General features: G+C 46.7%; 52 protein-coding genes (2 of these 52 cut by a window edge). 36 read left to right on the top strand and 16 right to left on the bottom strand.

The features are described 5' to 3' along the window. The 5 genes from RQM65_RS18300 to porX form a co-directional block, all read right to left on the bottom strand. A protein-coding gene (locus tag RQM65_RS18300) for an alanine dehydrogenase (RefSeq protein WP_314017094.1) crosses the window boundary here: on the bottom strand, positions 1–590 show its 5' portion. 610 nt of this gene lie to the left of the window's left edge; only the first 590 of its 1,200 coding nucleotides appear in the window; it begins with the start codon at positions 588–590; the stop codon falls past the left edge of the window. Between the two features lie 279 nt (positions 591–869). Then, a complete protein-coding gene (locus RQM65_RS18295) occupies positions 870–1,466 on the bottom strand; it encodes a hypothetical protein (protein ID WP_314017092.1) in 597 nt (198 codons plus the stop codon). A gap of 239 nt (positions 1,467–1,705) precedes the next feature. Then, the gene (locus RQM65_RS18290; protein WP_314017091.1) at positions 1,706–1,987 is read right to left on the bottom strand and encodes a hypothetical protein; all 282 of its coding nucleotides are present in this window, start codon (positions 1,985–1,987) and stop codon (positions 1,706–1,708) included. A gap of 232 nt (positions 1,988–2,219) precedes the next feature. Next, positions 2,220–2,636, bottom strand: a complete 417-nt coding sequence (gene tsaE, locus RQM65_RS18285; RefSeq protein WP_314017089.1) for a tRNA (adenosine(37)-N6)-threonylcarbamoyltransferase complex ATPase subunit type 1 TsaE — start codon at positions 2,634–2,636, stop codon at positions 2,220–2,222. A gap of 283 nt (positions 2,637–2,919) precedes the next feature. Next, on the bottom strand, positions 2,920–4,461 hold the full coding sequence (gene porX, locus RQM65_RS18280; RefSeq protein ID WP_314017087.1) for a T9SS response regulator signal transducer PorX: 1,542 nt from the start codon (positions 4,459–4,461) through the stop codon (positions 2,920–2,922). Positions 4,462–4,634: 173 nt separating this feature from the next. Between porX and RQM65_RS18275 the strand changes: the two genes are divergently transcribed. The 18 genes from RQM65_RS18275 (at position 4,635) to hisIE (ending at position 24,091) form a co-directional block, all read left to right on the top strand. After that, on the top strand, positions 4,635–5,858 hold the full coding sequence (locus tag RQM65_RS18275) for an HD domain-containing protein (protein WP_314017085.1): 1,224 nt from the start codon (positions 4,635–4,637) through the stop codon (positions 5,856–5,858). 32 nt (positions 5,859–5,890) lie between these two features. Beyond that, positions 5,891–6,925, top strand: coding sequence for a UDP-3-O-(3-hydroxymyristoyl)glucosamine N-acyltransferase (lpxD, locus tag RQM65_RS18270; RefSeq protein ID WP_314017084.1), 1,035 nt, complete (start codon positions 5,891–5,893; stop codon positions 6,923–6,925). 16 nt (positions 6,926–6,941) lie between these two features. Continuing rightward, positions 6,942–8,327: a bifunctional UDP-3-O-[3-hydroxymyristoyl] N-acetylglucosamine deacetylase/3-hydroxyacyl-ACP dehydratase gene (locus tag RQM65_RS18265; protein ID WP_314017082.1), complete on the top strand. Its 1,386-nt coding sequence runs from the start codon at positions 6,942–6,944 to the stop codon at positions 8,325–8,327. A gap of 1 nt (position 8,328) precedes the next feature. Continuing rightward, positions 8,329–9,114 (top strand): acyl-ACP--UDP-N-acetylglucosamine O-acyltransferase, encoded by a 786-nt coding sequence (lpxA, locus tag RQM65_RS18260; RefSeq protein ID WP_314017080.1) that lies wholly within the window; start codon positions 8,329–8,331, stop codon positions 9,112–9,114. Between the two features lie 169 nt (positions 9,115–9,283). Continuing rightward, positions 9,284–9,850, top strand: a complete 567-nt coding sequence (gene efp / locus RQM65_RS18255; protein WP_314017078.1) for an elongation factor P — start codon at positions 9,284–9,286, stop codon at positions 9,848–9,850. After that, positions 9,847–10,779: a UDP-3-O-(3-hydroxymyristoyl)glucosamine N-acyltransferase gene (locus RQM65_RS18250; RefSeq protein WP_314017077.1), complete on the top strand. Its 933-nt coding sequence runs from the start codon at positions 9,847–9,849 to the stop codon at positions 10,777–10,779. The genes efp and RQM65_RS18250 overlap by 4 nt, the downstream gene beginning before the upstream one ends. Positions 10,780–10,864: 85 nt before the next feature. Then, complete coding sequence (sucD, locus tag RQM65_RS18245; RefSeq protein ID WP_314017074.1) at positions 10,865–11,740, top strand: succinate--CoA ligase subunit alpha; 876 nt, start codon at positions 10,865–10,867, stop codon at positions 11,738–11,740. An 86-nt stretch (positions 11,741–11,826) separates the two neighbouring features. Further along, entirely contained in the window at positions 11,827–12,573 is a 747-nt protein-coding gene (fabG, locus tag RQM65_RS18240; protein WP_314017072.1) for a 3-oxoacyl-[acyl-carrier-protein] reductase, read from the top strand. A gap of 160 nt (positions 12,574–12,733) precedes the next feature. Next, positions 12,734–14,803, top strand: a complete 2,070-nt coding sequence (locus tag RQM65_RS18235; protein ID WP_314017071.1) for a vWA domain-containing protein — start codon at positions 12,734–12,736, stop codon at positions 14,801–14,803. A gap of 13 nt (positions 14,804–14,816) precedes the next feature. Further along, positions 14,817–15,632, top strand: a complete 816-nt coding sequence (locus RQM65_RS18230) for a prohibitin family protein (RefSeq protein ID WP_314017070.1) — start codon at positions 14,817–14,819, stop codon at positions 15,630–15,632. Between the two features lie 174 nt (positions 15,633–15,806). Then, complete coding sequence (gene hisG / locus RQM65_RS18225; RefSeq protein ID WP_314017068.1) at positions 15,807–16,658, top strand: ATP phosphoribosyltransferase; 852 nt, start codon at positions 15,807–15,809, stop codon at positions 16,656–16,658. A gap of 76 nt (positions 16,659–16,734) precedes the next feature. After that, complete coding sequence (hisD, locus tag RQM65_RS18220) at positions 16,735–18,021, top strand: histidinol dehydrogenase (RefSeq protein WP_314017066.1); 1,287 nt, start codon at positions 16,735–16,737, stop codon at positions 18,019–18,021. Between the two features lie 212 nt (positions 18,022–18,233). Further along, entirely contained in the window at positions 18,234–19,277 is a 1,044-nt protein-coding gene (gene hisC / locus RQM65_RS18215) for a histidinol-phosphate transaminase (RefSeq protein ID WP_314017064.1), read from the top strand. Between the two features lie 5 nt (positions 19,278–19,282). Then, entirely contained in the window at positions 19,283–20,467 is a 1,185-nt protein-coding gene (gene hisB, locus RQM65_RS18210) for a bifunctional histidinol-phosphatase/imidazoleglycerol-phosphate dehydratase HisB (protein WP_314017062.1), read from the top strand. 164 nt (positions 20,468–20,631) lie between these two features. Further along, positions 20,632–21,219, top strand: coding sequence for an imidazole glycerol phosphate synthase subunit HisH (gene hisH / locus RQM65_RS18205; RefSeq protein WP_314017060.1), 588 nt, complete (start codon positions 20,632–20,634; stop codon positions 21,217–21,219). A gap of 245 nt (positions 21,220–21,464) precedes the next feature. Beyond that, the gene (locus RQM65_RS18200; RefSeq protein ID WP_314017058.1) at positions 21,465–22,268 is read left to right on the top strand and encodes a 1-(5-phosphoribosyl)-5-[(5-phosphoribosylamino)methylideneamino]imidazole-4-carboxamide isomerase; all 804 of its coding nucleotides are present in this window, start codon (positions 21,465–21,467) and stop codon (positions 22,266–22,268) included. Between the two features lie 222 nt (positions 22,269–22,490). Continuing rightward, positions 22,491–23,246, top strand: a complete 756-nt coding sequence (gene hisF, locus RQM65_RS18195; protein WP_314017057.1) for an imidazole glycerol phosphate synthase subunit HisF — start codon at positions 22,491–22,493, stop codon at positions 23,244–23,246. Positions 23,247–23,491: 245 nt separating this feature from the next. After that, entirely contained in the window at positions 23,492–24,091 is a 600-nt protein-coding gene (hisIE, locus tag RQM65_RS18190; protein WP_314017055.1) for a bifunctional phosphoribosyl-AMP cyclohydrolase/phosphoribosyl-ATP diphosphatase HisIE, read from the top strand. Between the two features lie 240 nt (positions 24,092–24,331). Here the strand turns inward: hisIE and RQM65_RS18185 are convergent, their stop codons facing one another. Beyond that, positions 24,332–25,147 carry a DUF1853 family protein gene (locus tag RQM65_RS18185; RefSeq protein ID WP_314017054.1) on the bottom strand — a complete coding sequence of 272 codons (816 nt, stop codon included), beginning with the start codon at positions 25,145–25,147 and terminating at the stop codon, positions 24,332–24,334. A 245-nt stretch (positions 25,148–25,392) separates the two neighbouring features. On the opposite strand from RQM65_RS18185, the gene RQM65_RS18180 reads away from it, so the two are divergent. Continuing rightward, positions 25,393–26,559 (top strand): vWA domain-containing protein, encoded by a 1,167-nt coding sequence (locus RQM65_RS18180; protein ID WP_314017052.1) that lies wholly within the window; start codon positions 25,393–25,395, stop codon positions 26,557–26,559. Between the two features lie 292 nt (positions 26,560–26,851). Further along, a complete protein-coding gene (locus tag RQM65_RS18175; protein WP_314017051.1) occupies positions 26,852–28,321 on the top strand; it encodes a MoxR family ATPase in 1,470 nt (489 codons plus the stop codon). A 91-nt stretch (positions 28,322–28,412) separates the two neighbouring features. Here the strand turns inward: RQM65_RS18175 and RQM65_RS18170 are convergent, their stop codons facing one another. Continuing rightward, complete coding sequence (locus RQM65_RS18170; RefSeq protein ID WP_314017049.1) at positions 28,413–28,895, bottom strand: hypothetical protein; 483 nt, start codon at positions 28,893–28,895, stop codon at positions 28,413–28,415. Positions 28,896–29,118: 223 nt separating this feature from the next. Here RQM65_RS18170 and RQM65_RS18165 point away from each other — a divergent pair, with 223 nt between their 5' ends. Together RQM65_RS18165 and corA are read left to right on the top strand one after the other, a co-directional pair. After that, positions 29,119–29,931 carry a tRNA pseudouridine synthase A gene (locus tag RQM65_RS18165; RefSeq protein ID WP_314017048.1) on the top strand — a complete coding sequence of 271 codons (813 nt, stop codon included), beginning with the start codon at positions 29,119–29,121 and terminating at the stop codon, positions 29,929–29,931. A gap of 164 nt (positions 29,932–30,095) precedes the next feature. Continuing rightward, complete coding sequence (gene corA / locus RQM65_RS18160) at positions 30,096–31,187, top strand: magnesium/cobalt transporter CorA (RefSeq protein WP_314017047.1); 1,092 nt, start codon at positions 30,096–30,098, stop codon at positions 31,185–31,187. Between the two features lie 22 nt (positions 31,188–31,209). Here the strand turns inward: corA and cysM are convergent, their stop codons facing one another. After that, positions 31,210–32,094, bottom strand: a complete 885-nt coding sequence (gene cysM / locus RQM65_RS18155; protein ID WP_314017045.1) for a cysteine synthase CysM — start codon at positions 32,092–32,094, stop codon at positions 31,210–31,212. Continuing rightward, positions 32,087–32,878, bottom strand: a complete 792-nt coding sequence (epsC, locus tag RQM65_RS18150; protein WP_314017043.1) for a serine O-acetyltransferase EpsC — start codon at positions 32,876–32,878, stop codon at positions 32,087–32,089. The genes cysM and epsC overlap by 8 nt, the downstream gene beginning before the upstream one ends. Before the next feature lie 103 nt (positions 32,879–32,981). Between epsC and RQM65_RS18145 the strand changes: the two genes are divergently transcribed. The 3 genes from RQM65_RS18145 to RQM65_RS18135 all read left to right on the top strand — a co-directional run bounded on the left by RQM65_RS18145 (position 32,982) and on the right by RQM65_RS18135 (position 36,036). Further along, positions 32,982–33,662, top strand: a complete 681-nt coding sequence (locus RQM65_RS18145; RefSeq protein WP_314017042.1) for a DUF2461 domain-containing protein — start codon at positions 32,982–32,984, stop codon at positions 33,660–33,662. A 62-nt stretch (positions 33,663–33,724) separates the two neighbouring features. Further along, positions 33,725–35,077 (top strand): NAD-dependent succinate-semialdehyde dehydrogenase, encoded by a 1,353-nt coding sequence (locus RQM65_RS18140; RefSeq protein WP_314017041.1) that lies wholly within the window; start codon positions 33,725–33,727, stop codon positions 35,075–35,077. 80 nt (positions 35,078–35,157) lie between these two features. Then, positions 35,158–36,036, top strand: a complete 879-nt coding sequence (locus RQM65_RS18135) for a DUF72 domain-containing protein (RefSeq protein WP_314017039.1) — start codon at positions 35,158–35,160, stop codon at positions 36,034–36,036. Between the two features lie 193 nt (positions 36,037–36,229). On the opposite strand, the gene RQM65_RS18130 is transcribed toward RQM65_RS18135, so the two are convergent. Then, positions 36,230–37,528 (bottom strand): dipeptidase, encoded by a 1,299-nt coding sequence (locus RQM65_RS18130; RefSeq protein WP_314017037.1) that lies wholly within the window; start codon positions 37,526–37,528, stop codon positions 36,230–36,232. Positions 37,529–37,670: 142 nt separating this feature from the next. Here RQM65_RS18130 and RQM65_RS18125 point away from each other — a divergent pair, with 142 nt between their 5' ends. The 5 genes from RQM65_RS18125 (at position 37,671) to RQM65_RS18105 (ending at position 43,964) form a co-directional block, all read left to right on the top strand. Continuing rightward, positions 37,671–38,078, top strand: coding sequence for an Hpt domain-containing protein (locus RQM65_RS18125; RefSeq protein ID WP_314017035.1), 408 nt, complete (start codon positions 37,671–37,673; stop codon positions 38,076–38,078). Positions 38,079–38,088: 10 nt separating this feature from the next. Further along, on the top strand, positions 38,089–38,460 hold the full coding sequence (locus tag RQM65_RS18120) for a response regulator transcription factor (protein ID WP_314017034.1): 372 nt from the start codon (positions 38,089–38,091) through the stop codon (positions 38,458–38,460). Position 38,461: 1 nt separating this feature from the next. Continuing rightward, on the top strand, positions 38,462–41,215 hold the full coding sequence (locus RQM65_RS18115; RefSeq protein WP_314017033.1) for a HEAT repeat domain-containing protein: 2,754 nt from the start codon (positions 38,462–38,464) through the stop codon (positions 41,213–41,215). A gap of 7 nt (positions 41,216–41,222) precedes the next feature. Continuing rightward, the gene (locus RQM65_RS18110; RefSeq protein WP_314017032.1) at positions 41,223–42,653 is read left to right on the top strand and encodes a glycosyltransferase family 2 protein; all 1,431 of its coding nucleotides are present in this window, start codon (positions 41,223–41,225) and stop codon (positions 42,651–42,653) included. Positions 42,654–42,743: 90 nt separating this feature from the next. Then, the gene (locus tag RQM65_RS18105) at positions 42,744–43,964 is read left to right on the top strand and encodes a YaiO family outer membrane beta-barrel protein (RefSeq protein WP_314017031.1); all 1,221 of its coding nucleotides are present in this window, start codon (positions 42,744–42,746) and stop codon (positions 43,962–43,964) included. Positions 43,965–44,825: 861 nt separating this feature from the next. Here the strand turns inward: RQM65_RS18105 and RQM65_RS18100 are convergent. Further along, a complete protein-coding gene (locus RQM65_RS18100; RefSeq protein ID WP_314017030.1) occupies positions 44,826–45,689 on the bottom strand; it encodes a sigma-70 family RNA polymerase sigma factor in 864 nt (287 codons plus the stop codon). 273 nt (positions 45,690–45,962) lie between these two features. On the opposite strand from RQM65_RS18100, the gene RQM65_RS18095 reads away from it, so the two are divergent. The 5 genes from RQM65_RS18095 to RQM65_RS18075 all read left to right on the top strand — a co-directional run bounded on the left by RQM65_RS18095 (position 45,963) and on the right by RQM65_RS18075 (position 52,198). Further along, positions 45,963–46,478 (top strand): DUF6155 family protein, encoded by a 516-nt coding sequence (locus RQM65_RS18095; protein ID WP_314017029.1) that lies wholly within the window; start codon positions 45,963–45,965, stop codon positions 46,476–46,478. Between the two features lie 458 nt (positions 46,479–46,936). Continuing rightward, on the top strand, positions 46,937–47,866 hold the full coding sequence (locus RQM65_RS18090) for a 2-hydroxyacid dehydrogenase (protein ID WP_314017028.1): 930 nt from the start codon (positions 46,937–46,939) through the stop codon (positions 47,864–47,866). A 175-nt stretch (positions 47,867–48,041) separates the two neighbouring features. Continuing rightward, the gene (locus RQM65_RS18085; RefSeq protein ID WP_314017026.1) at positions 48,042–49,562 is read left to right on the top strand and encodes a DEAD/DEAH box helicase; all 1,521 of its coding nucleotides are present in this window, start codon (positions 48,042–48,044) and stop codon (positions 49,560–49,562) included. Positions 49,563–49,708: 146 nt separating this feature from the next. Further along, positions 49,709–50,791, top strand: coding sequence for a chorismate synthase (gene aroC, locus RQM65_RS18080; RefSeq protein ID WP_314017025.1), 1,083 nt, complete (start codon positions 49,709–49,711; stop codon positions 50,789–50,791). A gap of 81 nt (positions 50,792–50,872) precedes the next feature. Continuing rightward, on the top strand, positions 50,873–52,198 hold the full coding sequence (locus tag RQM65_RS18075; RefSeq protein ID WP_314017024.1) for a dicarboxylate/amino acid:cation symporter: 1,326 nt from the start codon (positions 50,873–50,875) through the stop codon (positions 52,196–52,198). 46 nt (positions 52,199–52,244) lie between these two features. On the opposite strand, the gene RQM65_RS18070 is transcribed toward RQM65_RS18075, so the two are convergent. From RQM65_RS18070 to RQM65_RS18060, 3 genes are all read right to left on the bottom strand, one after another. Next, positions 52,245–53,030, bottom strand: a complete 786-nt coding sequence (locus RQM65_RS18070; RefSeq protein ID WP_314017023.1) for a DUF1206 domain-containing protein — start codon at positions 53,028–53,030, stop codon at positions 52,245–52,247. Positions 53,031–53,127: 97 nt separating this feature from the next. Continuing rightward, entirely contained in the window at positions 53,128–53,535 is a 408-nt protein-coding gene (locus RQM65_RS18065) for a thiol-disulfide oxidoreductase DCC family protein (protein WP_314017022.1), read from the bottom strand. After that, a complete protein-coding gene (locus RQM65_RS18060; protein ID WP_314017020.1) occupies positions 53,532–55,709 on the bottom strand; it encodes an endonuclease MutS2 in 2,178 nt (725 codons plus the stop codon). Before RQM65_RS18060 ends, RQM65_RS18065 begins: the two co-directional genes overlap by 4 nt. 100 nt (positions 55,710–55,809) lie before the next feature. Between RQM65_RS18060 and ung the strand changes: the two genes are divergently transcribed. After that, entirely contained in the window at positions 55,810–56,475 is a 666-nt protein-coding gene (ung, locus tag RQM65_RS18055; RefSeq protein WP_314017019.1) for a uracil-DNA glycosylase, read from the top strand. Positions 56,476–56,520: 45 nt separating this feature from the next. Here the strand turns inward: ung and RQM65_RS18050 are convergent, their stop codons facing one another. Both RQM65_RS18050 and RQM65_RS18045 read right to left on the bottom strand, forming a co-directional pair. Further along, positions 56,521–57,366, bottom strand: coding sequence for a substrate-binding domain-containing protein (locus RQM65_RS18050; protein WP_314017017.1), 846 nt, complete (start codon positions 57,364–57,366; stop codon positions 56,521–56,523). Between the two features lie 51 nt (positions 57,367–57,417). Continuing rightward, positions 57,418–57,671 carry the end of a nucleoside phosphorylase gene (locus RQM65_RS18045; RefSeq protein ID WP_314017015.1) on the bottom strand. The gene runs 613 nt beyond the window's last position, so 254 of the gene's 867 nt are visible here — the last part of the coding sequence; the start codon falls outside the window, past its right edge; it ends in the stop codon at positions 57,418–57,420.

Here is a 57,671-nt window from a genome sequence, read left to right as displayed (position 1 = left end):
ACCGGAGGCACACCGCTGATATTACCGAACATGAGACCCTTCCCATCATTGGTGGCCGACATGGTCTCAGCTGCGATCAGCACCGATGAAATTCCCGCTATCTCGCTTAGGGAACGTACGGCAGGATATTTTCCGTCACGATCACGTATATATTCGAAGGCCACTGCGGTAACCCTCTTTTTGGCCATTTTTTCAAAATACGTTTTGTTCTGGGTCTTGAGCTGTAGGGCGGATATGATGGTGGCTTGCGGGTTTATCATTTCGATTTCCGAAAGGGTGGGCGGCTCGACCTTGAGCAGTAAGGGACAGGAGAATACCTTTTTAGTGTCTCTTGTAATTTCAGCCCCCGCATCGGTATAATCGAGATCGGAAAAATGGGCGCCTTCGCCCGCGCCCGCCTCGATCAGCACCCGGTGACCGTTCGAGGTGATGGCCTGAACGGCATCGGGAGTAAGGCAGATCCGTTGTTCCTGATAATGATTTTCTTTAGGAAGACCTATGAACAGCTCGCTTTTTTGCTTAAAGACTTCCAAAGTCTCCTCTTGCGGAATTAATTGTTGTTTGCTAAAGGGACTGGCAGTTTGGTTCATAGAATTGAATGTTCCAGTAGTATGATTGAAAATCGGTGAAACTCTTGATCGCGGTACCCATTGTCAGTGCCCAAGATTGATAATTATTGATCAAAGGCCTGCGTTGGAAAGTAAAATTACAATTTTTTGAGGAATACTACATATCGAAAAATGGAAGCGAGAGGAAGGATGCGATATGAGCACCCCTATTGATCGTGATAGCTTAAAGCGTTCGATGGCAAACGAACAATTGCTATAATCTTCTGTTACGCGAAGCCTACCCTATTGTACCTATTATCGTTAGTGGCTCCAATCGCTCAACTGATTCTGCAACTGCTTGAATTGGGATTCCAGTTTACGGGTAGAAAGCTTTTCGTTGATTTTTTCCGAAAAGGATTTATAGCCAGTTTCTTCGGATGTTATCGAAGTTGAAGGGGAAGGGGTTTGTGCAGAAGATTTGGTAATCAGGTTTTCCCGTGTATCGCTGGTGGATATGGTTGAGGTAGTACTTGTGGATCCGGTTTTGGAATCCTCATGATCATTATCCTGTTTTTCCTTTAGTTTTCTAAGTTCGTCTTCCATGGCCTCTAAATCAATGCCGTGGACGTATTTGTCGTATAGTTTGATTCGGATAAAATAAACGACGGGCACAAGGATCATACAAAACGGTAGGAGCCATAGAATGTTGTCGGTATCAATGAAATTATCATCGGAAATCACTCCTTCGAAAATTTGAAACCCATACATTAAAATGGGAATCAAGATGATGTGATACCACCAATGCCTACAGGTTAAAAACCAAATCAATAAGAGGTAAAGGGGAACGAGTTTCCCCAACAAAAACCAAACATAGACATTGATATTCGGAAAACCATTTTTGGTTATAGTAATGCCCAAAACATCGATTGTAGCATTTGGATTGCTTGATACAAATTCGTGAAGTTTGAAGACAAATGGCGAAACAAGGATTAAAATCGCAACGAAGGACTCCAGTACAATCCTCTTTTTAAATTTAATTCTTATTTCTTTAGACTCAATTTTCATTCCAGCAATTACTTAAATAAGTGAAACCGATAGAATGTTAACGAAAAAAAGGGCAATTTATGATTGCCCTCTAAAAAAACTTACGAGAAATACTACTTGCCCCGTTTCTTGTCCCCGTTGATTAACTGAGTTTTGTCAACAAAACTCTTTTTGTCACCGTTGATCAACTGGGTCTTGTCCACGAAGCTGTTCTTCTTGTCACCGTTGATCAACTGGGTCTTGTCCACGAAGCTGTTCTTCTTGTCACCGTTGATCAACTGGGTCTTGTCAACACCATGCTCATACAACTGATCATCTGAAGCGGTGTCCGCAGTTTCACAGGATACGATTGAAAGGGTTGCACATGCCATAAGGCCGAATACGACTTTTTTCATAATGGGGTTTTTGGTTAATTATTTAGTTATATGTACAAAAATAGATAAAATGTACTTTGCAAACATACTTTTTGTCCATAAAATCTGACATTTTATCTGAAAAATAGCTCATTTCGTCGAAAAGTTCTCCGTTCATCGAAAAGTGGACAATAAAAAATAAGGCGGTCTAGACGGTAAGTTTACTGATTAAGAAGCGCTCAAAACTACTTTGGCTAGTCGGTTTCGATAAGGGCTACCGTCCAATATCTAAATGTCTTGTTTCTTGGCCGATAATTTCAATTCGTATTTCGGTAGCATCATCAGGAAGGAAAGATGAGATTTTCTCCGGCCATTCGATAAAGATCCAAACATCTTTGTTCAAATAATCATCCAGGCCCATATCCAAAGCTTCCATCTCGTCCTCTAACCGATAAAAGTCAAAATGATAGGCGAGCAGCTCACCGTTCTGATCGTGGTATTCGTTAACAATCCCGAAAGTAGGACTGTGTCCGGTGTCCGTCGCACCCAATTCCTGAAGTATCGCCTTGATTAAAGTAGTCTTCCCGGCACCCATGGAGGCGTAAAAACACAGGGTCTTGGACGTGGCCTGCCCGACGATTTGTTGGGCTACCTTTTCTATTTGCGTAAGCTTGTAAGTTTTCTTAATCATAGAATTACAATAAGATGGGCAAAATTGTCGCGGTTAAAGAATTACATTCTTATGACTGACTATCCTAGTGGTTGCAGTAACTATTTTTTTTGGACGTGTATTCGGAACTTATTGTATGCCTTTTCCATGACCTTTTCTTTCGAGTTGAATGGTTGCGCGGCGCTCATCATCTCTATCGACGGCGGGTCCAAAAATAGGCAATCGGCCGGGGTTTTTGAACCCACATCTAAATTTCAATTTGAGAATTTTCAGGGTGAAGCGTCGAAGGTAAGAAACTCTAGGCTCACCGCGGCGACAGCACTACAAACGGAATGATCATCTCTTCCAGCGATACCCCACCGTGCTGATAGGTGTTGCGATAGTAGCTGACGTAATGGTTGTAGTTGTTTGGGTATGCGAAGAACAGGTCGTTCTTGGCGAAAATAAAGGAGCTGCTCACGTTAATGCGGGGCAGATGAATCAGCGCCGGATCCGGGGCGGCTAGCACGTCTTTCTCCTCGTAGGTGAGGCTGCGACCGGTCTTGTAGCGCAGGTTGAGACTGGTTTCCTTATCTCCGATGACCTTTGAGGGCTGTTTGACGTTGATGGTGCCGTGGTCGGTGGTGATAATTAGTTTCATGCCGAGTTGCTGCGCTTGTTGTAGGATTTCTAGCAAAGGGGAATTCTTGAACCAGCTTTGGGTCAACGAACGATAAGCTTTATCGTTGCGCGCCAGTTCCTTGATGACTTCCATCTCGGTCTTCGAGTGGCTCAGCATGTCCACGAAATTGTAAACGATGACGGTCAGGTCATTGTCCTTTTGGGATTTAAAGTTTTGCGAAAGCTGTTTCCCTTGCCGCAGGCTGCTGATTTTATGGTATTCCCATTGGATGTCGAGTCCCAATCGCTTGATCTGTGCACCGAGAAATTTGTCCTCGAACAGGTTTTTACCGCCTTCGTCGGTGTCGTTTTTCCACCAGTCGGGATAGCGTTTTTCCATATCCGAAGGTGTGAGTCCCGAAAATATGGCGTTGCGGGCGTACTGCGTCGCGGTGGGCAAGATACTAAAATAGGACGCTTCCCTGTTTTTTTTATAAAAAGACCCAATGGTATCCTCGAAGGCGTACCATTGGTCATAGCGCAGGTTATCGATGACCACGAGTAGGGTAGGGGTGTCGCCGATTTCGGGGGCGATCCATTCCCTAAAGAGGGTGTGTGACATTACCGGACCATCGCCATCAAACCAGTCCTTATAATTTTTATCGACGAATTTCCCGAAGTGGTTGTTGGCTTCGGCTTTTTGGGATTCAAGGATTTCGAACATACCACTGTCCTCGATATCCTCCAGGCGCAGTTCCCAATAGATCAGTTTTTTATAGAGTTCCGTCCACTCGGTAACGGAATTGACCATGGAGAGGTCCATCGCGATTTTCCGGAATTCCTGTTGATAGTTGGCGGTCGTCTTTTCGGATACCAACCGGGAGTGGTCGAGGTTTTTTTTAAGGGATAATAATATTTGGTTGGGATTGACCGGTTTGATCAGGTAATCGGCAATCTTGGAACCGATGGCTTCCTCCATAATAAACTCCTCTTCACTTTTGGTAATCATCACCACGGGAAGCGAGGCGTCAAGGACCTTGATTTCGTTGAGGGTTTCCAAGCCGGAAATTCCGGGCATGTTTTCATCCAAAAAAACAATGTCCACTTGAGATTTTCGAATTTCCTCCAAAGCTTCCTGTCCGCTTTGACAGGTAATAACATCGTAGTTCTTTCCCTGTAAAAAAATAATATGGGGCTTTAAAAGATCGATTTCGTCGTCGGCCCAGAGGATGGTGATGTTATTCATGGTTTGAAAAGGGGTTAGGAGTTAGGGGATTAGTGGGTTAGTGAATGAGAATACTAAGCGCCTTGAGTTATGGTGTGGCGAGCTAGAGGCAATGATAAACTAATAATCCCATAATTTTATAAACTCAATTACTAACTTTGATTCCGGAGAATAGTTTAAAAAAGGATGCCCTCTTGAAAAAAGCTACAAAGTTAAAAATCTTCAATGATCCAATTTACGGATTTATTGCCATTCCCGATCCCTTGATTTTCGAGCTGATCGGTGAACCGTACTTTCAACGCTTACGACGGATTTCGCAAATGGGACTTTCGTACTTGGTCTACCCGGGGGCGCATCATACCCGATTTCACCACGCCCTAGGTTGTATGCATCTCATGCAAGAGGCGGTTCAGGTACTCCGATTGAAAGCCGTCGAAATTACGGAGGAGGAAGAAACGGGGCTTTATGCCGCCATTCTCCTGCACGATATCGGACATGGACCGTTTTCCCACGCTATGGAGCACAGTATTGTCTCGGGCACGAATCACGAGCAGATTTCGCTGGAGTTCATGCAGGCATTGAACGACAAGTTTAACGGAAGTTTAACAATGGCCATCGAAATTTTCAGAGGGCGGCATAAAAAACTATTTTTAAATCAATTGGTATCCAGTCAGCTCGACATGGATCGGATGGACTACCTGAAGCGGGACAGTTTTTATACCGGCGTCGCCGAGGGCAACATCAACGCCGAACGCCTCATTACGATGCTGAACGTGGTCGATGGCCGTTTGGTGGTACAGCAGAAAGGTATTTATTCCGTAGAAAAATTTTTGATGGCTCGGCGTTTTATGTACTGGCAGGTCTACCTTCATAAAACAGGTATCGTCGCCGAACAGCTGTTGATTAGGACTTTGAAGCGTGCCAAAGAACTCACTGCGGACGGCGATGCCTTGCCCTGCAGCGAACCGCTGCGATTTTTTATGACTCATAAGATCAACCGCGACGATTTCGATCGAACTATACTCCATACCTTCGCCAAACTCGACGATACCGACATCCTGTCCGCCTTAAAAACCTGGCAAGACCATCCTGACTTTGTGCTTTCGCATTTGAGCGGCATGATTATCAATCGTCGTCTGCTCAAGATTAAGCTCAGGAAAAAGCCTGTCGACGAGATGCGTTTACAACAGTATGTTATGAAATTCGCAAAAAAACATGGGCTCACGGAGCACGAGGCCCGCTACTTTGTTTTCGGGGGTCGGATAGAAAACCAGGCCTACGATCAGCGACATCAGAATATTGACATCCTAAAGAAAAACGGGAAACTGATCGATGTTGCCAAGGCCTCCGACCAGCTGAACCTGAAGGCACTATCCAAAAAAGTTGTCAAAAATTACGTGTGCTATCCTAAAGGCTAAAAGCATTAACTATTTTTCTTACTTTTGCACCCATGGTGTTTACGGCTGGTCAAATTGCGGGTATCTTAGATGGTGATCTTAATGGTGATCCCGATATAGCCGTTCACAAATTATCCAAAATCGAGGAAGGCGAAAAGGGAGCTTTGACCTTTTTGGCCAATCCCAAATATACTTCCTATATTTATTCCACTAAGGCCTCCATTACGATTGTCAATAAAGATTTTGTTCCCGAGCAGTCTTTGAACACTACCCTGATCAGAGTTGATGACGCCTACAAATCGTTTTCGCGCATTTTGGAATATTACAATCAGGTAAAGAACAACAAAACGGGAATCGAGCAACCCATCTATCGCTCGGAAAATGTAACCTATGGTACTGAGGTATATCTAGGGGCTTTTTCTTACCTCGGTAACAATGTCACCCTTGGTGACAACGTAAAAATCTATCCCAACGTTTATATCGGCGACAACGTGAAGATTGCCGATAACGTTATCGTTTTCGCCGGAGCCAAGATCTACTCCGAATCGGTTATCGGAAAAAACTGCATTATACACAGCGGGGTCGTGATCGGGGCGGACGGTTTCGGATTTAGTCCAAATAACGACGGCGAATTCCAAAAAGTCCCCCAGACCGGAAACGTTATTTTAGAGGACGATGTCGATGTAGGTGCCGGTACGACCATCGACCGCGCCACCTTAGGCTCGACCATCTTGCGGAAAGGGGTCAAGCTAGATAATCAGATCCAGATCGCCCATAACGTAGAAATCGGGGAGCATACGGTGATTGCCGCCCAGACTGGAATCGCCGGGTCGGCCAAAATCGGAAAGCGATGTATGATCGGGGGGCAGGTAGGTATTGTAGGCCATATCACGATCGGTGACAACGTAAAGATACAGGCGCAGTCCGGTATTGGGCGCAACGTCAAGAGCGGTGAGGTACTTCAGGGGTCTCCAGCATTAAATTACGGCGATTACAATAAATCGTATGTACTCTTTAAAAACCTTCCGAAAATGTCGAATCGTCTCGATGAACTTGAAAAAAATACGGTCCAATCGAAAGAAGTTTGAATTTCCCAATTGACAAATGAAACAGAGAACCATTAATAAAGAGGTCATATTAAAAGGTGTCGGCCTTCACACCGGTGCCGACGTGACCATGAAATTCGTACCCGCACCCGTAAATCATGGCTATGCTTTCAAACGCGTCGATCTCGAGGGAGAACCCGTCATTGAAGCCGATGCCAAATACGTAGTCAACACCCAAAGGGGTACCAATCTAGAAAAAAAGGGAGTTAAAATTCAGACTTCCGAACATGTACTTGCGGCGCTTGTCGGTATGGAAATCGATAATGTACTGATCGAGTTGGACGCTCCCGAACCTCCTATAATGGACGGGTCGGCCAAATATTTCGTGGAAGGTCTTGAAATCGCGGGTTCCAGGGAACAGGATGCAGATCGCGAAGAATATATCGTAAAGGATGTAATCACTTATAAGGATGAGGAGAGCGGTAGTGAAATCACGGTAATTCCCGCGGATAGATATCAGGTGACCACCATGGTCGATTTTGGCACGAAGGTCTTGGGCACTCAGAATGCTACCTTGAACGACCTATCCGAGTTCAAGGATGAGATCGCGTATGCCCGCACTTTCAGTTTCCTTCATGAACTGGAGACCCTGCTGGAAAATGGGCTCATCAAGGGGGGCGATCTGAACAATGCCATCGTTTATGTGGATAAAGAAATTTCCGAAAGCACCATGAAGAAGTTGGAGGATGCCTTCGACAAGAAAAAGCTATCGGTAAAACCCAACGGTATTCTAGACAACCTGACCCTGCACCAACCCAACGAAGCAGCGCGACACAAGCTCTTGGATGTAGTTGGCGACCTGGCCTTGGCCGGGGCCCGTATCCGTGGCAAGGTCATCGCCAACAAACCGGGGCACTATGTGAACACCCAGTTTGCCAAAAAACTTTCCAATATTATCAAGCTCGAAAAACGGAACAAGGTGCCCCAGTATGATTTGGACCAACCGCCGTTGATGGACATCCATCAGATTATGGCGATGTTGCCACACCGCCCCCCGTTTCTTCTTATCGATCGTATTCTGGAACTTTCCGACACCCACGTTGTCGGTATGAAGAACGTGACGATGAACGAACCGTTCTTCGTAGGCCATTTCCCCGACGCCCCGGTAATGCCGGGCGTGCTTCAGGTGGAGGCCATGGCCCAGACCGGCGGAATACTGGTGCTGAGCACGATACCGGATCCCGAGAACTACCTCACCCTGTTCATGAAGATCGATAATGTGAAGTTCAAGCAGAAAGTGCTTCCGGGCGATACCCTTATATTCCATTGTAGCTTGATTTCGCCTATTCGCCGGGGCATTTGCCACATGCAGGCCTACGCCTATGCCAATAATAAACTTGTGTGTGAAGCGGAAATGATGGCCCAAATCGTCAAAAAGAAATGATATGAACCAACCGTTGGCCTACATCCATCCGGGCGCCAAAATCTCTAAAAAAGTGGTGGTCGAGCCCTTTACGACCATTCACAACAATGTGACCATTGGCGATGGAACTTGGATCGGGTCCAACGTAACGATTATGGAAGGGGCCCGCATCGGAAAAAACTGTAACATCTATCCCGGAGCCGTTATTTCCGCCTCGCCCCAAGATTTAAAATACAGGGGCGAGGATACCACGGTAAGTATCGGAGACGATACGACGATCCGGGAGTGCGCGACTATACACAAGGGTACCTCCGACCGGAATAAGACGGTAATCGGAAAAAATTGCTTGATTATGGCATATTGCCATATTGCCCATGACTGTATCGTCGGTGACAACTGTATTTTTTCGAACAATTCCACCTTGGCAGGCCATGTCACGGTCGGCGATAACGTGATTTTAGCGGGACTCGTTGCCGTGCACCAATTCGTGTCCGTGGGGCAGCACGCCTTTGTTACCGGCGGTTCTTTGGTGCGAAAGGATGTACCTCCCTATGTCAAGGCAGCTAGGGAACCGCTATCCTACGTTGGAATAAACTCCGTGGGATTGCGCAGAAGGGGGATTCCATCCGAAAAAATTCGGGAGATCCAGAACATCTATCGCATCCTCTATCAAAAAAATTATAATAATTCCCAAGCTACCCAGATCATTGAAGCCGAGATGGAGGCCACGCCCGAAAGGGACGAGATCTTGCAGTTCATCCGTGATTCGCAACGGGGGATTATGAAAGGATATTTTAGCAATAGCTGATTTTAAGATGTTTTACTTTTAAAATGGTTCTACCTTTATTTCTGTAAAACAATAGGTATGACACTTAATTTGACAAAAAGACGAAAGGAAGAAACGATATTCTCAAATCGACCAATGCTCAAATCTTCAAATTCATTTTAACCTTAAACGTTGAACTTAAAACCTTAGCATGGCATCAACATCAGATATACGAAAGGGACTTTGTATTCGCTACAACGACGACATTTATAAAATCATTGAATTTTTGCACGTTAAGCCGGGCAAGGGTCCTGCCTTTGTGCGAACCAAACTGAAAAGTGTAACCACGGGAAAGGTCTTGGAGAATACATTTTCTGCCGGTCACAAGATCGACGATGTAAGGGTCGAGACCCGGTCTTACCAGTTTTTGTACGCCGATGGTGAGACGTATCATTTTATGAACACCGACGATTACAACCAAATTGCACTTCAAGAGAGTGCCCTAGACACCCCAGATCTATTAAAGGAGGGGGAAGTGGTGACCATTCTGTTCAACACGGAAGATGCGATGCCCCTCTCCGTGGACCTGCCTGCCAGTGTAGTTCTTGAAATCACCTACACCGAGCCGGGGGTAAAGGGCAATACAGCCACCAACGCCACCAAGCCCGCCAAGGTGGAGACGGGGGCCGAAATAAACGTACCTCTTTTTCTCAACGAAGGCGATAAGATCAAGGTGGATACCTCGAGCAGTTCCTACGTGGAAAGGGTCAAGGAATGAAACTTCCCGTTCCCCATACCTTAAAGCAGATTGCGACCATCATCGGTTGCGAGTATGTGGGTGCAGATGATTTTCCGGTGCTGGGGATGAACGAAATCCACGTAGTGGAGCATGGGGACATTGTTTTCGTGGACCATCCTAAATACTATGATAAAGCCCTGAAATGTAAGGCGTCGGTGGTGCTTATCAATAAAGAGGTCGAATGTCCGCCCGATAAAGCCTTGTTGATTTCCGACGATCCGTTCCGGGATTTCAACGCCTTGATCCACTATTTCAAGCCTTTTGAAGAGGCCTTGGGCACCATTGCGAACTCCGCCGTTATCGGTAGGAATACCGTCATTCAGCCCCATGTGTTCATTGGGAATAACGTACACATCGGGAATCATTGCATCATCCATGCCAATGTGACCATAAACGACAACTGTGTAATAGGAGACAACGTTATCATCCATTCCGGAACTGTTCTTGGGTCCGACGCTTTCTATTATAAAAAAAGGCCGGAAGGTTTCGATAAACTCAGTTCCTGCGGGAGAGTGGTCTTGGAAGATGGGGTCGAATTAGGTTCCCTATGCTCAATCGATAGGGGAGTGACGGGGGATACCACGATCAAAAGAGGCACAAAACTGGATAACCAGGTGCATGTCGGCCACGATACCGTTATTGGAGAAAACTGCTTGATCGCTTCCCAGACGGGTATTGCAGGCTGTGTGATTATCGAGGACGAGGTCACCCTTTGGGGCCAGGTAGGGACGACGAGCGGAATTACTATAGGAAAAAGGGCGGTCATCATGGGCCAAACAGGCGTTACAAAATCCGTCCCCGGCGGTAAAAGTTACTTTGGGACACCCATCGAGGAATCCCGCGAAAAATTGAAACAATTGGCCAACGTGAAAAAAATACCGGCCATTTTAAAGAATATGGGGGAATAATTAGTTCCGAATGCTTTAGAAATCGAGGTCAATCCCATATTTTTGTGCATTAGGTCGAAGCAGTAAATAACCAATAACATAACAAATGAGCGTATTAGTCAATAAGGATTCCAAAATAATCGTACAAGGTTTTACCGGAAGCGAGGGAACTTTTCATGCCGAACAGATGATAGAATACGGTACCCAGGTAGTTGGTGGCGTAACTCCGGGGAAAGGCGGACAGGAACATTTGGGCAAGCCGGTTTTCAATACCGTGGCCGAAGCGGTCAAAGAGGTAGGTGCCGACACGAGCATTATATTCGTACCCCCCGCCTTTGCCGCCGATGCGATCATGGAAGCTGCCAACTCCGGTATCAAGGTCATCATTACGATTACCGAGGGTATTCCCGTTGCCGATATGGTGAAAGCTGCGGATTATATCAAGGACCGCGATTGCCGTTTGATCGGACCGAACTGTCCCGGGGTGATTACGCCAGGGGAAGCTAAGGTCGGCATCATGCCCGGCTTTGTTTTCAAAAAGGGTAATGTAGGGGTCGTTTCCAAATCGGGAACGCTGACCTACGAGGCGGCGGACCAGGTAGTACGCCAAGGTCTTGGGATTTCGACGGCCATCGGAATCGGTGGTGACCCGATTATCGGTACGACCACAAAGGAAGCCGTAGAACTTTTGATCAACGACCCCGAAACGAAAGCCGTCGTCATGATCGGAGAGATTGGCGGACAGTTGGAGGCCGATGCCGCGAAGTGGTACAAAGCTAATGGCAGCAAAAAACCCATTATCGGCTTTATAGCCGGAGAGACCGCTCCAGCCGGCCGTACCATGGGCCATGCCGGTGCGATTGTCGGCGGAAGCGACGATACCGCGCAGGCCAAGAAAAAAATCATGAAAGAGCACGGCATTCACGTGGTCGATTCCCCCGCGGAAATCGGCTTGAAGGTGAAAGAGGTGATGGAAGGGTGAAATTTTAATTCACCAATTCCAAATTCCAAAATAGGGTGATTGTCCTTTAAACACCCCCGGCCCTAGGTTACTAAAATATCCGTACCATGAAATTGTTAGCAGGAAAGAATGTGATCATAACCGGTGCCAGCCGAGGTATCGGTAAAGGCATTGCCGAAATATTTGCGGATCACGGAGCCAACGTGGCTTTTACCTATAGTTCGAGCGAAAAACCGGCTTTGGAGCTGGAGAAAGCGCTTAAGGGCAAAGGCGTAACCGCAAAGGCCTATCAAAGCGATGCCGCAAGTTTTGAACAGGCCGACGCCTTGGTCGCTAAGGTGTTGGAGGATTTTGGCGGAATCGACGTGCTCATCAACAACGCTGGTATCACGAAAGACAATCTCCTAATGCGTATGACCGAAGCGGATTTCGATAGCGTTATCGAGACCAACCTCAAATCCGTTTTCAATATGACCAAGGCGGTGCAGCGTACGTTCTTGAAACAGCGCAGCGGCTCGATTATCAATATGAGCAGCGTGGTCGGGGTCAAAGGCAATGCGGGACAGACCAACTACGCGGCCTCGAAGGCGGGGATGATCGGATTTACAAAATCCGTTGCCCTGGAACTTGGTTCGCGGAACATCCGGTGCAATGCCATCGCCCCTGGGTTTATCGAAACCGAAATGACCAATAAGCTCGACGAAAAAACGGTACAGGGCTGGCGAGACGCTATTCCCTTAAAACGGGGCGGGTCTCCCGAAGATATCGCCAATGCCTGTCTTTTCTTTGCCTCCGACCTATCCCTTTACGTAACAGGGCAAGTGCTTAACGTCGATGGGGGAATGCTTACTTAGCTGAGTTTATAAGTTTATGGGTTTATTAGTTTATTTCTGAAAGAATCACTGCAAAACAATGATCCCTACAATGAAAATCTCCCGACCACTACTTAGTACTTGCCACTCAATATTCATTAGTACTTAATACTCAATACTCTAAGTACTAACTACTAAAAAAATGGACGTTCAAACAGTACTCTTGATCATCCTCGCTGCCATTGTGGCCTTGGGTCTGGTACTGTTTCAATACTACTATAAAGTCAGACGAAAGGGCAGATTATACATAATTTTGTCCTTTTTGCGATTTCTGGCTTTGTTCGGGGCCTTGCTGCTGCTGATCAATCCTCAATTCACCAAGAACGAGTATCGTATCGAAAAGGCCGATCTGGTCGTGTTGGTCGACAGGTCCACTTCGGTCGCGGCCTCCAGTGATACGATTCAAAAAATGGTAAGGGAGATAACCGAAAGCGAGGAGCTCGGCAATCGTTTTACTTTAGTAAGCTATGGCTTCGGGGCGAAATTAATGGACGGAGCCTTTGACGGTGAGGTTGTTAACGGGAACGGCATCCTTGATGTCGACTCCATATATTCTGAAAACAGCACTGATATTTCCGGGGCCTTAAGGGGAATCCAAGATATCCATTCCGCATCAAACACTGCCGTAGTGTTGTTTACGGACGGGAACCAGACTTTTGGTCGGGATTACGAGTACTATGAGAGCAACCGGAAATTGGCCGTTTTTCCGGTGGTCGTCGGCGACACGACCCGCTATGACGATATCGCGGTCACGCAGGTCAATGCCAACAGATATGCCTTCCTAAACAATAAATATCCCCTAGAAATCTATGTATCCTACTCTGGAAAGACCGATATACGGTCCACTTTAAACGTCGCAGTTAATGGAAGAACGGTATTTCGGGAGAATATTGAACTTTCGGAAACCGACCAGGTCCGAACGATCAATACCTTGTTGAACGCCAATTCTGTCGGCCTGAAGAACATCGTTGTATCCGTCGAATCCTTGACAAACGAGCGAAATACAGCAAACAATTCCCGACAGCTAGCGGTAGAGATTATCGACGAAAAGACCGATGTGGCCATCGTTTCGAATCTGAGGCATCCCGATATCGGGACTTTGAAGAAAGCGATCGAAAGCAATGAGCAGCGATCGGTTACCATCATGAAGCCGACCGGGAATTCCGCGAAATACGAAGGTGTTGACCTGTTCATTCTGTATCAGCCCGATACATCGTTCGATCCTCTTTACGATTACATCCAAAATAAAAATTCCAATCTGTTCACTATTACAGGTACGCAGACGGACTGGAATTTTTTGAACAAGGCGCAAAATAGTTTTTCAAGGAACAGTTACAATCAAGCGGAAGAAGTTTTCCCGATGCAAAACCCGGGATTTAGGATTTTTAATGCCAGTGATTTTTCCATACTGGATTTTCCGCCCCTGAACGCCAACTTGGGGGAAATACAGCTCGACGCTGCCGGGGATATCCTTTTGACCCAACGGATTCGGGGCGCGGAACTGGACCAGCCTTTGCTTGCGGTTCTTGAAAACAACGCCCAAAGGGAGGCCGTGCTGTTCGGGGAAAATAGCTGGAAATGGCGGATGCAGAGTTTTCGTAATGAGGGGGACTTCACCAATTTCGATGAATTTGTCGGCAGATTGGTACGCTATCTGGCCAGCAACAGTTCCCGGGAACGGTTGACGTTGGAGTATAATTCAATGTACACCGGTAGCGGAAGCGCCAAGATTGCGGCCACCTATTTTGATGAAAGCTATACCTTCTCGCCCAATGCACGCATCGACATCCGATTGAAAAATACCGATACGGATGCGGTGACGGATATGCCAATGCTGTTGACGGGAAGTTATTACCAATCGGATGTAAGCAACTTGGTCCCGGGTAATTATGATTTTACGGTATCCGTCCGCAATGAAAACCTTTCCAAATCCGGTAGATTTAGTATTCTTGATTTCGATGTGGAAAAACAACTGATTACGACGGATTATCCCAAATTGGCACGTTTGGCCCGGAACACCGGGGGGAAAAGCTATTTTCCATCCGAAGTGGAAACGCTATTATCCGAGCTTTTAAAAGACGACCGCTATCTGCCCGTTCAGAAAGGCGAACAAAATACCGTATCTTTGATCGATTTTCAGATTCTCTTGGCGCTGATCACTATAGCATTGGCCGCCGAGTGGTTTATCAGAAAGTATAATGGACTAATCTAAACTAAAAACAACAATGGATAAATTACCAAAAATTGCATTACCTATTATTTTCGGACTTATTGTCTTGGTCATCTTGATATCTAAATCCGCCGTAACGATTCAATCCGGAGAGGCGGGCGTATTATATAAAACCTTTGGCGGTGGGGTGGTTACCGATGAACCTCCCTTGGGGGAAGGCTTTCATATCGTAGCGCCTTGGAACAAGGTCTTTGTTTACGAAGTGCGCCAACAAGAGGTGTTCGAGAAATTGAAGGTCCTTTCTTCAAACGGACTGGATATCCAGTTGGAGGCTTCAGCCTGGTTTCAGCCAAAATACGAGATGCTAGGGAAGCTGCACCAAGAAAAAAGTGAGGCGTACAAGGAGCGGATTCTGCTCCCTGCCATTCGATCCGCGGCCCGGAGCGTGGTCGGCCGGTATACGCCAGAACAGCTATACTCCAGCAAACGCGACGCCATTCAGGAAGAGATCTTTGAGGAGACCCAAAAAATAGTGGACGACCAGTATATTCAATTGAACGACATTTTGGTGCGCGATGTTACGTTGCCCGAAACCATTAAAGATGCCATCGAACGCAAGCTACGGCAAGAACAGGAATCCTTGGAATATGAATTCCGTTTGGTCACTGCGGCAAAAGAGGCCGAAAAGGTACGGATAGAGGCACAAGGAAAAGCCGATGCCAACAAAATCTTAAGCGCCTCGCTCAATGATCAAATCCTGCGGGACAAAGGTATCGATGCGACCTTGAAACTTTCCCAATCGCCCAATGCAAAGGTTGTGGTTGTGGGCAGCGGCGAGTCGGGCCTGCCATTGATTTTAGGAAATAACTAAAATTAATTTGGTCAGTCGAAATTTAATTTTAATTTTACCCTTGTAATGATCAATAGCAGCGCACATCATCGTTTTTATACTATCGCCCAAGCGAGGTAAAATTGTATGTAGTGCCATCACATATTTTTACGACCCGTTTGAGCCATCAAGCGGGTTTTTTTATTAACAAACCTTATGATACGAATAGCAATACAAAAATCCGGACGCCTGAACGAAGATTCCCTGCAAATCTTAAAAGACTGCGGGATATCGATCGATAATGGCAAAGACCAGTTAAAGGCCGCTTCCGGCAATTTTCCTTTGGAGGTTTTTTATTTACGAAACGGCGATATTCCGCAATACTTACGGGACGGCGTGGTCGATGTAGCCATTATCGGCGAAAACGTGCTGATCGAGAAGGGTGAGGATATCGAGATAGCGGAAAAATTAGGTTTTTCGAAATGTAAGGTGTCCCTTGCCGTACCCAAGGATGTAGCGTACAACGGAGTGCAAGATTTTGAGGGAAAGCGCATTGCTACTTCATACCCGAATACCGTTCAGAACTATCTAAAGGAAAAAGACGTCAACGCCGACCTGCACATCATCACCGGTTCTGTTGAGATTGCTCCGAATATCGGCTTGGCCGATGCCATTTGCGATATTGTTTCAAGTGGGAGTACCTTGTTCAAAAACAACCTCAAGGAGGTAGAGGTAATGCTAAAAAGTGAGGCCGTGCTAGCGGTTTCCCCGAAAATATCAAAAGAATGCAGGGAAATTCTGAAGCAAATACAATTCCGTATCCAGTCCGTCTTACAAGCGCGACATTATAAATATGTATTGCTGAACGCCCCGAACGGAAAATTAGATAATATTTTGGCTTTGCTGCCCGGAATGCGGAGTCCCACTGTCCTGCCGTTGGCCCAAAAAGACTGGAGCTCGGTACACACCGTGTTGAACAAGGACAAGTTTTGGGAGGTGATCCACGAGCTGAAGGAAGCCGGGGCGGAAGGAATTTTGGTCTGTCCCATCGAGAAAATGGTGTTATAAATTAATAGTACGAGGTAAGAATTACGGGATGCGATAAACGCAAATTTTTAGGTAGGTATCGAATCGGTAAGACAATATGAAAAAAATATACAATCCACCTAGGACAGATTGGAAGGACCTTTTAAGACGTCCGACCCGGACCGTTGCCGATATCGAGATGCAAGTAACTACTATTTTTGGGGAGGTGGAACAGAATGGAGACCGGGCCTTGATAAAATATACTGAGCGGTTCGATAAGGTTGACCTCGATAGAATCAAGGTGCCGGAAACAGATATTACAGCCGCTGAAAAGGAAGTTTCCGACGAATTAAAGCAGGCCATACAATTGGCCAAAATGAATATTGAAAGCTTTCACAAAGCGCAAATAACGGATAAAGTCGAGGTGGAAACGACAAGGGGAGTCCAATGTTGGCAGGAAAAGCGGCCGATTCAAAAAGTGGGCCTCTATATTCCCGGCGGTACCGCCCCGTTGTTCTCTACCATTTTGATGCTGGCCGTTCCCGCGGCAATCGCCGGATGTCGGGATGTGGTGTTATGCTCGCCGCCGAACCGGGAGGGAAAAATACATCCCGCCATTCTGTACACTGCGCGTCTTTGTGGCGTAGAGGATATATTCAAGGTCGGGGGCATTCAGGCCATCGCGGGCATGACCTTTGGTACCGAAAGCATCCCACAGGTCTATAAAATATTCGGACCCGGGAACCAATACGTAACCGTGGCGAAGCAGATGGCCACAAAATACGGGGTGGCCATCGACATGCCGGCGGGTCCGAGTGAGCTTTTGGTCGTTGCCGACGATACCGCCGATGCGTCATTTGTGGCATCCGACCTATTGAGCCAAGCTGAGCACGGTGCCGATAGTCAGGTGATTTTGGTATCTACATCCAAAGCTTTGATACAAGAGGTAGAAAAGGAGGTAGAAATGCAGATTAAAGCACTGCCAAGGCAAGAAATAGCACAAAAGGCCATAGCTAACAGTAAATTGATTCATGTAGCCGATGACCGCATTGCCATCGACCTAATCAATGCGTACGGACCCGAACACTTTATTGTTTGCGTCGGGAACGCGGACTTTTACGTGGACAATATTATGAACGCGGGCTCGATATTTATCGGTAATTACACCCCTGAGAGTGCGGGCGATTATGCGTCGGGCACCAATCATACTTTGCCGACCAATGGCTACGCCAAGCAGTACAGTGGGGTCAATTTGGACAGTTTTATGAAAAGCATGAGTTTTCAAAAGGTGTCCAAGGAGGGCATTAAGAACATTGGTCCCGCAATAGAGCTTATGGCAGCAGCGGAGGGTCTTGAGGCCCATAAGAATGCGGTGACGCTGCGGTTGGCGAAATTGAAAGGGTAAGGCCAGCCAGCGCTAGATAGAGCAAGACCAGGCAGTAGGGCTTGCTTTCCATCAGGTCTGGTGCATTCAAGTCGAGTATATCTGCTTCGTTCGAGACGAGCGCAGTCAGGTCGGGCCTCTCGAGACAGGCTCAGTCAGGTCGAGCGCAGTCGAGACATCAACCCAGGGCCGGCCCGTATCCTTGAAAAAATTTTTGAAATACGAATATCGAAATGAATTTCAACTTAAATAAAGTTACCCGAGAAAATCTAAAGAAGCTAAAGCCCTATTCTTCGGCCCGGGACGAATACGTGGCCGATGGGTCGCCTATGGTGTTCTTGGATGCCAACGAAAATCCCTTTGAAAATGGGGTAAACCGGTATCCCGACCCCCGGCAACGGCGTTTGAAGTCCGCTTTGGCCCAACAGAAGGATATTTCCATCGAAAACATGCTGTTAGGGAACGGCAGCGACGAGGTACTCGACCTGATTTTTCGTGCATTCTGTGAACCGCAGCGGGACAACATCGTTACCCTGCCGCCCACCTACGGAATGTACAAGGTACTTGCCGGAATCAATGCCATTGAAAATAGGGAAGTGTTGTTGACCGAGAACTTTCAACCTGATGTGGAGTCCATTTTAAAGACGGTGGATTCCAACTCCAAATTACTATTTCTCTGTTCCCCGAACAACCCGACCGGCAACAGCTTTTCCGAGGAAAAGATCATCCGATTGCTGCAGGGCTTTCAAGGCTTGGTCGTAATCGATGAGGCCTATATCGATTTTTCAACGGGTACAAGCTGGGCGAAGAAACTTCAAGAACATCCTAATTTGATAGTTACCCAAACTCTCTCCAAAGCCTACGGCCTAGCGGGGATTCGCTTGGGAATCTGTATCGCATCCGAAGATATCATTTCCATTCTCCATAAAATCAAACCGCCCTATAACATCAATGAACTGACCCAAAAGCGGGCCCTGAAAAGATTGGAGGGCGCGGCAAGGATAAGGCTTGAAATTTCGGAAATACTAAACCAGAAAAAACTGCTCTTAAAGGGATTGAAACACGTGAAATTCATCGAGAAAATCTATCCTTCGGATGCCAATTTCGTGCTGGTAAAAGTAGATGACGCCGACAAGAGGTACCAACAGCTTTTGGATATGGGAATTGTAACGAGAAACCGCAGTAACCAACCCCTTTGCGAGAACACCTTACGCTTTACCATCGGTACGCCCGATGAAAACATCAAGCTGGTCATGGCCCTAAAGGAAATAAATTAGAAGAAATGAAGACGCCGGAAAAACACAATTCTAATCACTCCGAGTCCCAAAAGGCACCTCGGAAAGTACTTTTTATCGACAGGGACGGTACCCTGATCAAGGAAACCGACGACGAGCAGATCGACGGGTTCGAAAAGATGATTTTTTACCCAAAGGTCTTTACGTTTTTGGGTAAAATTGCCAATGAAATGGATTATGAGCTGGTCATGATTACAAATCAGGACGGATTGGGTACCGATGCCTTTCCCGAAGATACGTTCTGGCCCGTACATAATTTTATTATGAAATCCTTCGAAAACGAAGGGGTGGTGTTCGATAAGGTTTTTATTGACAGGACGTTTCCCCACGAAAATGCGGATACGCGTAAACCGGGAACAGGCCTGTTGACGGAGTATTTTTCCGAAGCCTACGATTTAGTGAACTCCTTTGTCATTGGCGATCGTTTGACCGATATAGAACTGGCGAAGAACCTAGGGGCAAAAGGCATCTTTATCGACGATAATACAAATCTGGGCACTGAGGAAGTCTCCCTAAAAAGAGAAGAACTCGATGCGGCCATCGCCTTGGAAACCAATGATTGGGAAAAAATATACACGTTTCTGAAATTGGCCGACCGGGTTTCACAAATCCAAAGGAAAACTAACGAGACCGATATTCATATCAAGGTAAACGTGGACGGAACCGGTAAAAGCGACATCAAGACCGGCTTGGCCTTTTTCGACCACATGCTGGATCAACTCGCACGGCACGGACAAATGGATATCACGATTCGATGCGACGGTGATCTGGAGGTCGATGAACACCATACGATAGAGGATACGGCAATCGCCTTGGGCGAAGTATTTCACAAGGCCCTTGGTGACAAACTGGGCATCGAGCGCTATGGGTTTTGCCTGCCAATGGACGATTGTCTGGCCCAGGTCGCCATTGATTTCGGAGGTCGAAACTGGCTGGTCTGGGAGGCGGATTTCAAAAGGGAGAAAATTGGGGATATGCCCACCGAAATGTTCCAACATTTCTTTAAATCCTTTACCGACGGCGCCAAGGCCAATTTAAATATCAAGGCCGAGGGCATCAACGAACACCATAAAATCGAGGCCATTTTTAAGGCCTTCGCAAAAGCCATAAAAATGGCGGTCAAAAGGGATTCGGAAAAGATGATACTGCCAAGTACGAAGGGCGTCCTATAGTAGTAAGTAGTGGGTATTAAGTATTAAGTACGGTGTGTAGAGTTCTGAAAACTTTATAACTATCAGTATGTCCATAAGTTTGCATTAAATCTCCGAACGTCTTGGCTTCATCCCCAAATTTTATACATAATACTCAGTACTAAGTACTCAATACTAGCAAAAAAATGAGAATCGTAATTATAAACTACGGCGCGGGGAACATCCAAAGTATTAAGTTCGCTATAAAGCGGCTTGGATACGAGGCTGTGCTGAGTAACGATGCCGAAGAGATCGAGCGGGCCGAAAGGGTCATATTTCCCGGAGTAGGGGAGGCTGGAAGCGCCTTTTCAAAACTACGCGAGAGTGGTCTGGATACGGTAATTCCATATTTAAAGCAACCGGTGTTGGGTATTTGTCTGGGCATGCAGTTGATGTGCAAGGCTTCCGAGGAAGGGGATACCACCGCACTGGGTATTTTTAACGTTGATGTTTTGAGGTTTTCTGACAGGCTCAAAGTGCCCCAAATCGGATGGAACCAAATTTCCAATCTAAAAACGGGACTTTTCACGGGGATTCCGGAGAACGAACATATTTATATGGTTCACAGTTTTTATGCCCCGGTCTGCAATGAAACCATCGCGGAATCGGAATACGGATCCACCTACAGCGCCGCATTGCAAAAAGATAATTTTTACGGAACCCAGTTCCACCCAGAGAAAAGCGGCGATATCGGAGCGAAAATATTGGAGAATTTTTTGAAACTTTGGGGATGAAATACGAATTACGAAATATGAAACATGAATTGCGGATCTGGAAATTGGAAGTTTAAAAATGAGGGATTTAAGTAAAGGACGCAGAAATTTGCGCTTGACTGTAAGTATTTGTATTCTAAAATCCCTAATGCGCGGGAATATAATGCATTTGTAATTTAATTGATAATCAGTACTAGTTCCATGGGTGCCAGTGAACAACAGTTTCCGATTTCGTATTTCTAGTTTCAAATCTCTAATTTTCAAAAATGAGAATAATCCCTGCAATAGACATCATCGACGGCAAGTGCGTAAGGCTTTCAAAAGGCGACTACGATACCAAAAAGGTATACAATGAAAATCCGCTGGAAGTTGCCAAGGAATTTGAGGCCCATGGCATTCAACATTTGCATCTTGTAGATTTGGATGGCGCTAAATCCAAACACATCGTCAACCATGGGATCTTGGAGCAGATTGCCTCCAAAACTAGCTTGAAAATCGATTTTGGCGGGGGACTAAAATCCGACGAAGACCTACATATCGCATTTGAAAGTGGAGCTGTACAGATTACCGGTGGAAGCATTGCGGTAAAGGATAGCGATACCTTCTTGAGATGGATCGAAAGATACGGGGCCAATAGGATTATCTTGGGGGCGGATGCGAAGGATGAAAAGGTAGCCGTCTCGGGGTGGCAGGAAGAATCATCGGAAGAGCTTATTCCCTTTATCCGCTCCTATCAAAAAAAAGGAATCCGATATGTAATATGTACCGATATTGCCAAAGATGGGATGTTGGAAGGCCCGTCTTTCGAACTGTACAAAAAGATATTAGCGTCCGTACGAGCCCCTCGATCAGGCCCGGCACAGGGGCAGTCGGGAACAAATAAGGATAGCTCGAGCTCCCTTGAAGCGACGTCAGCTTTGAACTTGATTGCTTCGGGCGGGATATCCACTTTTGACGAACTTCCCAAACTTATGGCAATAGGCTGTGAGGGTACGATTATCGGCAAAGCGATTTACGAAAACAGGATATCGTTGAAACAGCTTGAAGAATTTATTATAACTAGTAGTTAGTACCTAGTATTAAGTACAATGTATTTTATGCTTTGGGGCGTTTTGAATAACTGGTACTTGAAGGCAGTCTAGAGGGTTTATCAGAACAGATTATTACCAGCTCAATAATAGCGTAAGAAGACAATTTTTAAGGATCAATGCTGAAATTACGAAACAAAAATGATCAGATAGAATCCCATAAACCCTACTTAATACTCAATACTGAATACTCAATACTACATAATGCTCGCAAAAAGAATCATTCCCTGTTTGGATATTAAAGACGGCCGCACGGTAAAAGGCGTTAATTTCGTGGATCTGCGCGATGCGGGAGATCCGGTGGAATTGGCGGAAATCTACAGTAGGGAAGGGGCCGATGAACTCGTTTTTCTGGATATTTCGGCAACGGAGCAAAAGCGAAAGACCCTGGCGGAATTGGTATATCATGTGGCGGAAAAAATCAATATTCCTTTTACCGTCGGCGGGGGTATTTCTTCGGTGGAAGATGTTGACGTGCTTTTGCAAAACGGGGCGGATAAGGTCTCCATCAATTCCTCGGCGGTAAAGAATCCCCAGTTAATCAATGATTTGGTGGCAAAATTCGGGTCACAATGTATCGTAGTGGCCATCGACGCCAAACAGGTCGATGGCGAATGGATGGTGCACTTGGTCGGGGGCAAAGTACCTACGGAACGTAAGCTTTTCGAGTGGGCCAAGGAAGTCGAGGCACGCGGTGCCGGGGAAATCCTTTTTACTTCCATGGACCATGACGGTACCAAGGCCGGATTCGCCAACGAGGCTTTGGCCAGGTTATCAACGGAACTGAACATTCCGATCATCGCTTCTGGAGGGGCTGGAAACACAGCGCATTTTGTCGATACTTTTACGAGAGGTAAAGCCGATGCCGCCTTAGCTGCTAGTGTGTTCCATTTTAAGGAGATTAAAATCAAGGAACTAAAAGAAAATTTACGGGAAAACAACATTCCCGTACGATTGTAAAACCAGGAGGATTGTCATCCCGAATGCCCTGAAAGATTGTCTCAGGAAGGTCAGCCCCCAAGATTCAGTCTGGAGGGCCGTCGAGGGCTTAGGAACACAAACAACGCTAACGATAAAAGAGTCATCCCAAGCGCATTCGAGAGTTCATACGCCTTAATTATGATGGAATCAAATGATTAAGAAATGTCATACCGAGCGCAGTCGAGGACTTAAGAACACGAACAACCCACAAGAATTAGAAAGATATGAAAGTTGATTTCAACAAAAATCCAGACGGTCTGGTCCCCGCCATCGTGCAAGATGCTAGCACCAAGAATGTTCTCATGCTTGGCTATATGAACGAAGCGGCGCTAATAAAAACGCAGGACACCAAAAAGGTCACCTTTTTCAGCCGCTCTAAACAGCGATTATGGACAAAGGGAGAAGAGAGCGGGAATTTCCTGAACCTTGTCAATATTAAAAATGACTGCGACCATGACAGCCTCCTGGTATCAGTCCGGCCCGAAGGTCCAACCTGCCACACCGGAAGCGATACGTGCTGGAATGAAGAAAACAGCTCAAATTTTGGATTTCTGTCCCAATTAGAAGATATTATTGAACAGCGACGCACCTCCGCCGACGGCAAACAATCGTACGTGGCCTCCCTCTTCGAGAAAGGCATCAACAAAATCGCGCAAAAAGTAGGGGAAGAGGCCGTTGAAACGGTCATAGAGGCTAAAGACGACAATGACGCCCTTTTTTTATACGAAAGCGCGGATTTGTTGTTCCACTATTTGGTCCTGCTAAGGGCCAAAGGCTTTTCCTTACACGACATCGAAGCGGAATTGCAAAAAAGGCACCGGTAAAAGTCCACTGACCTACGGTTCAAGCTCCACATTACAAACCCCGCCCGCTACGGTCACCCCAAAACATTTTACTTAAGATGCTTGCCTGCTTAGAAGCCTAAAAAGAGTTTCTGTCACCTTGAGCGCAGTCGAAAGGTCAAACCAAAACGTCTCGACTGCGCTCGACGTGACTCTTTTGATTCAAATTGATTACGTGTTCTTCTGGACAAGCATTTTGTACTCAATACGCACTACTCAATACTATCCGCCCCACCAAACGACAAACAACTTCTCGATTTTAGTATCCGATTTCCGCATCCAGACCATGGGAGCGTTCTCTTTAAGCATCCGAAGGTTGATATCCATTAAAACGGCATAATGCGACTGCCACGTCACGTTGTTATGCGGCGGTACTACCCATTCGGATTTATAGGGAATGTAAAAGGAATAGTCTTTGAATCGCTCCGAACCAAAATCATCAAAGCCGATCCAATATCCAGAGATGCAGGCTTTGTTCAAAGGACGGATATGAACTTCCCCATTTCCATAAGGCACGAACAATTGTGACTTAAAGCAGCACTGGTGCTCTGTTTTTCCGAGGTCGATTCCCTTTTGTCGGAGTGCCTCCCTGCCTTCTGCGGTGTGTAAAAGCGGAAACTGCCGCTGCTTGATCTTTTCTATTTTCGTAAAGAACATATCACGTCGGTTCGGGCCCATTAGCTGATGTACGGGTTCCGAGATGGCCGTATCGATAATGTAAAATTTGTAGGTGAGTTCTATGTGCAACAGCTTTCCTGTTTCTGTTTCCCGTAGAATGAAATCGATTTCCCCGATGGTCCGGTTATTGGACTTAATGGCTAGATTGTGTAGGAGGATTTTGAAATCAGCGGAGGACTTGATCAACTGGTTGAAAACATGTTCCATTTGATGTCCCAGTCGAATGCGTTTTGGAATGGGTTTGGGGCTAAAATAGGACAGATCGATTTTGGGAAATTCGAACTGCCGTATCCCGAACTGCTCTTTGATCCATAGGGGCGGCGTGGCGAGAAAGCCTTCTATCTGTTTTTCTAACTTCATTTTTACTACCAATGGCTGCGACCTCTTCCGCAGTGAGTCCCACAAATTTACACCAAACTTACAATGCTTCGAACGGATGGACCCTGATTCGTGTTCAGCAGACTGCTTTAATAAATGCGAATTTTGGATACTATTCCGATGTGGAACATTATTCTCGACGGGCATTGGTTATGTCGAGCTTCCTTGAAGCGTTAAGTTTTCCTAAAAACTGTTTTGTTCGGTTCAAATTGTCTTATTTTTAAGCTATGGCTATGAATATGAGAAAAGGGTTCCGGTTCGCTCCCTATGAAGCACCGGACCAGACTCCCTTTGAAAAACTTTTTGATATTTTTCAAGAACTGATCACGCACACCTCGGGTGACTTTGATGAGACTATCGACTGGTTGCGGGAATTGGACGAAGAGTATGAGCTTACCGACGACGATTATACGATTGACGATTTTATCGAAGACTTGAAGGCCAAGGGCTACATCCGTCAGGAATTTGAGGATGGTGGTGGACAAATGGGCGAGGGGGAAGAAGGCGACGAAGGCGAAGGCGGCGGCAAGGGAAACATCTCGATTACCGCCAAAATGGAACGTATCATCCGCCAGCGTGCGTTGGACCAAATTTTCGGAAAAATCAAACGCAGTGGTTCCGGAAACCACAAGACCGGAAAATCCGGCCAGGGAGACGAGCATACCGGGGAGTTGCGGGAATATCGTTATGGCGACGGGTTGGAACACATATCCATGACCGAGAGTCTTAAAAATGCCCAGATCAACCACGGTATTGGGAACTTTAACCTGAGCGAAGAGGATCTTGTGGTCGAAGATACCGAGTACAAGGCCCAGATGAGTACGGTGCTGATGATCGATATCAGCCACAGCATGATCCTCTATGGTGAGGATCGGATCACGCCCGCCAAAAAAGTGGCGATGGCTTTGGCGGAATTGATTACGACCCGATATCCCAAGGACACCTTGGACGTCTTGGTCTTCGGCAACGACGCCTGGCCTATCTCCATCAAAGAGCTGCCCTACCTTAAGGTCGGTCCCTATCACACCAATACGGTAGCGGGACTGCAATTGGCCATGGACATGCTTCGACGGAAGCGGAATACCAACAAACAGATTTTTATGATCACGGACGGGAAACCGAGTTGTTTGCGACTGCCCGATGGCAATTATTACAAAAACAGTGTGGGGCTGGACGAGTACATCATTGAAAAGTGTTATAACATGGCCCGTCAGGCCCGGAAGCTGCACATCCCCATAACGACTTTTATGATTGCCCAAGACCCATACCTGATGCAGTTTATCCGCCATTTTACCGAGGCCAATAAGGGCAAGGCCTTTTTTACGGGACTAAAGGGGTTGGGCGAGATGATTTTTGAGGATTATGAGAATAATCGGAGGAAAAGGTTGAAATAGGAAATGGAAAAAAGAACAGGGAGGTGAGAGCACAGACGGATGACGAATGGCGGGTGACCGAAGTTCGATGGGGAGGAGAGTAGAGAGCAGAGTCGGATGGCGCGCTAGCAAAGAATAAAGAGGAGAGACCGATTTTTGATGATTGGAGAAGAGAGCAAAGAGGATCAAGTACCATGATAAAAAAGTCTTGCCCGTCTGAACGGGTGCGGGAATCGGTGACAAGGATAGCATCGAGATAGAATGCTACCCGCTTACAGTGCAAAGTGAAAAAGAAAAAAGAATAAACAAAAAAATGAATTTGAACCACAAAGAAATCAAGTCCCTCGGCGGACTAAAGGCCGCGGGCTATCAAACCAAAAGCATCAAGGATGAACTCCGTGACAATCTTCGGGAGAAAATCAAAAAGGGGGAAAGTACCTTTGAGGGCGTCTGGGGTTATGACGACTCTGTAGTTCCCGAATTGGAACGCGCCATTTTATCCCGCCACAATATCAATTTATTGGGATTGCGAGGCCAGGCCAAAACACGCTTGGCAAGGCTCATGGTACATTTGTTGGATGAATACATCCCCGTGGTCGAAGGCTCCGAAATCAACGATGATCCCTTGCGGCCGATGTCCCGATATGCGATGGAGCTCATCAAGGAAAAAGGAGACGAAACGCCCATTTCCTGGTTACACCGCGATGAACGCTTTTCTGAGAAGCTGGCCACGCCCGACGTGACCGTAGCCGACCTGATCGGTGACGTGGATCCCATAAAGGCCGCCAATTTCAAACTGTCCTACGCCGACGATCGGGTCATTCACTTCGGAATGATTCCCCGGGCCAACCGCTGCATCTTTGTGATAAATGAGCTGCCAGATCTCCAGGCCCGTATTCAGGTATCCCTCTTTAATATTTTGGAAGAAGGCGATATCCAGATCCGTGGGTTCAAGCTGCGATTGCCCCTGGATATCCAATTTGTCTTTACGGCCAATCCGGAGGACTATACCAACCGAGGGAGTATCGTGACGCCATTAAAGGACAGGATAGGGTCCCAAATCCTGACCCATTATCCCGATGACATCGCGACCGCGCGTAAAATTACCGAACAGGAGTCCAATCTTGACCTACGCCAATCCGATCTCGTCGATGTACCGGAAATTGCTAAAGACCTTTTGGAGCAAATTAGTTTCGAGGCACGGAATAGCGAATATGTCGATGCCAAAAGCGGGGTCAGCGCGCGGACCAGTATAACCGCATTTGAAAACCTATTGAGTACCGCAGAGCGCAGGGCGTTGTTGACCGGGGCCGATAAAACCACGCTACGATTGAGCGACTTCTTAGGCGTAGTGCCCGCTATCACCGGAAAAATAGAGTTGGTCTATGAGGGAGAGCAGGAAGGGGCGGACGGGGTCGCCGCCATTTTGATCGAAGACGCCGTGAAGTCTCTTTTCCCGCTATATTTCCCCAAAATAGAAAAGCTGCAAAAGAAAGATGCAGAAACTCCTTACGATGAGCTGGTCCACTGGTTTTTTCAGGGCGAAGGCTTCGACCTACTCGATGACTTTACCGATGAGGAGTACAAAAGGGCGCTGGATCGGATTCCGGAACTGGACCTATTGATCAAAAGATACCAACCCGATTTCCCCCAAAGCGATGTGTATTTCTTGAAGGAATTGGTACTCTGGGGCCTGGTCGCCCATCAGAAATTGAGCAAAAATCGCTTTTCAGAAGGCTATCAGTTCAAAGATCTGTACGGAAGTTTCATCAGTGGACTGTAGATAGCATTACTAGTTCAAGACGGGACGTTGTGAGTTGAAATATGTGGCTCTTGCATGAGGTTCAGCGCTAACAATGCTTTCTAGGTGCCCTTTATTCCCAAGAATCGATATGCTGGCCCATTGTGTCCAAATTATATTCCCCCACCAGTCTCTTTCGGTAGTGAACAGCCAATAAGGTAAGTGCCAAAAGAAGTACGTGTAGCACTAAAATTAGGCCACCGAGCGGTAAAAACGAGCCGGGAAGCACATAATTGGAAAATTCCTCATAGGTCGCAATCGTATAGATGATTTCTACGGTTTTGAACAGATAGATTAAAAATGCGGCATAGAGCATATATTCTATGGTCCGCATCGGGGCATCGGTCATTTCATCTTCCTCTATTTTAAATTTCAGGACATATAGAAAGATAAAATGGACAAGAGTGGCAATAGGAAAAATATAGTTGTCCGCTTTAAGGAAATAAAATGTGCCCGTGTATAATCCGTAAAAATCAAATACGATTAATAAGGCCAACACTGCGATGGAGATAGAGATGGTGGCCCTCCAAGAGATAATTTTAGAAATAGAGTCCATAAGTAAAATTTTAGAAACGTTCGGTACGGTTCAATTCTGTTTATGATGTAGTAAAAAACGGCATTGTTTCGGAGTTTATTCCATAAATTCGGCAAAACACATATTTTATGGTTCATCTATGTATAGACCAGCCCATCGTTTCGGAAATACCAGGTTACTTACAACCCTTTGCAGATCTAAGGGTGCTTCGGATGAGGGCACTAGCTGAAAAAATACGGATTACATGAGCAAGGAACGGCATGCCTATTTAATTCGCCTTCAATATTTGGGATTTCGGTATAGCGGATGGCAAATACAGCCCGAACACCTGACGGTGGAAGGGATGCTGACGAAAACCTTGAAATATGTATTGCCGGAAGGAACGGATTTCAAAATACTGGGTGCGGGACGAACCGACGCCAAGGTATCAGCTCTAAACGCGGCTTTCGAACTTTTAATACACCGCCCCATCGACGATTTTGAGGACTTACTCGCCATCTTGAACACAAATTTACCGCCCGATATTCGGATACTATCCATAAAACCCAGCTCCGATAAATTCAATATCATCAAGGATGCAAAAAATAAGCAATACGTCTATCTGTTCTCTTTCGGAGGTAAAAACCATCCGTTCTGTGCTCCGTTTCTGGCCAGTATTCAAGAAAATTTAGATTTGGGATTGATGAAAAAGGCAGCACGGATTTTTGAGGGTACCCACGATTTTGCGAATTATACGGTGAAGGAAAAAAGAAATTCGAATACCATAAGAACCATAAGCTCGTGTAGGTTGGGCGAGAACGAGTTGTTGACCGCCAGTTTCTTCCCCAAAAGAAGCTATCTCTTAACTGTGGAAGGCCCGGGTTTTCTTCGTTATCAAATTCGAATGATCATGGGAGCCCTGATTCAGTTGGGAAGAGGGGGGCTCAGCCTACAGGATATCAAAGTTTCGCTCCAAGAAGGTACGGTTTTCCCCTTAAGCTATATTGCCCCAGGTTCCGGACTGTTATTGAATCATTTGGATTTCGGGCCGGCAGGGGACGGATTTCTCGAAAAATAAACGGCAATATCACCACAATGTTCTGCAATCTATGGCTTGTCCTGAACGATATACCCTAAATTCCAGATAAATTTCAGCTAACTTTAGCATAACGGAATCGCTATCTTAACGGCGTTCATCCTATATTTTTTTATCCCAAGTAACGACCCCTTGAAATACCGGCCATGAGAAGAAGAAAAACAATAAAGAAAATCATTCCGAAAATGCCTTCCCGCTATCAGAAAAAAAAAGGGAAAGCGCCGGGTACCATTACGTACATGGGGCGTAGGGAGAACCTCGAAAGCGTCGTGAATGTCTTGGAGTACAATGAGGATGAGTTCAACTTACACGCCCCGGCAAATATTGACGAAATTGTCGCCCATAAAGCCCCACCGCTGGTCTCGTGGATAGATATCGTCGGTCTTAGCGACGAGGTTTTCATAGAAAAAGTGGGCAACCGTTTCGGCCTGAACTCCCTTGTGATGGAAGATATCGTGAATACCCATCAACGCCCCAAAATCGACGAATACGAGCCACATATTTTTGGAGTTTTTAAAATGCTATATATCAACGAAAGCGGCGAGTTGATCGGGGAACATGTCGCACTGGTACTCTTGGAAAACGCAGTGCTTGTGTTTCAGGAACTGGAAGATGACGTTTTCAAGGGGGTGCGCGACAGGGTTCGAAGAAAGGTGGGACGCATCCGTTCCCGGGGTTCCGACTATCTCTTTTTTGCGCTACTCGATGCCATAGTGGACAATTATTTTGCGGTACTCGAATATTTAAACGACAAAATCGAGGTTTTGGAAGAATCCGTTTATGCTGACCCAAGTCCCGATGTGGCCCAAAAAATCCAAGAATTAAAAAAGGAGGTGCTACGGGTAAGGCGCTGGATCTATCCCGTTAAGGAATTGGTCAGTAGGCTTATCGACACTGACCACCCCTTGATTGCCAAGCAGACCAAAATCTTTCTTAGGGACGTTCTCGATCACGCAGTGGAGGTCAATGAAAGCTTACAGATTTACAGGGAAATGTCGATGAGCCTTATGGAAATGTATATGAGCAACATGAGCAATAAAATGAACGAAGTCATGAAGGTCTTGACCATAATGGCTTCCATTTTCATACCCTTGACCTTTATTGCCGGTATATACGGAATGAATTTCGACCATATGCCGGAGTTACACTGGGAGTATGGGTATTATGTGGTGTGGGGGGTAATGCTACTTCTCTTTGTTGGGATGCTCGTCTACTTTAAAAGAAAAGGCTGGATTTGACCCGTATTACAGCTTTGACGGCTTACTGAAAAAGGTCGGACGATAGATACCGATCGCCCCGATCACAGATAATCGAAACGACGACCCCGCTTTCGAGCGTATCGACCAAACGTAATGCCGCTGCCGTGGCGCCCCCACTGCTCATTCCGGAAAAGATGCCTTCTTCCTTGGCCAGGCGCCTGGCCATGTCCATGGCCTCGTCCTGCGTCACTTCCAAGGTATTATCTACTTTACGGGCGTCGAATATCTTTGGCAGATACGCTTCCGGCCACTTCCGGATACCGGGAATGCTGGCGCCGTCTGTGGGTTGGACGCCTACGATCTGCACCTTCCCGTTTTTTTCTTTGAGAAAGGTCGAAACGCCCATAATCGTCCCGGTCGTACCCATGGCGGATACAAAATGGGTCACTTCGCCCTCGGTATCCCGCCAGATCTCGGGTCCTGTGGATTCATAGTGAGCCTTCCAGTTGTCATCGTTCGCGAATTGGTTGAAAGAGATAAAGCCTTCGTTTTTGACCTTTTCCTCTGCATAATCCCTCGCGCCTTCAATGCCCACATCAACAGAAGTCAGGGTGACTGTCGCCCCGTAGGCCCTCATGGTCTGTATCCTCTCCTTAGTGCTGTTCTCGGGCATTACGAGCTCTATGTTCAATCCGAAACTACCGGCAATCATGGCCAAGGCGATGCCTGTATTTCCGCTCGTGGCTTCGATAAGCTTGGAGTTTCGGTCGAAATCCCCGCGATCTAATCCACTTTTAATCATATTTAGCGCGGCCCTGTCTTTCACACTGCCGCCGGGGTTATGTCCCTCAAGCTTGAAAAGTAATTTGACGTTCGGATTCGTATTTAGGGTACGGGATTCGACCAGCGGCGTATGACCGATCAGGTCGAGAATTGATTTAGGCATTGGACAGTGGTTTTATCTTTATTTCAGGGGTATGGAAAACAGTGGAGTTTTTTGGCACCGAGTCGGTCAACCAGGCGTTGCCTCCGATAACGGAATTTTCACCGATGACCGTATCCCCGCCCAAAATGGTGGCACTGGCGTAAATCGTAACGTTATCCTCGATGGTCGGATGCCGCTTCGTCTTATGCAGGTGTTTGGCAACGTAGAGTCCGCCCAGCGTAACCCCCTGATAAATTTTGACATGATTTTTGACGATTGCCGTCTCCCCGATGACGATACCCGTTCCATGGTCGATATGGAACGAATCCCCGATCTGTGCCCCGGGATTGATATCTATGCCCGTCTGTCGATGGGCGCACTCGGTCATCAAACGCGGCACTAATGGAAAGCCTTCTTTATACAGTTCGTGCGCCAATCGATATATGGCTATGGCGTAGAAACCGGGGTAGGCCATATATACCTCCTCAATGGATTGGGAAGCCGGGTCACAATTGACCGTAGCCTCGGCATCGAGGTTCAAACGTCGCAGGATTTCGGGTAGCTTCTCGACATAAGAGGTCCATATTTTCTTGCAGGATTTGTCCACATCCCAACAGGCCAGATCTACCAAAGCGTCGAATTGGCTTTCCAGGCGGTCCAAGTTTTTGGCAACCTCGGTATCTATGTCGAAAAGGGTATAAAAAAGGTCCTTGGTGAAGGCTTCGGTTTTTTCCTTTAAAATATACCTTAGGTTCGGCTGCTTCTTGTGCTCGTTTATTTTCTCTATAATCGCTTTTTGGGTCATGTTTGGAAATTGTGCCTCAAAATTAACCATAAATTCGGATGCACTCCGCCTTCAATGCTTAACTTTAAGGCAAAAAGCTATTAAATCACAGGATTTCAAACGAATGTTACACCCCACAATTACCAAAGAGGCCCTTCATTTTTTGACCAGGCTTAAAAAAAATAACAATAGGGACTGGTTTACCGAGCATAAATCGGAGTTTAAACGTCATGAAAGCGACGTTAAGGATTTCTATACGTTAGTACTGGATAACTTGAAAGTCCACGATCAAATCGATAAGATGAAGCTATTCCGGATTTATAGGGATGTCCGTTTTTCCAAGGATAAAACGCCCTACAAATCCCATTTCGCTTGCTCGTTCCATCGGATGGGTGCCGAAAACAGGGGAGGTTATTACGTGCGCATTAAACCTGGCGACACCTTTATCGCAGCGGGATTTTGGGGCCCCGACAAAGAGGACCTTTTAAGAATACGAAAGGAATTTGAACTGGACGCTTCCGAATTTCGTGAAATCGTCAATGAACAATCCTTCACGAACCTTTGGGGAGAGTTACAGGGCGATGCAGTGAAGACGGCGCCACGGGGTTTCGATAAGGCCCACGAGAACATCGACCTGATTCGGCGCAAACAATTTATTTTCCGAAGAGACTTCTCGGACGAAGAAGTACTATCTCCTACATTTCTTGAAGAAATCGATCGATCGTACAAAGCCATTCGGCCCTATTTTGATTTTATGAGCGAGGTGTTGACCACGGACCTGAACGGGGAATCTTTGTTGAGCTGAACAACAAATATGTGGGAAAAAGCACATGAATATCCTTATATTCCAATTAAACGAATACATTCATGAAGACATCTACAAATCCTTATAATGGAAAGCAACTGCATATATTCAATGAATTGGATGACAGCGAATTGAGTAAAAAGATTGAAGTAGCACATCAAAGGTTTCAAATTTGGAAACGGACTTCTTTCGTTGAACGCTCGAGGCTCATGCTCAAAGTTGCCGAAGAACTCAAAACAAATACGGATACGTATGCCAAAACCATTACCCAAGAAATGGGCAAACCCATTTCCCAAGCCCGCGCGGAGGTAGAAAAGTGTGCTTGGGTTTGTGAATATTACGCTGAAAACGCTGAAGAACAGCTTCAAGATGAAATTGTCGAAACGGATGCGGAAAAGAGCTACGTCAGCTATGAGCCATTAGGGGTGGTGTTGGCGGTTATGCCATGGAACTATCCGTTTTGGCAAGTTTTCCGTTTTGCGGCGCCCAATCTAATTGCCGGGAATGTGGGTGTATTGAAACATGCCTCGAACGTGATGCAATCCGCGGAAATGATAGAACGACTTTTTAACAAGGCCGGTTTTCCGAAAGGCTGTTTCCAGAATCTTGTCATCGGCAGTGAGAAGATTCCATCCGTTCTCGAGAACGACAATGTCAGGGCGGTCACCTTGACCGGCAGCAAGCCCGCAGGGGCAGCCGTGGCCTCGAAGGCAGGAGAGCACATTAAAAAAACCGTACTCGAACTGGGTGGAAGCAACGCCCTCATTGTCTTTGCCGATGCCGATATGGATACGGAGGTGGATACCTGCGTTAAAGCGCGTTTTCAGAATACCGGACAAAGTTGTATCGCTGGGAAACGACTTTTAGTACAGGAGGATATAGCTGATGACTTCAAGCAAAGGTTTATTGATAAAATAAAGGAACTTAAAAGTGGGGACCCGATGGATGGGGACACTTATATAGGAGTTTTGGCTCGCGAAGATCTGGCCGAGGATGTCGAGAAGCAGGTCCAGGATTCCATCAACATGGGTGCAACGCTGGAAATCGGCGGAAAACGTAAGGGAACGTATTACGAGCCGACCGTACTATCGGAAGTGACCCCGGAAATGCCAATGTTCAAGGAAGAAACCTTCGGCCCGGCCATTGGGATTACTACCTTTACCTCGGACGAAGAAGCCGTCGAACTCTCCAACGATTCCGCTTTTGGTCTGGGAGTGTCCCTCTTTACGGAGGATGTACAAAGAGCAAAAAGGCTGGCGCCCCTTTTCGACGAAGGTGCCGTATTTGTCAACGAATTGGTGAAAAGTGATCCCAGGTTGCCTTTCGGAGGTATTAAAACCTCTGGCTACGGTCGAGAGCTTTCAGGGCACGGTATCAAGGAATTTATGAATAGAAAGACCCTTTATTTTAAATAGGACTGCGGTTTTAAACTGAACGGGCAGCCCTGCAAGTGGGTTCACTTATAGTGGTAGAAAAAGTTAAAAACACATAGCATATGAAATTCGGACAAGTAGATCGACCGGAAGTCGTGGATTTCAGTCTTCCCGAAGACCATCCCGACACCGCAGCGTTTTTATCGAACAATAAAGAAGATTTTCCGGTGAACGTACGCGTTGGGTGTGCCAAATGGAACCGGCAGGATTTGAAGAACTTTTATCCCCGGGGAACGAAGAATGAATTGAAATACTATTCCAGCCAGTTCAATAGCATCGAGCTGAACGCGACGTTCTATAGGATTTTCCCCCCGGAGCAATTTGAAAAATGGGCCTATACCACCCCCGATAACTTCAAGTTCTTCCCCAAACTGGTGCGCAATATCAGTCATTTAAGAAGGTTAAATGACAAGTCGTATCCCGTTGTGGACGAGTATCTTATAGGAGCTGCGAATCTTAAGGATAAGCTCGGAACACTCTTTCTTCAAATGCACAATAATTTCGGATCTAAAAATTGGGATAGGGTGGTGCGCTTCGTGGAATACTGGCCGAAGGAATTTCCTCTGGCGATGGAATTCCGGCATACGGATTGGTTCAATGATGAAAAGGTAGCCGAAGAGCTCTATCATCTATTACAGGAAAATGACATCGCCAACATCTTGGTCGATACCGCCGGCCGTAGAGACCTCTTGCATATGCGATTGACGAACAACGAAGCCTTTATCCGCTATGTCGGCGCCAATCACAAAAGCGACTACACTCGGTTGGACGAGTGGGTAGAACGTCTGATAGAATGGAAGGAAGCGGGCTTGACGAACATCAATTTCTTTGTGCACCAGAATGTGGAGCGGGAGTCCCCGCTTTTAGCTGCCTATTTTATTGAAAAATTGAACAAAAAACTGGGTACGGACCTTAATATTCCAAAAATGCTAGGAGGATAGGCAACAAGGGTGAAACTGCAAACGTCCGATGGTTATCCGAAAATGCCATCGAACCTGATCAAAGCACGTAACCCAGTGGTCATGGAACAGTTCCAATTCGTAATACACCAGGTAGCGCGCTGAACCACCTGACAAAGCGGGGCGACCGCAACCCCGGAATTGTGGATTTCGGTGCTTGGAATTTAGAATTTTTTCACATGTCCGCCATTTCCTGTTGTCCGCTGGCGACCGCTTGTACCTCATCCAGCACGCGCAATAGATTCCCGCCCCACAACTTGGCGATTTCCTCCTCAGAGTAGCCGCGTTCGACCAGGGCTAGGGTTACGTTGAAGGTTTCCGAAGCATCGGACCAGCCTTCGATACCGCCGCCCCCGTCAAAATCGGAACTGATACCGACATGATCGATACCGATCAAATCGACCATATAGTCGATATGATCCATCAAATCGGAAATGTCTACGGCCGGTGGGGCGTCTGGGTCGTTGACCGCCCTTTCTTCCGCCATTTTCACTACTGTCGGATAATTTTCAATAAAATCTTCTTTTTCCTGTTCCGTCAACCTGCCGAAGTCCGAACGCTTATACCAGGGGATGTCCAATGAATCGGCTATTTTTTGGCTAGCGCTATCCACATAGGCCCTACGCAGAGAATCTTTTTCCGTGTTCAGGTACGAAGAAAAGGCCACGGTCTGCACCACCCCTCCGTTTTTCTTGATCAGTTGTAGTTGTTCGTCGTCGAGGTTTCGGCTGTGGTCGCAAAGCGCACGGGCGGAGCTATGCGAGGCAATGATCGGCGCTTCGGTGAGTTCTATCGTCTGCAGCATCGATTCCTTCGATGGATGCGACACATCAATCATAATCCCTAGCCTATTCATCTCTTTTACAGCTTTTTTCCCTAATTCACTTAAACCATTATGTAGCCATGCATCATCTTCCTCTCCTGTATTGGAATCGCTGAATTGGCTATGTCCGTTATGGGAAAGGGAGATATATCGGGCGCCGAGGTCATAGTATTTTTCGAAGTTCGACATGTCCTCCCCTATAGGGTAGGCATTTTCAACCCCGATCATAGCCACCTTTTTTCCGTCCGCCACAATACGTCGAACATCCTCGGAAGTCAGGGCAAGCTCGATCCGGTCGGGAGCGATTTCATCAACAAGTCGATGTATCGCCTCGAACTTGGCCATCGCGTTTTCTTCGGCCTTGGCATACCCCTCCGCGGTAAGGGTGTTTTGCCCTGTATAAACGATCAACCAGCTCACGTCGAGGCCACCTTCTTCCATTTTGGGTAAATTGATCTGGGTCTCCAGACGCTGGGTATAGTTCGCGCTATCGGTAAAGTTTTTGACATTGATATCGTCATGGGTGTCGATCGTAATGGTTTGTTCGTGTATGCGTTCTGCCTTTGCATCAAGACTTTCTTCGGTATTCTTCTCGGTTTCCCTACAAGAGAATAAGGCTATAATTCCGAATAGGCAGATAAAATGCTTCATTTCCAGGTGCAATATTATGGTTAGACCAACAAATAAAGCCATTTGACAACAGATATGCCAGTATAGGTAACATTTAATTGTTCCGGCAAGTGTTTATAGGGATTTTTATCGTCCCAATCTCATAAACCCAAAGCATCCCAAATTGAAAACAAAACACTTTACGAATCTACAGCATCGTTTCGAGACCTCCCAACAGCAGCTGATTACCACAGACCTTGAACCTATTTTAGGGGAGTGCATGGGAGAAATGAGCCTTTTACGAGAGCTAATATCCCTCTTCAGGCTCAATGCCCTTGAATTTATCGGAGCGGCAAGAATACATTTGGACAATACCGACTTTAAGGCGTTGGCCCTGGCCGCCCATAAGATAAAAGCAGGATTGGCCATGATGCGAACGGACAGCCTTCACGCCATTGTTTGTCTTATTGAAAAGGAATGCTGCGGAGACCAAGACCCTAAGCACCTTCAGTTTCTCTACGATTGCTTCGTAGATGAGTTCCCGAGCGTAGAGACATCCATTGAGGTGGCCCTGGCCCAACTTGACCAATAATTCGGTAAGCATGGAGAGGAAACAGCTTCTATTGGCCGAAGATGATCAGCTGTTGGCGTCCCTGTTGTCCTTCCGGTTGCAAAAGGGAGGGTACGAGGTGAAGATATGTGCAGATGGAAAACAGGTAAAGGACTACTTGACAAGACACACCCCTGATATCATCGTAAGCGATATCATGATGCCCTATTTCTCGGGGATGGAACTGATAGCGTATGTACGTAAGGAATTGCACTTGAGTATCCCTATCATCATCATATCCTCGGCAGGGAACGAAGAGAACGTGTTGGACGCCTTTGATCTGGGTGCCAACGACTTTATTTCAAAACCTGTAAGTCCCACTGAACTCTTGGTCCGGGTGGCCCGTGAACTGAACAAAGCCTAATTTGTATCTATCGAACTTGACATACGCCGTGCCTCCGCTGATGACTGCTCCGGAAATCGGTACCGACCTGTTATGGAAGCTTTCGGGTTTTTTTGTCGCCTTAGGCTTATTATATTTTATCTCGGTCTTTTTCTTTCGGAACAAGATAGCTGCAAATTCCGCTCGAATCAGTCAGCGCAGGAACGAGTTATCGCCTATGATCAGTGAATTCCTGTTTTATGAAGAGGGTGTCGATCGGGAAGAGAAATCGAACTACATCGCTTTAAAAATCAAGATTCGTGACCTGTTAAGGGAAGATCTGAACAGGAGGATATTGGCTCAAATATTACTCGATCTGCGCAAGGATGTTTCCGGCGACACCCAAAAAAAACTCTTCAGACTGTACAGCGATTTAGGGTTGGAAAAAGATGCGTTCAAAAGATTGCAAAGCTGGAGGTGGGAGGTCGTTGCGAAGGGTATTCTTGAATTGACCCAAATGCAAGTCGAGGAAGCATACCCGTTCATCGTCAAGTTCATTAACCATAGAAGAGGTACCGTTCGCAAACAGGCAGAAATCGCCATAATTACCCTAAAGCCGAGTGGGATCAGTCATTTTTTGGATACGACACAATATAAGATATCGGAGTGGCAGCAGCTGAAATTACTGGATGTGCTGCGGAACAAGGAAGGTTTCGAACCGCCGCGCTTCAAAGCGTGGTTGACCTCGACCAATATCCATGTGGTACTGTTTGCCCTGCGACTTATCAAATATTACAACCAAAACGATTCCAGTGCCCCGCTAATCGAGTTGATAAAGCATAAAGACCGACAGGTCAGACAACAGGCCATTGGCTGTATAAAGGACTTCCACATCACCGATGCCTTGCCTACTTTGAAAGGTGTTTTCTCGAAATGCACGGGGGACACCAAGCTTGACATACTCGATGCAATTGCCGAATTGGGCGATGCTTCGGATATCGAATTTCTGGAATACGTAACGCAACGGGAAGGCAATTTTTCAGTGAAGAGCAAGGCAGTGGGCGCTATCAATACCATTGCACCGGGCAGTATCATGCCTACCGAGAATATCGAACCGATCAAGCCCTATAAAACACCTGGGGATGTAGAACGCCCAAGCCTCACCCCAATCAATACGCCCCCCTCGACAAACCAATCAGTGCCGTTGCCAAACCTCGAAACTCCGCCGCCGGTGGAAGCGGCCGCAGCAGCAGTAAGCGAACAATCAAACAAAGTCACCTTAGAAAACCCTACGCCCATGACCGAGTCTAAAGAACCCCAAAAGCCCATCAAAGACATAGAAGTTGTATTTGAAAGGGTAGATGCCGAATCTCTTGATGTTACCTCTACGAGAGAACCTTCCCGCTTTGATATTTCCGAGATCGACTTTCTGCCGATTGTGGTCGCCGCTGTTACCGAGATGCCATCCGAAGAAACTGAAATTCCCTCCGTGGAAATGGAGGCGACTTTCGACAAAGCCAAACCCTCATCGGACGGAATGACACCCGATGAGAAGAAGGCTTCCGGAACGATCGGCAGGCGTCCCAAAGAAAGTGGTGACTCTATTTCTACCAATCCTATGGAAGAAGAACTGCACGCCCTGATTTCCGAAATTAACGAACTGGATTTTTTGCCTCTTGTCATCGATAAAGACCAGGGGGCTAGCAACGACGAGTCCGATGGTCGGAATAAGGAAGAATCAAATGACCCAACCGGATCGGATCATCCGAACGAATCGGACACATTAGACGACATTGAAGGCTATTCCCTTTCTGATTTTGAAGTGTCGTTCGAAGCGAAAAATAGTGACCGTGATTCGGAAAATGAGATAGACATGGCATTTGATCTCAAGGAGGACCCGCATTACGATCCGGAACATGGCAGCGTCGAAGATGTGATATCTTGGTTGATGTCGGACAACGAATTGCGGGATATTGAATTGGAGTATGAGACCGTATCCTATCCTTCCGACATCGAGGTGACCGACCAACTCATTCCCGAACCGATCTATTACGACAAGCACGAAGCATATATGATGGGTTTGCTTGATGAGCTTGAAGAACTTGGCGACCACCGTGAAATTCCGTTGTTGCAAGAACTTAAAGCGGAAGAATCCAAAGGTTTTATAAGAGACCGTATCGCTGCCTTGATGGCGAAATTTAATGGAGAACGGGACAACAAGAAGCAAGCAAAGTCAGTTGACGACTCCGCCGATTTACCTGTTTTTAGTGTTTTTGCGGACCTTTTTAAGGACCTGGATACGGAATGTAAACTGATTCTTTTAGATGAAATTATTCATGTTGGGGATGAAAAGGAAATTGAGTTTCTAGATGGGTTGCTCGGAGACGGCAATCCCAAAATACGAAGCAAGGTCAAGATCGTGCTCGAACTTCTAATCGAAAAACTGTCCCGCGAGAAACCCAAGGCCTGCTATACCAAAGGCGTTCGTGATGTTTTCGCCAAACATGGAGTCTTAGGTCAAAGCAATCAAGAAGAAAAGGCGAATCGTTGGAACCAACCAGCTGAAAGTAACGACCCTATTTTTGGAAAAGCACCAGTGGACGTGCTACTTTCCGAATCGAATATGTCGTCTGCACCGGATTTTTTGAATATTGGCTTTGAGCTCAACGAGGTGGATGCCGAAAAGCATAATCTGTACTTACAGGATATTCCCGTAATCGTAACTGAGGTGTCCGCCCACAAAGACGGACGGTCGTTTCTGGATCAAATGCGAAATTTCACTAAGCTTTTCTTCTGATTGAAGTATGAACAGCGAACTTTTTCATATCGCTTTAGACTACATCAACGTCATCTTTTTGATGTTTACGGTAACACTGTTTACGCTGTTCGGCATTATGGGCTATCTATCGACCCGAAATTCCCTGCATTACCGTAAAAAGAACAGCTTCGGCGACCTTTCGAAAGTCATGGCATCGCCCCTGGCCCCGAGCATCACTATTGTTGCCCCGGCCTACAATGAGGGCCTGACCATTGTCGAGAACATTCGATCGCTGATGTCCCTTCGGTATGTGAATTACGAAGTGATGGTCATCAACGATGGTAGTAAAGACGATACCTTGCAGAAGATGATCGACGCCTACGACTTGGTCAGGGTCGAACAAAAAATAGACCCTGAATGGCGGAACAAACCAATACGGGGCATCTATAAATCGCCACATCGGGCCTTTGCCAAACTGACGGTCATTGATAAGGAAAACGGAGGCAAATCCGATGCGCTCAACACTGGCATGGCCCTGTCGACCAATCGCTATGTCGGCTGCATCGATGTGGACTGCCTGTTGCTGCCAGATGCCCTGTTACATGTGGTCAAGGCGTTTTACCAGCGTTCCGAAAAGCGGGTCATTGCAGTTGGGGGAGTCATCCGGGTGGCGAATTCCTGCGTAATCGAAGGCGGTGAATTGGAGGAAATCCGACTGCCCCAAAGCTGGCTCGCCCGATTTCAATTGCTTGAGTACACCCGCTCGTTCATTCTTGGGAGAATGGCCTGGGGGCGTATCGACAGCCTGCTCATTATTTCGGGCGCTTTCGGATTCTTCGACCGTGAAATCGCTCTAGCGGTAGGAGGCTATGATACGGATACTGTGGGGGAGGACATGGAAATCGTCTTCAAGATGCGGCGGTACATGCACGATCATAACAATCCCTATACCGTAGAGTATATTCCCGACTCCCTCTGTTGGACCGAGGTACCGGAAGACCTCAATATTTTGATCAACCAACGAGATCGGTGGGCGAGGGGCAATTTAGAGACGCTGTATAAGCATAGAGATATGTTTTTTAATTCCAAATACGGGAGGTTGGGACTCTTGAGCTATCCCTATTGGTTTTTTTATGAGTGGTTAGCGCCCTTGATGGAGTTCTTCGGACTTATTACCATTGTAGTCTTCTTTTACCTAGGCATCTTGAACGGGGAATTCTTTATCGCCATTACGGCAACAGTTTACCTGTTTTCCATCATGTTTTCGTTTTATGCCATTTTGTGGGATGTCTATAGTTACAACGAGTACAAGAAAACCAAGGATATCCTCATTCTTATGCTATGCGCCATAGTAGAGCCGCTATTTTTTCACCCCATCGTGGTCTGGGCCGCTGTTCGGGGCAATTATAAAAAACTGTTCCGGGTGCAAAGCGGATGGGGCTCCCAGGTTAGGAAGGGATTCGCGAAAGTGGGGTAAAATTAAAGAGTCAATAGAACATATAACAACGAACGAACCGGTACCACTCAGCAGATGATGATTTCCATAGACACATATCGTAGGCGTAGAATGTTTTTTTTGATTTTGACGGTTTGGTTTCCCTTTTTGGGGATGGCGCAGGGGAGCGGCTATAGCGGCAATCCGGACACATCTTTTTTTACGGCCAGAACTTTGGCCTTTGAGGGTAAACGGGATATTGCCCGCGACACCTTAAACCACATCCTTACCAAATATCCCGATTATAGCGATGTACGAAGTCTTTTGGCCAGTACCTATAGTTGGGACGGAAAATATGACCTTGCCCGGGACCAGTTTAACCGTATCACATCACAAGAACCCCAAAACAAGGAGGTTTGGGTCGCGGCGATAAAAAACGAAATCTATTCCGAAGACTACTATATTGCCCTGGGATTATCCAACAAGGCCCTAACCTATTTAAAGGATGATGGTGACATCCAAGCTTTACGGCGAAAGGTGCTAGAAAATCTACATGAAGATAAGAAAACAGCAATGGATACCGCCGTTAGCACGGTAAAAAAATACACGGAACCGCAAATTCAAAGAAATAATATATCGATGACCAACTCCTTTGAGGTTTTCGATGCCGTGTACGGACCGATGGTATATTCCAATCTTGCATATAGTCGAAAAACCAAGGCGGGAAGCGTCATCCCGCGTATCAACTACGCCAACCGGTTCGAGACACACGGGCTACAATACGAACTGGACCTCTATCCCAAATTCTCAAAAACCTTCTACGCTTATCTGAACTATGGGTTTTCGAGCGCACCTATTTTTCCCGGTCATAGGGCAGGGGCAGAGTTTTATGCCAACTTGCCCAAAGCCATCGAAACCTCGCTGGGGGTGCGCTATTTGGACTTCAGAACGACCAAGGCGACCGTTTACACGGGTTCGGTGGGACTATATCGGGGAAACTATTATTTTTCGGTAAGGTCTTATGTGACTCCACAGGATTTCGGCAATGTAAGTGTATCGGGTGGACTTTTGGTGCGCAGGTATCTGAAAGACGCCCACAACTATCTCGGTATAAATATGGGTATGGGCTATTCTCCGGAACTGAAACAGTTTATTGACGGCGAAGCGCTCTTGGCGGAGACGTTACTGTTTGTCGAATCGCAACGCCTGGCCTTGTCATATCAGTTTACCGGGAAGGTAAGCCCCAACAGCTACAAGCTCAATTTGGGATTGTCTCGCCAAGAACTGGTCTTTGATTCCGGCAACTTTGTTTGGTCCGTTTCCGCAGGACTTAGATATCAGGTCAAATTCTAATACTTTGGCCGCTGCCTTGTTATACTTCAACTTCCTTCAAGCCTTGTCAACAACCGTCGATCGGTCAAATCTACGCTAGTTTTGACGAATAGGTAGGGCATACCTTTGGGCCAGCCATCGAAAGAATAGGTTTGCCTCCTTAAAGTACTCCATTAACAACCTTTACAACAAAAAATCAGGGTTACACCACAATTTATTGTATCCGGTGCGACTTATGGATAAGTTTACTTCATCAAACAAATACAGCGGCCCAAATCGCTTCTTTAAATCAAAACGTATCACTAACTTAACCTGCGCCTTATGCTTTACGACACGTACGGAGAAGAGTACCTAGCCTTCTTGCAAGACCTCAACGAAATCTTAAGTCTTAACGAATTAGTCGAATTGGATTATATGTAGATTTGATATCTGTGCAATGTATCGACCCCCCGAATCTTCCAAATCTTAAACCCTACTATTATGGCACATCAATGTCCCGATAATGCGGATTACCTCAATTTTATCACCAACTTGAACGACATCCTTACCAATGAGGAAATCGTCAAATTGAATTATTCTTAGTGTTTTAGTGTTTAATTGTTTTTAGTTGTTTAAAGGAGGTCCCAAAGGGGCCTCCTTTTTTGTTGTGGGCGTACGTGCATTTGGTCCTAAATCTTACCGTCTTAGGTCCGGTCTGGGTTTCGAAACTCACAAACTAACCAAAACAACGAGAAAAGCCATTCCTACACGAGTAGAAATGGCTTACTTTCCAAATTGTGGAACATCTTTTGGCTATCGAGTACCTACTGCAATTGCCGACCTACTTACTTGTATCAAGCGGCTACAGCCTGTAGTAGACATATCTGATCCATTAGCGATGCACTATCCCAAATAAGTCTTCAAAAGCTTGCTTCGGGAATTATGTCTAAGTTTTCGAATGGCCTTTTCGCGAATTTGCCGTACCCGTTCCCGGGTCAGGTCAAAGGTCTGTCCGATTTCCGCCAAGGTCATGGACTGCTGATCGCCGATACCGTAGTACAGTTTGACCACGTCGGCCTCCCGGGGGGACAAAGTTTCCAAAGCACGGTTGATTTCGGTGTTGAGCGATTGCTGCATCAGGGATTTGTCCGGCTTGGGCGATTCGCCTGAGCGCAATACATCGTATAGGTTGGAATCCTCGCCTTCACGCAGCGGGGCATCCATCGATACGTGGCGGCCGGAGTTTTTGATGGATTGTTTGACCTCACTGACGGTCATTTCCAGCTCTTTGGCAATTTCTTCGGCCGAGGGCGGACGTTCGTGCGCCTGCTCGAGATAAGAAAATGTCTTTTTAATTTTATTGATGGACCCGATTTTGTTCAGGGGAAGCCGTACAACCCGAGACTGTTCCGCCAGCGCTTGAAGAATGGACTGTCGTATCCACCAAACCGCGTAGGAGATAAACTTAAATCCGCGCGTCTCGTCAAAACGCTTGGCCGCTTTCACCAATCCTAAATTTCCCTCGTTGATCAAATCAGGTAGTTTCAAACCTTGATTTTGATACTGTTTGGCCACGGACACCACAAAACGCAGATTGGCGGTTGTCAGTTTTTCAAGGGCGAGTTGATCCCCGGCCCGGATGCGTTGTGCCAGTTCTACTTCCTCGGATGCGTTGATCAGATCGATTTTACTGATATCCTGCAAGTACTTGTCCAATGATTTCGATTCCCGGTTCGTTACCTGCTTGATAATCTTTAGTTGCCTCATGTGTACAAATTGGATTTTGGAGTTCTACAAGCATGTATAATACATTAAATTTCTGTCTTATCCAAAAAGATGTACCTATTGTTATACAACATTTATGAGAAGTTTAAGGATATTTCGATGAAATGCCTATAAATAGGAGGTTTCGGACTTTTTTGAGTCCCTGGTTTCGAGAATGGGCCCCAGGTGAGCCCCCATAAATTTAATGTAGTAGAGGATGATTTGTCGGTATTATTGGGTTATTTTGTAACGCGTCATCGCAAAAAAGACCAATCCATGAGCAAACGGAAGCTAAAAAAATACCTATCGGAATTAAAAAAGGATGCCCTGGAGGACCAGTTGCTCGATCTATACGACCGGTTTCCCGTGGTCAAGGAGTATTATGATTTTATTTTTAACCCTAGGGAGGATAAGCTATTGCAGGAGGCGAAATCGAAAATATCCAACGAATATTTTCCCGTCAAGCGCAAAAAACCGAAAGCTAGGCGCTCGGTAGCCCAAAAGTATATCAAACACTTTCTTAAATTGGGCGTAGAGCCCCAAATCATCGCAGAATTAATGGTCTATAATCTGGAAATCGCACAGGTCTTTGAACGGGATAGGAACGTTCCGGACGCGTTTTACAAAAGTATGCTGAATTCTTTCGGACAATCGGTCCAATATACATCGGTCAATGGACTTCTAGGGGATTTCAAGCCAAGAATACTCCAAATCTATCAAGAGACCCAAGAGCAGAATTGGCTTTTCGGGGAAGGATTTTCACGGGTTTTGGACAATGTGGATTTAATGTAGCGACCGATTAAGGGAACCTTGGAATAATTGATCCATGTAGCGATGAAACAGAGGCTTACTATGTGAATAATGCACCAAAAGAATGGAACTTGGGCTAATAACAATAATCAGCGGTAGGATACAGCGATGTAGTATTGGAGTAGGCGCCAGCGAGAAAGTGCTTGGGCATGGGCAGAATAGGTTACGCTAAGGTGAAGAATCAAAAACATTGCTACCTTGCAAGCAGGCAGCGTTATAACTTAAAATGCTTGTCCGCTTATGAAGCCTAAAGAGCAGTTTTGTCACCTTGAGCGGTTCTACCGAGCGCGGTCGAGGTACAGTCGAAAGGTCAAACCAAAACGTCCCGGCTTCTAGCCTGTGCTGAGCGCAGTCAAAGTACTCAACCGGATATTTTCAACCTGGACTGATGGATTGGGTGTTCTTCGAGACAAATATTTAACTTAAATACTAGGTATAAAATGGCGATAGTAATTATCAGACAAGACGGCAAAATAGATTTGTGGAAGGAGGCCTTGCTCACTGAAGCCCCAGACCTCGATGTGTACAGTTATTACGAAAACCATCCGAAAGACGATATCGAGGTGGCCCTGGTGTGGAAACATCCGGAAGGCAGCCTGGCGAAGTATAACAACCTCGAGCTGATCGCCTGTAACGGGGCGGGGGTGGACTTCATTTTTGAAGATCCCGATGTGCCGGAGGGAATTCCCATTACCCGAGTGGTCGATACCAAGTTGGCGGAAGATATGTCAGAACACGTTTTGGCGGTTATTCTGGCCCATCTTAAAAACTTGGATATCTATAAGCTCCAACAGACCCAAAAAGTATGGAAGACGAGGGATTATCATCGTATTTCCGATTTTAAGGTCGGTATCATGGGGCTGGGTGAACTGGGCAGCGTGTTGGCCAAAGACCTGGTACGCTTTGGTTTCGAGGTCCAAGGCTGGTCCAACTCCCCTAAATCGCTCGAAAACGTAAATTCCTTTGCAGGGGACGACGAATTGTCCGGTTTTTTAGCCTCCACCGAAATACTGGTTTGCCTTTTGCCCTTGACGGATAAGACAACCGGTATATTGAACAAATCCCTCTTTAAAAAGCTTCCCAAAAACGCCTTTGTCATCAATGTGGCCCGAGGCGGACATTTGGTGGACCTCGATTTAATTGAAATGTTGGATAATGACCATCTTTCCGGGGCGGGACTCGATGTCTACCATCAGGAGCCGTTACCGACCTCACATCCCTTTTGGCAGCATGAAAAAATACACATGACACCGCATTATGCAAGCGTCTCGGACCCCAAGTTCGTCGTGCCACAAATTGTGGAAAACTATCGACGGTTAAAGGCTGGGAAGTCCCTCTTAAACGAGGTTTCCCGAGATAAGGGATATTAGAAGCAGCAGCGTCGCCGGCAGAATTGACCGACGTTCAAAGCATACTTCCGATGAATCGTACAAAACGGTTTTCACCCAATTAATTTCGCCCAAAGGCAAATTTCCTTTAATTTTGCGAAATTGAACTTGTCCCAAGGCCTTTGAGATGCTTGGACGCTAAAATGCAACGACCTACTTGGAACTACAGCAAGACACCCCCGAAAAGACCCTGGAAAAAACCCTGTACGATTATCAGGAAGAGGACCTGAACACCATTTTCGAGCATTTAAAGGAATCCTCGAACGGCAATTTGCTCTACCAATTGCCCACTGGGGGCGGCAAGACGGTGGTTTTCTCCGAAATTGCCCGTCGCTATATCGAGCAGACCGGAAAAAAGGTGGTGGTGCTGACCCACCGCATCGAGCTGAGCCGGCAGACCTCTAAAATGCTCAACGGGTTCGGGGTAAAGAACAAGGTTATCAATAGCGAGGTCAAGGAATTCAAGGATCAGGACAATTTTATGTGTTTTGTAGCCATGGTCGAGACCCTTAACAACCGGCTGCAGGAAGAGAAGGTCGAAATCAAGGATATCGGGCTGGTCATCATCGATGAGGCGCATTACAATTCCTTCCGAAAATTGTTCAAATATTTTAAAAAATCCACCATTCTCGGGGTTACGGCCACGCCACTAAGTTCGAACATCAAGTTGCCGATGAAGGACAACTACCAAAAACTGATCGTGGGGGAATCTATCGAGGCCTTGATCGATAAGAAGTTTTTGGCGAAGGCCAACGTTTACAAATACGATGTGGGGCTACAGAGTTTGAAATTGGGCATCAGCGGGGATTATACGGTAAAGTCATCCGAAGAACTTTACGGAAACCATAGCATGCTAGGTAAATTGCTGGCCGCCTATCGCGAAATCGCGGAAGGCACCAAGACCCTGATATTCAATAATGGCATCAATACCTCGAGGTATGTCTATGACACCTTTAAGAAGGCCGGCTACAACATTCGCCACCTCGACAACAAGAACAATGCTACCGAACGTAAGGAAATCTTGGAATGGTTCGCCGAAACCCCCGATGCCATTTTGACTTCGGTCAGCATTCTGACCACCGGTTTCGATGAACCTACAGTGGAAACCATTATTTTGAACCGGGCTACCCGGTCGTTGACCCTATACTTTCAAATGATAGGGCGTGGGTCTCGGGTGTTGCCAGAGAAAGAGGAGTTCAATGTTATCGACCTAGGTAACAACGTCGCGCGTTTCGGACTGTGGAACGCTCCGATCGATTGGCAGGAAATCTTCCATTTTCCGGATTTTTATTTGGACAATATCAAGAACGACGAGGACATCGAGCGGGAATTTGTCTATGAAATGCCGGCGGAACTCAGGAAAAAATTCAGTAAGTCCAAAAATATCAGCTATGATATCAAAGCTGAATATAAAAAGGTTTTTGCAGAGGGGATGAAATCCAAAATCGTCCTTGAACGCAGCATCGAACAGCACGCCGAGATTTGTGTCGAGAATGCCGAGGATGTCTTTGACGCTCGAATGCTGGCCAAAGAACTCAAGGAAGAGATCGCCTATCGCGTACGACAATACTCCTATTGCATCATGAACAATACCAAAAACTATAAGGAATGGCTCGAAGAGGATTATGAACGCAAACTGCGCTCCAGTATTTCGAGGCGCTTTGCGGAGAAGATGTAGTGGGCAGGAGTGTTGGACGGTAGGAAACGATTGTATAAAGTTTAGGGCAATTTAAACCTGACTTTGGACCTTGAATAGCTACGAAGTAGCGATTAAACCTTAAATATTTTGTGCTCAATAGCAGTACTAACCCTTAATCTCTAATAATGGCAGGGAATTCTTTTGGCAACCTATTCAGACTGACCACCTTCGGGGAATCGCACGGCGTGGCCATCGGCGGAGTGCTCGATGGATGCCCCTCTGGCGTAGAAATTGACCTTGACGCCGTACAAAAGGAGATGGATCGACGCAAACCGGGACAGTCGGCAATCGTCACCCAAAGAAAAGAACCGGATACGGTGGAGTTTCTCTCCGGAATTTTTGAAGGGAGGACGACGGGCACCCCTATCGGTTTTGTCATTCGCAACACGAATCAGAAATCCCGCGACTATTCCCATATCAAGGATTCGTACCGCCCATCGCACGCCGATTATGTGTACGACCAGAAATACGGCTTTCGCGACTATCGGGGCGGCGGCCGTAGCTCGGCCCGTGAAACCGCGAGTAGGGTAGTAGCAGGGGCTATTGCCAAGCAATTTCTCTCTCAAATTAAGATCAACGCCTTCGTTTCTCAAGTAGGTAAAATGAAAATGGACGTTCCCTACCAGAAATTAGATCTTTCGATGATAGAATCCAACCCCGTACGCTGTCCCCATCCTGAAACAGCGGCCAAAATGGAGGACTACATCAAGAAAATCCGGAAAGAAGGCGATACCATAGGAGGTATCATTACCTGTGTCGCTCGGCAGGTGCCCATCGGCTTGGGCGAACCGGTCTTTGACAAACTACACGCCGAACTGGGCAAGGCCATGCTGTCGATCAACGCCGTTAAGGGGTTCGAATACGGTAGCGGATTCAAGGGGATTCAGATGAAAGGCAGCGAGCACAATGATCAGTTCAATTCGGATGGAAGTACCAAAACCAATTTTAGCGGTGGCGTTCAAGGCGGTATAAGCAACGGTATGGATATCTATTTCAACGTGGCCTTCAAGCCTGTAGCCACCATAATCCAGCCCTACGAGACCATTGATAAAGACGGAAATAAAGTAACCACCAAAGGCAAAGGCCGACACGATCCTTGCGTAGTACCACGGGCCGTGCCTATTGTAGAGGCCATGACGGCCCTGGTTTTAGCGGATTATACGCTTCTAAACCGTACCATCCGTTTAGACTACCGGCCGAAAAGTTAAGACTGAAGGTTCGTCCAACCTGGTCCGAACTTACCGGTTTCCTTCCAAAAAATAGTATCTTTCGCCCCTAAACCATTATATATGCGCAAACTTGAATTGCACTGGCAGATCCTGATCGGAATGCTGGCAGGCATCCTTTTCGGATTTGGAATGACCTATATTTCCTGGGGAAGGGATTTCGTTCAGGATTGGATCAACCCGTTCGGTACAATATTCGTCAAACTCCTTAAACTTATTGCAATTCCTCTTATTTTGGCCTCCCTGGTCAAGGGCATCTCCGACCTCAAGGACATTTCCAAGTTCCGAAATATCGGATTGCGCACTATTGTCATCTACATCTGTACTACCGTAATAGCCATCACCATTGGTCTTGTGTTGGTCAACGCTACTACGCCGGGCAGTGGCATCTCGAACGCTACCATCACTAAACTTACCGAAACTTATTCCAAAGAAAAAGACGTTACCGATAAACTGGATGAAGCAGCCAAACAGCAAGACAGTGGCCCCCTTCAGTTTTTGGAAGATATGGTGCCCGACAACGCTTTCGCCGCCCTTAGCGATAATAGCCTAATGCTCCAAGTTATCTTTTTTACCATTTTTTTGGGGATATCGATGTTGCTGATCGGGGAGAAAAAGGCAAAGCCGCTCAAAAAATTCTTCGACGCCCTAAATGAGGTCGTCTTAAAAATGGTGGATTTGATCATGCTTACCGCCCCGATCGCCGTGTTCGCATTATTGGCAAATGTGGTGGTCTCCTCGGGCGACCCGGACCTATTATTGGCCTTGCTTAAATATTCAGGCGTTGTGATACTCGGACTGGTATTGATGATTGTCTTCTACAGTCTGGTCGTGGGTACGTTTACCCGTTATAACCCCTTGACCTTTCTAAGGAAAATGGTACCTGCGCAACTTTTAGCTTTTTCAACAAGCTCCAGTGCAGCCACCTTACCGGTCACGATGGAAAGAGTGGAGGAACACATTGGCGTGGAAAAGGAGATTTCAAGTTTCGTGCTTCCCGTGGGGGCTACCATCAACATGGATGGCACCAGTCTGTATCAGGCCATTGCCGCTGTATTCATCGCCGAGGCCCTGAAGTTCGATCTGACCTTTGCCGATCAGTTGACCATTGTATTGACCGCCCTTTTGGCCTCGATCGGATCTGCTGCGGTACCGGGCGCTGGGATGGTGATGTTGGTCATTGTTCTGGAATCCATCGGGTTTCCACCGGACAAGCTCGCTATCGGGCTTGCGCTGATCTTTGCGGTCGACCGACCGTTGGATATGCTTAGGACCGTAGTCAATGTAACCGGGGATGCCACCGTTGCCATGATGGTAGCGAAATCGACCGGTTCGACCATCAAACCCAAGGTAAAGGATTGGGACGATAACATCGACGAGTTAAAGTGACGGCGTGTTCGCGAAACTTGAAAGTTCCGACTAGCGCCCCGCCAGATCATCCGTCGAATTTTCGATAACGGGCCATGGCGAACATATGGATGCCGTAGGAAATCAGGCCGATGGCCACTAATCCCAATAACCAGGATCCCGCAGCGTTATTTTGGATGAATGAAAAAGCTTCTTCCGTACCCCTCACTTTTTCGGAACCCCTAAGACTCCACCTGTATCCGGCGTTGAGGAAAAAATAGGCCACGACTCCGGTTATAATTCCGCGTGCAATTAGGCCCACGCGGCCCGTGTTCTTGACAAAGGCCCGTTTGGCATCGAGAGCGGAAGGCGAAATATAGAAGAGTTTGGTGTACCCTCCTTCATAGGCCATAAAAAATTGGTAAAAGGCCTTTCCTGTCAGGGACGCACCTATGATGTAAAAGACATATTTTCCCCAGTCGCCCAACTCTCTGGGACTACCGCCGCCCTGCTTGATCGGAACGTTCCAAAATATTTCATAGAGAGCGAAACCTCCCAAGCCTAAAAAAAAGAAGCCCGCGGTCAACAGTCCAATTCGAGTGAACCAACCATTTAGGTCGGAGCCGATATCCTCCGGATCCCGAATGCCTTGAACAAAACGCCAGAAGGAAAGACAAAGCAGGCCCAGACCCAAAACAGCGAGGATTACCTTTCCAAACGGTTGCTTTTCAAGAAATTCGACGACGTCGAACAATCCGGCTTTCTCGCCTCCCATATTCAAGGCCGAGGCAAGGGCGAGGCCCCCTACAGTGGCATAGACCGCCCCCTTTGCGATAAACCCGATAGTGGCAAGTTTTTTTAGATTGTCGTTCATCGTATTAATAGGTTTGGGGTGAGCTGACTTTCGAAAATTATTCTTGTCTTGCGTGTTCTGAAGCACCCAATTCAAACCATGATATTTCTCGAAACTATTACTCTAAAAATTTCGCCTTTAATTTCGGGGTCGGCACCATACATTCCTTCTTTCTTCCGTACCATTTATAGCGATTTCTGGCGACGAAATCATATACGAAATCGCGTAACCTGTGGGGAACGCCGGAGAGGAGAACGGAAAGCGTTCGAAACCCGCTCAGATGTTTTCCGATTTCCAACGTGGCATCGGATTTGGTATAGTACGCCACGCCCGGTTCGATTAGGATAAAGGAGTCTATACGTTCGGTGTCGATATGACGTTCGGAAATCAGCTTTTGACCAATCTCGCTTTGTAAGGGCGCGTATCGAAAGACATCCTTTTTATCCCGTTTGATGATAAATTGTATGGCCCCGTTACAGAGATTGCAGACCCCATCGAATAACAGTATTTTATGTGATTTTTTCATGTTTTTCCCTTCTTACCCACCAACTCCAACTGCTCCAGCCCAACGTGGGTCTTAAACTGCCCGTAGTTGACAATGGCCTTTTTCTTTTCAAGGGTGTCGATGCTCCCGACGGCCTTCCCGTCTTTTAGGCGGACCCGGTCGCCAATCTTGAAAACCGGTAAGGGCTTGTTCCTTTCCTTGATGACCGCCTTCTTCTTCGCTACTTTCTTTTTCTCCCGGATGTGCTTCACCTTGCTCCGTGCCTCTTGGGCCACTTCGGCATGTTTAGTTCGTTCGGCTTTGGCCGCTGCGGCGGATTTCTTCTTCCGTTTGCTGTTTTCGGTCTCCACGATGCGCAGCAGCTCCGATACCAAGGGGCGCTTTTTGTTTTCCTGAAAATATTTTGCCGCGGCCTTGTCCACTTTATTGCCCAAATGGATCATCCGCTGGTCGTGGTCGTAAAGCTCTTGGTAATTCTCGAGCTTGGACTTGATCTTGGCGTTGAGTTTTTCCAGTCGCTGGGCTTCTTCCCTAGCTTTCGATTCCTCTTCTTGTAGGCGGTCCCCCGTTTGCGCCATTTTACTCCGTTCTTTTTGAAGTTTGGCGATGGTTGCGTCGAAACGGACCTTCCCCCTTTCAATTTTCTTTTTGGCCTTGTTGATCAGGTTGTAGGGAATGCCGTTCTTTTGGGCCACCTCGAAGGTGAAGGAACTGCCCGCCTCCCCCAGAACCAATTGAAAGATGGGTTCAAGTGTTTTTCCATCAAAAAGCATATTGGCGTTAGTGGTATGCGGCAACTCGTCCGCCAATGCCTTTAAATTGGCGTAGTGGGTCGTAATCACCCCGAAGGATTCCCTTTTGTAGAACACCTCCAAAAAGGCTTCCGCCAAGGCCCCACCGAGTTCGGGATCACTGCCCGTACCGAACTCGTCGATCAAAAACAGGGTTTCGGCATCACATTTTCGCAAAAAGCGGTTCATGTTCTTGAGCCGGTAACTGTAAGTACTCAGATGGTTTTCGATGGACTGGTTATCCCCGATATCCGTTAAAACACGATTAAATAAACATGCAGAACTCCTTTCATGAACGGGGATTAACAGTCCCGATTGAAGCATTACCTGAAGTAGGCCAATGGTCTTCAGGGTAATGCTCTTGCCGCCCGCATTGGGACCTGAAATTACGATTATCCGGTTTTCGGGGTGCAATTCAATGGTCTGTGGCCAGGTTTTTTCACTATTTCGCTCATTGCTCAAATAGAGTAGGGGATGGTAAGCGTCCCGAAGGAACAAACGCTTTTTGGTGTTGATTTCCGGCAGCAGCGCGTTGGTATCTGACGCGTACCTGGCCTTGGCGGCGGTGATGTCCATATCCGCCAAAAAATCCTGATAATCCACCAGAAGCGGTGCGAAGGGACGTATGCGGTGCGTCAAAGTGTTCAGGATCCGCCTGATCTCCTCCTTTTCGTCGAATTCCAAATTGTTCAGTTCCCTGCTGTATTTCAGGGTGGTCTCGGGCTCGATATACACGATGCTTCCCGTTCTGGAAGTGCCCATTACCGTACCCTTTACTTTTTTCCGGTACATGGCCTTGACCGCCAATACCCTACGGTTCTCGACCACCGATTCCCGAATATCATCGAGATAGTCCGAACCGTGATAGGTATTCAGGGCGGAGGCAAAACTTTGTCCGATCTTGCTTTTTACTTGATTTATTTCCTGACGAATGGTCGATAGCTTATCCGAAGCACTGTCCTTCACCTCCCCGAAGCGGTCGATTATGGTGTCCACTTGGGTAGGAATGTCCCTGTTGGCCTCGATTTCTTCTGAAGATGCAAAAAGCAACGGATAGTATTCATTAAACTTTTTAAAGAACTTCTTGTGGGAATCCACGGTCTTACAAATACTTGCGATTTTTTGAAAGCCCGACACTTCTAAAGTAGTGTTCTCGATTTTCAACAGTTTTAATTCCTTGTCCACGGCATCAAAACCGTGGTTGGGAATCCTGTTTTCATTGACGAAGGAGGCCAGGTATTCCGAGGTTCGCCCCAGGGTCTCAAGCAAAGTTTCAGTATCGGAAATCGGTTTGATTCCCAAAGCCCTGGTCTTCCCCAGCCCGGTGTTGCAGCGGGTGGATACCTGTTGCAATACGGTGGGAAATTCAAGGTCTTGAAGTGTCTTTTTCGGAATTTTTACCATAAGATCAAAAATCGGTTGCAAAGGTAGGTAATTAGCATGTATCGCGCCGGGCCACGATTGCGTTACAATCCTTATTTTTGGATTTCCAATACAAGAAAATATGCCCGTAACCATAAAAGAAAGCTGGAAGCAACAACTCTCCCAAGAATTCCGACAGCCCTATTTCTCGGCTCTAATCCATTTTGTGAAAAAGGAATACGCCGAAAACACCTGCTATCCGCAGGGCAGTGATATTTTCGCGGCGTTTGAGCATTGTCCCTTTGACAGCACCAAAGTGGTTTTAATCGGACAAGATCCCTACCACGGTCCGGATCAGGCAAACGGACTCTGTTTTTCGGTGAAGGACGGGATAGCGCATCCCCCGTCCTTGATCAATATTTTTAAGGAATTGGAAAATGATGTGGGAAAGTCCTATCCGAAGAGCGGCGACCTGGAGCATTGGGCCAGGCAAGGCGTGCTTCTGCTCAATGCCACCTTGACGGTACGCGCCCGGAATGCGGGCAGCCACCAAAAGAAAGGATGGGAAGCCTTTACCGATGCCGTAATTCGCAAACTGTCCGATGAAAAGGGAGGTTTGGTGTTTTTGCTCTGGGGCGGATACGCCAAAAAGAAGGCCGCTTTGATCGACGAAGAAAAACACTATATCCTGACTTCGGGGCACCCCTCGCCTTTGAGTGCCAATCGGGGCTATTGGTTCGGGAACGGACATTTTAGCCAAACCAACGAAATCCTCAAAAAAATAGGAAAACGGCCGATCGAGTGGTAATCCTAAGGTTGAAAAATTGGGCCCGTTAGCGACTTTCGCAACCGTTTAATTTAGAATTTGGTCAACTGGTATAGTTTTGTCGATCAACTTTAAATTGTTTAGTGTACGCTGCACGTTATCAATATTTTGCGTTGATATCTGTTCTTGGCTCCATTCCGTGAGGGATAGCCATTCACGAATGTCTTCCAGCTCTTGTCCGTAGCGATTGGCGAGGGTTCGGTCGATACTGGGAATCTCCTTAAACTCTGAGGTGTAACCGTTGATAACGTCCAAAATATGGTCCAACGTACCGGAATGTTCTTCTAGGAAATCCGTTGTTGCCGCCACCATAAAGCAGGGCCACGGGGTGGGACGGTCGGCCAATCTGCGGAAGATGCCTTTATCGACCAGCGGCTTTGTGGTAAAATGTTCCCACATGAAATAATCCGCTGTCCCGTTGGTAAGCGCTTTAATGGCGCCTTCTAAATCGTCGATGACCTCGAACTTCAAGCTATCGGTATCCCAATGCTCTTTTTCGGCGTTTACATAGGCCATGAGATGGCTCCCACTGCCAAAACGGCTGATGGCCGTTTTAGTCCGATTCAGGTCCGCCACGGAAGTGTAGTCGCTCTTGGCACCCACGTGAATGCCCCAGAGGAGGGGCGTGGCAATATATTCCTGCACGATTCGGGTCGGGTTTCCTGCGGCAATGCCTTTGACGATGCCCTCGGTCAAGATGATGGCCAGATCGGTTTCTCCTTTTTGCAACATCTGGTTCATTCTTCCCGTACCTTCGGGTATGTCGGTCCATTGCAAATCGATACCGCGATCTTCAAAAGCCCCTTCTTCAATGGCCATATGCCAAGGAAGGTTAAAATGCTCGGGGACTCCTACTATATTTACTTTTTTCATAAAGATTATTTTTCAGCTGTTGATCGCGATTAGAGAATTACAACCAAACTATTACCCACAGATTTTTTCGAGGCAATAGCCTATGAGGTCCCGGGTCGCTTTTTTGGGATTTGCAGAAAACTCCCCCGTACTCCGGTTGGCTAGGATACAGTTCATCGAAACGGCACGGTGGCCCAGCAGTTTTGAGAGCCCATAAATTCCCGATGTCTCCATTTCCATATTGGTAATCTTGAGTTCCGCGAATTTGAAATCCTTCAGCCCTTCCATAAAACGGTCGTTGTGCGTCTGAAGCCTCAATTTTCTGC

Origin of the sequence: Pricia mediterranea (assembly GCF_032248455.1) — a bacterium.
GTDB classification, from domain to species: Bacteria; Bacteroidota; Bacteroidia; order Flavobacteriales; family Flavobacteriaceae; genus Pricia; species Pricia mediterranea.
Note: the sequence above shows the minus strand (reverse complement) of the source record. Positions and strands in the feature narration are given on the sequence as shown.

Excerpts from the sequence above, each read along its gene's own strand:
- RQM65_RS18140 (WP_314017041.1), top strand. The coding sequence starts at position 33,725 with ATGAAGACATCTACAAATCCTTATAATGGAAAGCAACTGCATATATTC.
- RQM65_RS18165 (WP_314017048.1), top strand. The coding sequence starts at position 29,119 with ATGAGCAAGGAACGGCATGCCTATTTAATTCGCCTTCAATATTTGGGA.
- lpxA (WP_314017080.1), top strand. The coding sequence starts at position 8,329 with ATGAACCAACCGTTGGCCTACATCCATCCGGGCGCCAAAATCTCTAAA.
- efp (WP_314017078.1), top strand. The coding sequence starts at position 9,284 with ATGGCATCAACATCAGATATACGAAAGGGACTTTGTATTCGCTACAAC.
- tsaE (WP_314017089.1), bottom strand. The coding sequence starts at position 2,636 with ATGATTAAGAAAACTTACAAGCTTACGCAAATAGAAAAGGTAGCCCAA.
- aroC (WP_314017025.1), top strand. The coding sequence starts at position 49,709 with ATGGCAGGGAATTCTTTTGGCAACCTATTCAGACTGACCACCTTCGGG.
- RQM65_RS18075 (WP_314017024.1), top strand. The coding sequence starts at position 50,873 with ATGCGCAAACTTGAATTGCACTGGCAGATCCTGATCGGAATGCTGGCA.
- lpxD (WP_314017084.1), top strand. The coding sequence starts at position 5,891 with ATGGTGTTTACGGCTGGTCAAATTGCGGGTATCTTAGATGGTGATCTT.
- hisIE (WP_314017055.1), top strand. The coding sequence starts at position 23,492 with ATGAAAGTTGATTTCAACAAAAATCCAGACGGTCTGGTCCCCGCCATC.
- RQM65_RS18100 (WP_314017030.1), bottom strand. The coding sequence starts at position 45,689 with ATGAGGCAACTAAAGATTATCAAGCAGGTAACGAACCGGGAATCGAAA.
- cysM (WP_314017045.1), bottom strand. The coding sequence starts at position 32,094 with ATGCCTAAATCAATTCTCGACCTGATCGGTCATACGCCGCTGGTCGAA.
- hisG (WP_314017068.1), top strand. The coding sequence starts at position 15,807 with ATGATACGAATAGCAATACAAAAATCCGGACGCCTGAACGAAGATTCC.
- sucD (WP_314017074.1), top strand. The coding sequence starts at position 10,865 with ATGAGCGTATTAGTCAATAAGGATTCCAAAATAATCGTACAAGGTTTT.
- hisH (WP_314017060.1), top strand. The coding sequence starts at position 20,632 with ATGAGAATCGTAATTATAAACTACGGCGCGGGGAACATCCAAAGTATT.
- RQM65_RS18185 (WP_314017054.1), bottom strand. The coding sequence starts at position 25,147 with ATGAAGTTAGAAAAACAGATAGAAGGCTTTCTCGCCACGCCGCCCCTA.
- RQM65_RS18135 (WP_314017039.1), top strand. The coding sequence starts at position 35,158 with ATGAAATTCGGACAAGTAGATCGACCGGAAGTCGTGGATTTCAGTCTT.
- RQM65_RS18050 (WP_314017017.1), bottom strand. The coding sequence starts at position 57,366 with ATGAAAAAAGTAAATATAGTAGGAGTCCCCGAGCATTTTAACCTTCCT.
- RQM65_RS18065 (WP_314017022.1), bottom strand. The coding sequence starts at position 53,535 with ATGAAAAAATCACATAAAATACTGTTATTCGATGGGGTCTGCAATCTC.
- RQM65_RS18200 (WP_314017058.1), top strand. The coding sequence starts at position 21,465 with ATGAGAATAATCCCTGCAATAGACATCATCGACGGCAAGTGCGTAAGG.
- hisB (WP_314017062.1), top strand. The coding sequence starts at position 19,283 with ATGAAGACGCCGGAAAAACACAATTCTAATCACTCCGAGTCCCAAAAG.
- RQM65_RS18235 (WP_314017071.1), top strand. The coding sequence starts at position 12,734 with ATGGACGTTCAAACAGTACTCTTGATCATCCTCGCTGCCATTGTGGCC.
- RQM65_RS18090 (WP_314017028.1), top strand. The coding sequence starts at position 46,937 with ATGGCGATAGTAATTATCAGACAAGACGGCAAAATAGATTTGTGGAAG.
- RQM65_RS18250 (WP_314017077.1), top strand. The coding sequence starts at position 9,847 with ATGAAACTTCCCGTTCCCCATACCTTAAAGCAGATTGCGACCATCATC.
- RQM65_RS18230 (WP_314017070.1), top strand. The coding sequence starts at position 14,817 with ATGGATAAATTACCAAAAATTGCATTACCTATTATTTTCGGACTTATT.
- porX (WP_314017087.1), bottom strand. The coding sequence starts at position 4,461 with ATGAATAACATCACCATCCTCTGGGCCGACGACGAAATCGATCTTTTA.
- RQM65_RS18060 (WP_314017020.1), bottom strand. The coding sequence starts at position 55,709 with ATGGTAAAAATTCCGAAAAAGACACTTCAAGACCTTGAATTTCCCACC.
- RQM65_RS18180 (WP_314017052.1), top strand. The coding sequence starts at position 25,393 with ATGGCTATGAATATGAGAAAAGGGTTCCGGTTCGCTCCCTATGAAGCA.
- RQM65_RS18145 (WP_314017042.1), top strand. The coding sequence starts at position 32,982 with ATGTTACACCCCACAATTACCAAAGAGGCCCTTCATTTTTTGACCAGG.
- RQM65_RS18290 (WP_314017091.1), bottom strand. The coding sequence starts at position 1,987 with ATGAAAAAAGTCGTATTCGGCCTTATGGCATGTGCAACCCTTTCAATC.
- epsC (WP_314017043.1), bottom strand. The coding sequence starts at position 32,878 with ATGACCCAAAAAGCGATTATAGAGAAAATAAACGAGCACAAGAAGCAG.
- fabG (WP_314017072.1), top strand. The coding sequence starts at position 11,827 with ATGAAATTGTTAGCAGGAAAGAATGTGATCATAACCGGTGCCAGCCGA.
- RQM65_RS18170 (WP_314017049.1), bottom strand. The coding sequence starts at position 28,895 with ATGGACTCTATTTCTAAAATTATCTCTTGGAGGGCCACCATCTCTATC.
- RQM65_RS18175 (WP_314017051.1), top strand. The coding sequence starts at position 26,852 with ATGAATTTGAACCACAAAGAAATCAAGTCCCTCGGCGGACTAAAGGCC.
- RQM65_RS18120 (WP_314017034.1), top strand. The coding sequence starts at position 38,089 with ATGGAGAGGAAACAGCTTCTATTGGCCGAAGATGATCAGCTGTTGGCG.
- corA (WP_314017047.1), top strand. The coding sequence starts at position 30,096 with ATGAGAAGAAGAAAAACAATAAAGAAAATCATTCCGAAAATGCCTTCC.
- RQM65_RS18070 (WP_314017023.1), bottom strand. The coding sequence starts at position 53,030 with ATGAACGACAATCTAAAAAAACTTGCCACTATCGGGTTTATCGCAAAG.
- ung (WP_314017019.1), top strand. The coding sequence starts at position 55,810 with ATGCCCGTAACCATAAAAGAAAGCTGGAAGCAACAACTCTCCCAAGAA.
- RQM65_RS18110 (WP_314017032.1), top strand. The coding sequence starts at position 41,223 with ATGAACAGCGAACTTTTTCATATCGCTTTAGACTACATCAACGTCATC.
- hisF (WP_314017057.1), top strand. The coding sequence starts at position 22,491 with ATGCTCGCAAAAAGAATCATTCCCTGTTTGGATATTAAAGACGGCCGC.
- RQM65_RS18105 (WP_314017031.1), top strand. The coding sequence starts at position 42,744 with ATGTTTTTTTTGATTTTGACGGTTTGGTTTCCCTTTTTGGGGATGGCG.
- hisD (WP_314017066.1), top strand. The coding sequence starts at position 16,735 with ATGAAAAAAATATACAATCCACCTAGGACAGATTGGAAGGACCTTTTA.
- RQM65_RS18265 (WP_314017082.1), top strand. The coding sequence starts at position 6,942 with ATGAAACAGAGAACCATTAATAAAGAGGTCATATTAAAAGGTGTCGGC.
- RQM65_RS18130 (WP_314017037.1), bottom strand. The coding sequence starts at position 37,528 with ATGAAGCATTTTATCTGCCTATTCGGAATTATAGCCTTATTCTCTTGT.
- RQM65_RS18095 (WP_314017029.1), top strand. The coding sequence starts at position 45,963 with ATGAGCAAACGGAAGCTAAAAAAATACCTATCGGAATTAAAAAAGGAT.
- hisC (WP_314017064.1), top strand. The coding sequence starts at position 18,234 with ATGAATTTCAACTTAAATAAAGTTACCCGAGAAAATCTAAAGAAGCTA.